Raw genomic sequence first — 57,671 nt, 5'->3', positions numbered from 1 at the left:
TTGGTATGTCGATGATGTTCATTTTGCCACTCAACGAGCATCGGGTTGGTTTAGCCAGTATGTCGATGATAATGGTGATGTGGTCAACGCACCTGATGATGCACCGTTTAATCAGCCATTTCACATGTTACTTAATCTTGCTGTGGGTGGCGCATGGGCCGCGAATGTGAATAAAACCGGTATCGATGAGTCGATTTTTCCGCAGTCGATGTTAGTGGATTACGTGCGTGTATATGAATGTGCTAAATCACCTAAAACAGGTGCCGGATGCGAAACAATTGATGGCAGTGTTGACGTTACCTTAGGCAAAATAGCACCAGAAATTATGTCACTAGACTCAGCGCTTTAACAGTGGGTTTTGTTTTATGTAGTCAATAATTATCAGCCAGTACTGTGAGTGACGATGGTTTTTTACTGTGATATCCCAGCTAATAGTGTCATTTTATGATGTTGATTTTTAACTGAATACGAATGCAAAGATGCACTGTTTGCTTTGAGTGGTGAGTGGTTTAGCTTAGTATCGAGCAAGTTTAGAGGTGTTGTCAGTATGTTGTAATCATGTAATGGCATGATCAGAGTGTTTTAGTTTAAGTGCGATCAAATGATTATATAAATTTATGATGTCAACAATGGCATAATGGAGCAAATGCACCTTAATGGTATTGAAGCCGTTATAAATTTTAAGGAATTGATTTGTCGAACATTACATTTTCTCTAGCTGAGCTAGAACAGGTAGTCGCCATTGCTAAAGATGCAGGTACTGCGATTATGCAGGTTTATGCTCAAACTGATTTGCAGATTGAGGTTAAACAAGACGATAGCCCTGTTACTGCAGCCGATATTGCCAGCCATAATGTGATTGTCGCTGGCCTTAAACAGCATTTTGCTGATATTGCTGTAATGAGTGAAGAAGCGGCTGATATCAGCTGGGCAGAGCGACAAACGTGGCAAACGTATTGGTTGATCGATCCGCTAGATGGCACCAAAGAATTTATTAAACGCAATGGCGAATTTACCGTCAACATCGCCCTTATTCACCAAGGCAAAGCCATTGCCGGTGTGGTATATGCACCAGTATTAGACAAATGTTATAGCGGTATTGTTGGTCAAGGGGCATGGCTTGAATATAACGGACAAATATCGTTATTAGATATTCGTGACAGAGCATTGCAATCGCCACCTATTGTAGTCGGAAGCCGCTCTCACGTTAGCCCTGATGTTGCCGCTTATTTACAGACTATTGGCGAACACCAAATGTTAAGCGTCGGCAGTTCATTAAAATTTTGTATGGTGGCCGAAGGGCAAGCAGATGTGTATCCAAGATTAGGCCTAACCAGTGAATGGGATACCGCCGCAGCGCAAGCAGTATTAGAAAGTGCTGGTGGTCAGGTGGTTGAATATCCAGCGCTTACACCGCTGCAATACAACCAAAAAGAAAATATTTTAAATCCGTATTTTATTGCTGCTTCATCGGCATGGTTTGCACGCAAATAGCGCTAATCGTTATCAGCTCTTGCAAGCCCAATATGGAACCCCAATTAATAATAAGCAAATGGAGTGACAAGTTATGATGCGCATGGGCGTCGATCTCGGTGGTACAAAAATTGAAATAGTGGCTTTAGCCGATGATGGATCTGAAATTTTCAGAAAGCGCATTCCAACGCCAAAAAACTATCCTGGTACCATTGAAGCCATTGTCAGCTTAGTGGCTGATGCAGAATCAGCAACGGGCCAAACCGGCTCTGTTGGGGTTGGCATTCCAGGTGTTGTGTCACCGTTTACTGGCTTGGTAAAAAACTCTAATTCAACCTGGATTAACGGTCATCCGCTGGATAAAGATTTAAGTGAAGTATTAAGCCGTGAAGTACGTGTAGCTAATGATGCGAACTGTTTTGCAGTATCAGAAGCCGTTGATGGCGCAGCTGCTGGTAAAGGGGTTGTATTTGGCGGCATTATTGGTACCGGTTGTGGTGCAGGTGTTGCGATTAACGGTCGTGTCCATGGCGGCGGTAATGGCATTGGCGGAGAGTGGGGACATAACCCATTACCGTGGATGACAGCAGATGAGTTTAATACCACTACTTGTTTTTGTGGTAATCGTGACTGTATTGAAACCTTTATTTCTGGCACAGGCTTTGTTCGTGATTTTCGTGAAGCGGGTGGTGATGCCACTAGCGGTATTCAAATTTCTGAGATGATGCAACAAGGCGATCCGTTAGCCACAGCCGCATTTGAACGTTATATCGATCGCTTAGCGCGTTCACTCGCACACGTGATTAATATGATGGACCCAGACATGATTGTACTTGGCGGCGGCGTCTCTAATATTGAAGCTATTTATACTGAATTACCTAAAGTGTTACCCAAATATGTTGTTGGCCGTGAATGTGGTACCCAAGTGGTTAAAAATAAGTTTGGTGCATCATCTGGTGTTCGCGGTGCAGCATGGTTGTGGGGCAAAGACGAGAAGTAATCACTTCTTACGCGATATGCAAATACATTAAGTATTACAGTAGATTAAACGGCACTTAAAGGTGCCGTTTTTGTTTTGAGTTTGTTTTAGTGCTCGATAACGATAAACTAGCCGCAATAATGATAAACGAAGTGAATAATTAATGTTTTGGCTTAAAAAACTGTTGTCACAATTGGTGATGCCAATTCCTTTTAGCATAATGTTGTTCGTTCTGGCTGCCATTTTATGGCGAACGAATCGTGTAACGTTACTGCAATTTGGCCGAGTGCTCTTGGTTACCGCTATCGTGGTGCTAACATTAACAAGCCAATCGCAAGTGAGCTATTTTTTAGCAGATTCATTAGAATCACAGCATAACGTTAATCATCAACCGATTACTGGTTCTTGTGTTGTGATGGTATTAGGTTCAGGCAATCGTGAGCAACAAGGCCATACTGCAGTGCAGCAACTATCATCAACAGCACTGGCTCGTTTAACCGAAGGCGTTCGTCAGTTTAGGTTGGGACAGCAATGCACTTTAATTGTGAGTGGTTGGAGTGGCGGATATCTGAAGACAGCTCATGCGACCATTATGGCTCAAGCTGCAGAAGAGTTAGGGATCCCCAAAGCCAGTATTGTGGCCTTTAATGAACCCAAAGACACTATTGAAGAGGCCTATGCTTTACAACAGCGAATTGGGCTGCAACCATTTCGATTAGTCACTTCAGCAACTCATATGCCGCGGGCGATGATGATATTCACCTCATTAGGAATGCAACCCCAGCCTGCGCCGAGTGATTTTATCGCACAACAAGGTTTCTGGTGGCGTTTAGATGCAGAGCAACTGCTAGCTTCGCAAAAATCTATCCATGAATATGTTGGCATCTTGTGGCTTAATATTAAAGGTATGACTGCTGATTAAATGTATTAGCCAAAAGACGCAAAGCGATATTAAAAACCTTATTTATTATATTTAGTTTAAAGGACAAACCGTGGTCAATGATGAGTTACTAATTAGCCCTTTTGCCAAACGAAATGGCATAACCTTAACGGTGGTTGGTGCCATCAGTTTAACGGCTAGCTTGATTGTTTTTATCGGCCTTAACGGTTTTTTTGCCGTAGGAATGTTGTGCTTTGCATTAGGCTCAGTGGCACTCATTTTAGGTGTCGCTAAAGTGCATCAGCCGGCGGTTAGTTTTAAGCTAACTCCTGCAGGTGTGGCATTTTTTCATCGCCGCGGCCAAGTGTTTATTGAATGGCATAATATTCAACGAGTCGATTGTGCCCGAGTAAATCAAAACTTGCAGTTGATTGAGCTACCTTATATTGGCGTTAAGCTTAAACAGATTAATCCCATTTTAGACTGTATTTCACCCCGTCTTGCCACTGGTTTACTGACCGAACAGCGGCCATTACTCATGACTGCGGCCACCCAAGATGAAGATTTACAAAGTTTAGAAGGTTATTTGGGGGCTGAATTTACGCCGCTAGTGGTCAATGGTGAACGTTACCGTGGGGTATTGGCAATGTTTGGTCATCGCTGTCAAACGTTAAACGAACAGTTGGGTTACCATGTGTATTTATCGATTGATAATTTAGATCGAGAACCGAAAGAGTTTGTGACTTTGTTGCGTCAATGGCAACAGCAAGCCCAACTACAAACTCAGCAGCACACAACATCTGCGACAGATATCGAATGAAACGACTAACAATCATGTAGCAGGTGTTCAAATGGCATTACAAGGCGGTTGTTTATGTGGCGCGATACGTTATCAAGTTATCGGTATGCCATTTGAAGCCGATCATTGCCATTGTAATCAATGTCGTAAAAGCGTTGGTGCGGTAGTCATGAGCTGGATGGATTTTCATACAGACAAAGTCCAATGGTTACAAGGACCGGTGACTGAATTTGCCTCTTCAGATAACATTCGACGTGGTTTTTGTCAGCGCTGTGGCTGTTCATTGACTTACCGACATTTAGATTATCCACAATACACTTCATTGTCGATAGCCTCTTTAGACCAACCAAACCTAGTACCACCGACTTATCATATACACACTGACGAGCAGGCTAGTTGGTTAAAGATAGATGATTCTTGCCCGCGCTATAAGGCAGGTAAAACAGCAGCTAAAAAACCAGATTAACTTTCTGAGGAAGTACTCGTAAGAGGCTCTCTGTGACGATAACCTAAAAACTGGCCACCATCTAAAATTTCAATATTTTCACAATAAGCATCGCCTTCAAAAATCCCTTGCTCATGGAGGGTGATTTTTTTACAACGCGCTTTACCTGCTAATTGCCCAGCAATCATTAACTCGCGACATAAAATATCACCATCGACAGTGCCACTAGTTTCAATGGTTACATTGCCCTGCGCTTTGATGTCACCACTCACATGACCTGCAATTAGGACATCACCACTAAAAATGAGCTTACCGGTTAAATGGCATTCTTGGGCGATAAAACTGAGTGGATTAGCCGGTTGCTTTTGACGAAACATCTTAGTGCTCTTAAGTTGGTATTATGTCGGTAATATAACGTGATAGGTTGATAAACAACACTAAAATCGCTGACTGTATTTATAACATCTTTCTACATTTTGGAGGATAAATCAGTTTGAATTGCCAATGAGTATCGCATCCGCGGGGCAAGGAGACACACAAGCACCACAACCAGTACAGGCATCAGTATCTATCATGGGTTTAGGCACTTGTCCTATTGCCATAATAAAGCTAATTGCGCGAGGGTCGCAGGCATCTTTGCAGCTCTGACACCAAACACCTTCATGGGTTAAACAGTTGTCTTTTATCGCTGCTGTAATTGACCAAGGTAATAATTGATCGCGATCAAATACAGGCTCTGGGCACACATCAACGCATTGTTTACAGAAGGTACATTCATCTTTAGTAAAATCTATTTCAGGAAAACCACCTTCACCGCGTTTAATTATTTGGGTTTCGCAGGCGGTAATACACTTGTCACAGCGTGTGCAATTGTCAGTAAACTCTTGATCCGTTTTGCTCCACGGCGGGCGGGTAACATTGGATTTTCTGCGACTAAATAGATTACGGCGACTTTGATTAATACCTTGGTTCATTTCGGTTCCAATTGAGCTTAAATATATTTGCTGCAATCAATATTAGCATTAACTGCAGCACAAAATTGTTAAGCGCTTGGCAATTCATACCAATTCCAATAATTATCTGGTCATTCAGCGAGAATCGGCATCTTCTAGGCAAGTAATTCTTCTAGGCAAGCAATTCTTCTAGGCAAGCAATAGGATTGTAGGCATAGTTGCTCTCGGCAACAGCTCCTACGTTGCTCTATCTCGCGCATCTGGCCGCCATGGATGGTGGCAATGTCTTATTTTTTATAGAAAAAACAGACCATGCAGTCGTACGTCAAAATACTATTAAGCAGCATAGTAGGTGCATAAACTCGTCCTGCGGGAGCCACTCAGGTTTTCCATTTTTTGTTGCATTGTGTCATAAGGGAATAACCATTCTTTCAACAATGCGCCTCAAACTGAAAAACCTGAGTGACTCTGATAGATCACCTAATTAATGGCGTTGGTATTGTAACCATCAGGATTATTTGATTGCCATTTCCAACTGCTATTTGCCATATCTTCAACGGTATGGGTTGCACGCCAATCCAATTCTGTAGCGGCAAAGCTTGGGTCGGCATAACAGGCTGCAATATCACCAGGGCGGCGAGGACTAATTTGATAAGCAATGGTTTTGCCACAAGCTTTTTCAAATGCCTTGACCATGTCTAATACGCTGTAGCCTATGCCCGTACCGAGGTTATAAGTCACCAGCCCAGGTTTAGTTTGCAGCTTTTTAAGTGCTTGCAAGTGACCCATAGCTAAATCAACAACATGAATATAATCACGTACGCCTGTGCCATCTGGTGTGTTGTAATCATCACCAAAAACGCTTAATTGTTGGCGTTTGCCAACAGCAACTTGGGCAATAAATGGCATCAAGTTATTAGGGATATCGTTAGGGTCTTCGCCAATCAAGCCACTTTCGTGAGCGCCGACTGGATTAAAGTAACGTAAACGAGCTATATTCCAGCTGTTATCCGAGTTATGCAAGTCAGCTAAAATATTCTCAACCATCAATTTTGACTGGCCATAAGGGTTGGTTGCGCCAGTAGGAAAATCTTCTTTAATGGGTAAGCTAGCGGGATCGCCGTAAACCGTGGCAGATGAGCTAAAAACTAAGTTTTTGACGTTATTTTCAGCCATGACTTGGCATAAAATGATGGAACCGGTGACGTTGTTTTCGTAATATTTCAATGGTTTTTCGACCGATTCACCGACAGCTTTTAATCCTGCAAAATGAATGACGGATTCGATGCTGTGATCTGCAAAAACTTTTTGCAGTAAGGCTTTGTTTAGAATGTCGCCTTGATAAAATGTGACATCTTTACCGGTAATGGTTCTAACTCGAGCCAACGCTTCAACACTTGAGTTTGATAGATTGTCTACGATGACCACTTTCTGTCCGGCCTTTAATAGCTCTACTACGGTATGTGTACCAATATAGCCTGCGCCGCCGGTTACCAAAATTGTCATAGTTTAATCGTCCTGTGAATTAATGAGTCAAGTTATAGGGCTGGTTGATTTTTGGCGATCAACTTTTATCCGATCAGTTAGATAAATAGCCTCTCATGTATTGTAAATTATCACAGTTCAATTGCCATTTAAATTATTGATGGCACGTTCAAATTAATACCGGTCAGCTTTCCTATAAAGTGAGTCAATAGTAGTTATAAAAATGGGCGCTGAGTGAGAGCTAAATCAGTAGTTGTATTTATTTGTTTACGATTAGCACTACATTATGGCAAGACAATAAACTGTGAAGGAGTTAACAAAACATCACCCTTAGCACACTATGTAGGGAGTGAAGTTGACGTAAAGTGGAACCTATGAGTACAGCAACAAAGTATATTGCACACCAACCTGATGCCCAAGGTTACATTGATTACTCAGAGCATGAGAATCAATTATGGCAACAATTGTATCAGCGCCAAGTGACGAATATGCCGGGCCGCGCATGCCAAGCCTATTTACAAGGCTTAGATGCATTAGGCATGTCAGTTGATCGCATTCCACAATTGCCTGAAATCGATAAAGTGTTACTTGATGCAACGGGTTGGAAAACTGCTGCAGTGCCTGCACTGATTTCATTTGGGCGTTTCTTTGAGTTACTGGCCAATAAAGAGTTTCCAGTCGCGACGTTTATTCGCAGCAAAGAAGAGTTTGATTACCTGCAAGAACCTGACATTTTTCATGAGATATTTGGCCATTGTCCGTTATTAACCAATCCATCATTTGGGCATTTTTCACATATGTATGGACAGTTAGGCCTGGCGGCATCAAAAGAAGAGCGCGTGTTTCTGGCGCGATTATATTGGTTTACTATTGAGTTCGGTTTGGTTCAGGCGAAAAATGAATCACTGCAAATATACGGCGGCGGCATTTTAAGTTCACCGGGTGAAACCATGTATGCATTAAGTGACAGCCCTGAACGTAAGCCGTTTGATTTACTCGACGTACTGCGCACACCGTATCGTATTGATATCATGCAACCTATTTATTATGTTATCGATCATATTGACTATTTAGATGAAATTGCTCGTATGGACATTATGAGCATGGTGACAAAAGCACGTCATTTAGGCATGTTTGAGCCTAAATTTGCTCTAAAAGTCAAAGCCAGTTAACGATTTATTGCAGCAGAGCAACCAATAAGATAGCTCAACAATCTGCAAGTGAGACACTATTTAATTAAGCCAAGGAGTACAAATGAACGCATTAACCGAGATGAAATGTGAAGCATGCCAAGCAGATGCACCAAAAGTAACGGATGCAGAGTTAGCAGAGCTTGTCGGTATGATCCCTGATTGGGGCGTTGAAGTTCGTGACGGCATTATGCAGTTAGAGCGGGTATATAAATTTAAAAACTTTAAGTTAGCGATGGCCTTTACCAATAAGTTGGCCGATTTAGCTGAAGCAGAGTTCCATCACCCAGGTATCTTAACCGAATGGGGCAAAGTCACAGTGACGTGGTGGTCACACTCAATTAAAGGCTTACACAAAAACGATTTCATTATGGCTGCCAAGACAGACCAGTTGTTAGACTAGTTACTATCGTCATCCATTTCAGCATGTTACGTTAACGTAATGTGCTGAAATAGTTTCTCTGTTACAATTCTGCTGTAAACTTCACTTGCCACTGAAGCCATATCCCTCTAACGTTATGCCAAATTTCCGCAATAAAACATTAATAAATAGGGAATCGTTACATTATGCGTTTGGAAGTCAGTTGTATCGATCGCGTGGGTTTAGCGAAAGACATCCTCGTCGTGCTTGAAAAACATGGTATTAACTTAATTGCCATTGATGCCAGTAATAAAGGTTTCCTGTTTTTGCAGTTTGCAGAAATCAGTTTCGAAACCCTGCGTGAGCTAATGCCACAAATTCGTAAAGTCGAAAGTGTGCATGATGTCCGTACCGTATCTTTTATGCCGTCAGAGCAAGAACATTACGCCCTAAAAACCTTACTTAAAACCTTACCCGATTCGGTGTTTTCAACAGACGCGAAAGGGCGGATCCGCATAGCCAATGAGTCGGCATTATTGACGCTTGGTATGGCTGAACATGAAGTGGTGGGCGAGTCACTTAATCATTGGGTACAAGGGTTTAACTTTGCTCGTTGGATGAGTGAAATACCGGTGTTGGCGCAAGCCACACGAGTTCAAATTAACTCGAGCGAGTATTTGGCTGAAATGCTGCCAATTTACTTACCCGATGACGATGAAAAAACTATTTTGGCGGGTGCGGTTATCTCGCTGAAATCACCCGCTAGAGTGGGTAAACAGTTTAATGCTCTGCAAAATCAAACCACTGGTTTTGATAATGTATTGGCTATCAGCGACAAAATGAAAGACATACTCAAGCAAGCCAAGCGTATGGCACAACTTGATGCACCGTTACTTATCACCGGTGAAACGGGAACGGGTAAAGAGTTGATGGCCCGTGCGAGTCATGATGCCAGCATGCGCCGTGAACATCCTTTTATCGCGATAAACTGTGCGGCTTTGCCCGATAGTGTCGCAGAGGAAGAGTTGTTTGGCTTTGTTAGTAATGGCACCGTCGTTAAACGCGGTCTATTTGAAGAAGCAAAAGGCGGTACGGTGTTTCTTGATGAAATTGCCGAGATGTCTAAAACCGCACAAGTTAAATTATTGCGTTTATTACAAGACGGAACTTTTAGACGGATTGGTGGCGATGAAGAAGTACGCGCCGATGTGCGGATTATTTGTTCAACCCAAAAACATTTGGCTGAACTTTGCCAATCCGGTGAGTTTAGAGAAGATTTGTACTATCGAATCCATGTCTTAAGCTATCACATGCCATCACTACGGGAGCGTCGTGTAGATGTGATTCCATTAACTGAGATGTTTTTAGAGCATTATAGTCAGCAGTTATCGAGTCCCTTAAGACGTATATCGGCAAGTTGTCGCGATTACCTATTTACCTACGCATGGCCGGGTAATGTGCGCCAATTGAAAAATGCGATTTTTAGAGCGGTATCAATGTGGGATGGCTCAACAGAATTGACCGTTGAACAACTTAAATTACCTTCATATGCCGAAGGGTTTGGCTACTTCGATGAAGAGTTCGAAGGCACGTTAGACGAGGCGATGAAAGAGTATGAAGCCAGTTTATTACGTCGGTTATATCCCGCGTACCCAAGTACACGCCAATTAGCCAAAAAGTTAGGTGTGTCTCATACCGCTATTGCTAACAAGTTGCGTGATTACAGTATTAGTAAGAAAAAGTAATGTAACGATTTAATGCCAGCCAAGTGCTGGCATTTTGGTCATTTTAACGCTAACAATCAGTGTTGACGTGGCCTTTTATGTTTTGTAACGAATAATTTACAAATCACGATTAGCACCGCAAAAATGTGATTTAGTACCTACTATAGGATTTTCCGTCACGATCGGTTATTTCTATGGTTAGATTGAGAGTCTTGTATCGAGTAGGACGCAGATCTCACCCAGAATTTAGGAGCAGTAATGAAACTTGCAAGTTATCACAATGGACGTCGCGACGGCCAATTGATGTTAGTCAGTAAAGATTTGACCAAAACAGTCGCGGTACCCGCTATTGCCCATACTATGCAGCAATTATTAGATGCTTGGGATTTGCTATATCCACAACTTAATGAGTTGTATGAAGCACTAAACGCCGGCCAGATGGACAATGCAGTAGATTTTGATGAAGCACGTTGTTTATCTCCTTTACCAAGAGCCTACCAATGGGCCGATGGCAGTGCGTATGTTAACCATGTTGAGTTAGTACGCAAAGCACGTGGCGCTGAAATGCCAGCATCGTTTTGGACTGATCCTTTAGTGTATCAAGGTGGTTCTGACTGTTTTATCGCCCCTAAAGCGGATATTCAAATGGCCAGTGAAGAATACGGTATCGATTTCGAATCAGAAATCGCTATTGTTACTGATGATGTTGCCATGGGTGTTAACAGCGAAGATGCAACTAAGCACATCAAATTATTGATGTTAGTTAACGACGTATCACTGCGTAACTTAATCCCAGGTGAATTAGGCAAAGGCTTTGGCTTTTTCCAATCTAAGCCATCGAGTGCCTTTTCACCCATTGCGATTACCCCAGACGAGTTAGGTGACAAATGGCAAGACAGCAAAGTACATTTGCCGTTAGTGACTCATTTAAACAGTGATTTGTTTGGCCGCCCTAATGCTGGTGTCGACATGACGTTTAACTTTAGCCAGTTAGTCCAACATGTGGCTAAAACACGTCCATTAGGCGCAGGTGCAATTATTGGTTCTGGTACTATTTCTAATTACGATCGCAGTGCTGGTTCAAGTTGTTTAGCTGAAAAACGCATGCTTGAAATCATTGCCGACGGTAAAGCATCAACACCCTTTATGCATTTTGGTGACACTGTTCGCATTGAAATGTTTGATGATAACGGTGTGAGTATCTTTGGTTCTATCGATCAAAAAGTGGTTGAATACAAAGCTTAAGATTATGAAAGCGATATAAATCGAAATATAAAGGCAATAGCGATTAATCGTTATTGCCTTTTTGTTAGGCAGATTAAAATAAAAATAAGGGAATTGACATGAAACTCTATGGCTACTGGCGTTCAAGTGCGGCATATCGCGTGCGTATTGCGTTAAATTTAAAGCAGTTAACGGCTGAACATATTTCAGTTCATTTGGTTAATAATGGTGGTGAGCAACATTCTGAGGCTTACCATCAACTCAACCCCTCGGATCTTGTGCCGACGTTTATCGACAATAATGAGTCAGGCGAGATTAACTTATCGCAATCGTTAGCCATTATAGAATACCTCGACGAAAAACACCCTCAGCAACCGTTACTTCCCAGCAATATTGAGCAGCGAGCTATTGTTCGCAGCATGGCTCAAGCCATAGCATGTGAAATTCATCCTTTAGATAATCTTCGAGTATTACAATATTTAGTTAACGAAATGGGTGTCTCAGAAGCTGATAAAATGCGTTGGTATCACCATTGGATACACCTTGGCTTTGCTGCTTTAGAACAGCAGTTAAGCCGATATTCTGGACGTTTCTGCTTTGGTGATACTCCTTCGCTGGCCGATATTTGTCTGATCCCGCAAGTGTATAATGCCAAGCGCTTTAATTTAGAGCTTGCTGCGTATCCTAATATTGTCAGAATTTGGGATGAGTGCCATAAGTTACCTGCATTTGCTGATGCCGCGCCAGAACAACAGCATGACGCGACGTAATCAAACCTTGTTTAATCAGCACCAGTTAAATCCGCCCCTGTTAAACCAAGTGGCCATTGATCAGTTGCAACATGGGCAGGCTAAGCCATTGTTTTTGTTGTGGCAGTGGTTACAACAAGATGAACTTAGAATGGCAGCCTTAATGACGTGTCAGAAAGTGATGCAACAACAAGGGATCACAGATTGGTTAATTAGTGCGGGTTTTATACGCAATTTGATCTGGGATAATTTGCACAGCATGACCTCACAGCCCTTAAACGACATTGATGTCATTTACTGGTGTGATAACAACCCATCTTCTGCAGAAGACCAGGCGATTGAAGCTTTACTCGTTAAGCAGATAGCTCTGCCATGGTCGGCGAAAAACCAAGCCAGAATGCATCTTAGAAATGGTGATATGCCCTATAGTTCTTGTGTTGATGCCATGTCATTTTGGCCAGAAAAACAAACGGCGATAGGGGTTAAATTAGTTCCCTCTGATGACCATACAACAGCTGAGTTTCAATTACACGTGACGAGTGTGTTTGGTTTAGGCTGTTTGTTTGACTTGTCATTAAGTCCAAACCCAAAGCGTGACAAAGCTATTTTTAACCATCGCGTGTCCCAAAAGGGATGGTTAATCCATTACTGCAAACTATCTGTAACAGATTAATCATCAATAATAATTCACCTGTTCAACCTCACAAAACCTAACTGTTAAATACCTCTTTCATCTCTTTACCGCCTCACTTTGTGATCTAAATCATGTGTCTGGGATCTAATTAGGTACCTCTATAGAGGTACTGCTGTTTTGTTGATCTGAATCAATGATGTTAACGATTAACTTCAGTAGGTTAACCGCAAATGTTAAGGATGCACAGAATTGCATCTAGTTGTCATTGCCAAGGAGTGTTAAAAAATGAATAAGAAAATTACCCTAAGTTTAGTTGCTGCTTCTTTATTAACTGCTGGTTTTTCATTTGGTGCTGCGGCCCATCAAGCAGGAGATATTATTGTTCGTGCTGGTGTGGCAATGGTTGCTCCAAATGAGTCAAGCCCTGTAGTCGCAAATATTGCTGAATTTAGCGTAGATAACGATGTCCAATTAGGGCTAAATTTTGGTTATATGCTAACTGATAATATCGGTATTGAATTATTAGCGGCATCGCCTTTTAGTCACGATGTGTCACTGGGTGAACTCGGTAAAATTGCTGACTCAAAGCAATTACCTCCAACACTGGTCGCACAATATTACTTTGGCGATTCACAGTCTGCTTTACGTCCTTATATTGGCTTAGGGGTTAATTTTACCAACTTTTATGACAGTGAATTTACTCAAGAGGCGAAAGATCTTGGCTTAGATAATTTGAGCCTATCGAACTCTTGGGGCGTGGCGGCTCAAGTTGGGCTTGATTATCAAATTGATAAGAAATGGTTGGTTAATGCGTCTGTTTGGTATGCTCAAATTGCAACGGATGTGAGCTTTGATATGGGGGCAGATCATGTTGTGGTTGATACAGACATTGATCCTTGGGTTTACATGATCAGCGTCGGTTATACTTATTAAGCTAGGGTAGAATACGTTAGCGAAAAACGAACATATGAAACAGGAACCTACGGGTTCCTGTTTTTGTTGATGGCACTTATGGAGACTTTTTACGCGGTTTCCAATGGCGAGTATTGTAAATGTACTCTGGTAATAAACGATTTATCCACGCGACAATGCGCCAGCGTTTAGTGACATACACTCGGCGTTTACCTTTTTGCAAGGCTGAGATGATTTGTGTAGCCACTTTATCGAGAGGCGACAACAGCAATTGTGTATTCAAATGAACGGCTTTATCAAATAACCCTAATTGAATATCACTAATGGTAATAGGCAGCTTTAATCGTTGTGCATGCATACTCAAGCCTTGCAGGTAATTTTCAGCAAAGGCTTTGGAGGCATGATAAGCCACATTAGGCCCTCCACGTTGACCGGCTATTGAGTTAATGGCGGCTAGTTGGCCGTAACCTTGCTCGCACATTAATTTAAAAATACAGTTATTTGCCGCAGCAAAGCCCATTACGTTAATATCGATAGTGTGCTTATCAATTGCCCAAGGCAGGGTAGAATCGTAATCATTAACACCGGTATTAACAATCACCAAATGGGCGCCATTATGTTTGCTCCAAGCGGCATTCAGCTGTGCTATTAGTGTGTCAGGTTGATTAATTACTAACGGATATACACTGACATCGCCAGGCAGACTTTGACTAAACTCGTTAAGTGATTCAGGGTCGTTAACAAAAAGCACCAGCGAAACTTGCTGTGCAGATAACTGTCTGGCTAAGGCTTGGCTCAGTTGAGAGCTGGCGCCAATAATCATCGCTGTCGCTGTAGACATGATTCATCTCATCAAAAATAATGACTCATAATAGAAATAACATCAGTTGATAACAAGTAAGAAAAAAATTCAACTTGAGACGTGTAGACTTCTAGCCATCCAGGTGTATGATGGTTATCTAACAGATTGACCGATATTAACGTTAGTAATAAGCCATTCTGTCGCGGTTTAGGCTAGGTGAGTAGGTTAGTTATGTTTGCAAACGACATTTGACAATCGATGATGACCGCTGTTTTTAGCGCTAAACTGAATGTTGAAACTGTGACATAACAGACATTAACGTTATTGTGAAAAGGCTGGTTGGTTAATCGAGCGCTGGTTAATCAAGTACATGTGTTTAATTAATCTAAAGGTGAGACGTATGCCGGTTCGAATTCCAGATAACCTGCCTGCAGCAAGTATTTTAGAGTCAGAAAATATCTTTGTGATGTCTGAAACCCGAGCTGCTAATCAGGACATTCGTCCAATGCGGGTATTAATCTTGAATCTAATGCCTAATAAAATCGAAACTGAAACCCAGTTATTGCGATTACTGGGCAATACGCCCTTGCAAGTTGGGGTCGATTTATTACGCATTCATGATAAGGAATCTAAGCATACATCAGTGGATCACATGAATACTTTTTATCGTGATTTTGAAGACATTAGAAATAACAATTACGATGGTTTGATTATTACAGGTGCACCGTTAGGAAAAATTGATTTTAAAGATGTGGTGTATTGGGACCACATTCGCGAAATTATTGACTGGTCACAACAACATGTCACTTCAGTACTGTTTTTGTGTTGGGCAGCTCATGCTGGTTTGTATCATCTTTATGATTTACATCGTCAGTTATTAGCGAATAAACGTTCAGGTGTATTTAATCATCGAAGAACCAGCGACCCACACCCACTATTGCGCGGTTTTGATGATGAGTTTTTTGCACCGCACTCACGATTTGCTGAAATGGATATTGAACAAATTCGTCAACATCCAGATTTAGAAGTGTTGGCTGAATCAGACGAGGCTGGCGCGTATATTGTACTCAGTCGTGATAATCATAATGTGTTTGTTATGGGCCACCCTGAATATCAAAAAGACACCTTGAATGAAGAATATGTGCGCGATGTTGGCGAAGGCCTCAAGCCAGATATTCCGCAAAACTATTACCGACAAGATGACCCAACACAAGATACTATTGTTCGTTGGCATAGTCATGGCAGCTTGTTAGTCAGTAATTGGCTTAATTATTATGTTTACCAGTTAACGCCATATGACTTGTCTGACATGAATGCGAAAACACCATGGGAAAGTAAAAAGTAAACTTGAATATAGTTATACCGGCGTTTTAACGTTGACTTCGTTTCGATAAAAGCTATTGTTAAACTTAGATGTTTTTATTGTAAGGTCGAGGTTAAATGGTTAAAACCAAGTTGATGATATTATTGGTGTGTGCAGTAAGCTGGCCGCTAACTACTTGGGGGGCCGGTGACATTTTTAGTGACGCTAATGGCACTATTATGAATGGCGCCAATGTTAGCAACAATACTGTTAGCAACAATACCGTTAGCACAGAAATTACTGATAGCACAAAAATTACTGATATCAAACAACAGTTAGCCACATTAAGCTCATCACAACAACGCATTGACTTTTTACAACAACAGCTACCACAAAGTGCTCAATGGCCGATTGAACAGCAAGGCCAGTTATTGCATTTACTGGCAATAGAGCAAGAAGTTAACAGTGATCTTGTTGCTGCAATTAACAGCTATAGCCATGCCATTAAATTACTTACACCACATCCTCTTAGCAAAGAACTGGTCAAAAGCTATCTCGAACGCTCATTCATACTTTACCTTCAAACTAACGACACCCAAATTTATTGCCCAGATCGTGAAGTGGCGATTACATTAGCCCGTCAGCTTGGAAACGTTGATATCTTGGCCGAAGTGTTAGCGCAAAGTGCGTATTGCCATAATAAACCAAGTGATTTTGGCGAAGGTCTCAAAAGGTTAAATGAAGCTTTAGCGTTAGCACAACAGCATCAATTAGGACTGAGTCGTCAAGCGATGATATTCAATGCCACGGCTGCTATCTATCGTGACAATGGTTTAAACCGTAAAGCCTACGAATACTTTAACAAAGCCTATGACTTTTGGGAGCAAGCCCAAGATAAACAAGACATGTTTAATATGTTGCATAACATGGTGGGCGAATCGATTAAATTGGCCTTGTGGGGGGAAAATAAAGCTCATTTAGCCCAAATGCAGCAACTGGTAGAGCAATCGCCAGAGTTTGCTGATTTTGATTTTTTCTATCAATTTAATACGGGTATTAGCTGTTGGGCTCAAGGTTTATTTCAAGAAGGTATAGATCATTTTTTACGCGCACTTGAAGTGCAAGATACAACCCAAGAAAAATACTTTGTCGACGCTACGCATGCATGGTTGGCATTGAGTTATTTTCGCCAACAACAACCAGATAAAGCTTTTAAGTATGCTGAAATATTTTCTGGTTCGGCGACTTATGACGGCCATTCCAATGAACTGAAATTGATGATTGCGGCCATTATTGATTACGCCAATGGGTCGAGTAATCTGGGCATGAATAAGCTTTTGGATACCATCGATTTACAAAAAAAGAACTTTGCTAACATCATAAATAACGATGTGGTTAATTCATCATTAGACCATAATCTTACCGTGGCTGAGTTTAATAACCGCCTGCTCGAAAAGCAATTGGCCATCAATAAGCTGAATTTGGAAGCCGAAATCGATACTCAAAAAATCACTAACTTATCAATGGCAATCGCGGTGCTAATTGCTTTGGTGTTATTAGTGCTGGTCATTTTCTTGTGGCAATCTCGCCGACAATTTAAACGTCGCTCTCAAACGGATTATCTGACTGGCATTGCTAATCGACGTCATACTTTTGAGCAGGGCAAAAAGCGCTTTAATCAGGCTAAAAAACATCATCGACCACTCGCCGTTATTATGTTCGATATAGATAACTTTAAAGTCATTAATGATCATTATGGCCATGACGTTGGTGATTTAGCCATAAAAGCGTGTGGTAGACGTGCACGTAATTGGCTCAAGAAAAACGATATTTTAGGCCGCATAGGTGGCGAAGAGTTTTTAATTATTTTACCCGATACCGAGCAAGCACAAGCCGTTGACATAGCCGAGCGATTGCGAACCAGTATTGAGTCAAACCAGTTTGTGTTTAACGAGGTTAAAATGAATTTCACCATTAGTGTGGCTGTCGCTATGTTAACCCCGCAAACTCATGAACTTGTCGACATTATTAAGCAAGCCGATTTAGGCTTATATCAAGCAAAAGACAACGGCCGCAATCAAGTAGTGATAGTGGACCAATAACCTTCTCTAAGTGCCGATTTAGTTTATTGAGTCACTACGGCTACTTTGTGCTTAGACTAAAGTTTTACGCTGAATAATTCACTCAACAGTAATCATGTTACTGATAAATAGATATTGATATGTATTATAAAAAACAACATCTTACATCAAATTCAAATGTGACATTCTTAAACTGTAAATCTTCACTGACAATTCCTATTAATTAACATCAGTATTTAGACCATTTTTTACTTGCTTTACGTTCGCGTCAACGTCAAAGTGATATCCATATTATTGATGTTAATTTTTCAAGCGCAGTAAATTGGAGTGGTTATGAGTACAGAGCAAACAGGTCAAGATATCGTTATTGTTGCCGCGAAACGTACACCAATGGGTGGGTTTCAAGGCGCATTGTCTGAGGTAGCTTCTCCAGTATTAGCTGCAACCGCTATCAAAGGTCTTATCGCCCAAACGGGGATCAGCGTTGATGCTGTTGACGAAGTATTGATGGGTTGTGTATTGCCTGCCGGTTTAGGCCAAGCACCTGCTCGCCAAGCAACTCTAGGTGCAGGTTTACCGTTAAGTGTTGGTGCAACAACAGTCAATAAAGTGTGTGGTTCTGGTATGAAAACCGTCATGTTAGCCCACGATTTAATTAAAGCGGGCAGCAGCCAAGTTGTGGTTGCGGGTGGCATGGAAAGCATGAGCCAAGCACCATATTTACTCGACAAAGCACGCAGCGGCATGCGTATGGGGCACGGCAAAGTCATGGACCACATGTTTTTAGACGGCCTTGAAGATGCTTACACTGGTGGCGCAATGGGCACATTTGCTCAAAAAACCGCTGATGACTTTGGTTTAACTCGTGAGCAAATGGATGCTTTTGCATTAAGTTCGCTGGAAAAAGCCAATGCAGCGATTAACTCTGGCGCATTTAAAGACGAAGTCGTGCCAGTAACCATCAGCACACGTCGTGGCGACGTGACGGTTGAGATAGATGAACAACCGGGTAACGCCCGTCCTGAAAAAATCCCAACATTACGCCCAGCATTTACTAAAGACGGCACGATCACTGCCGCCAACTCAAGTTCTATTTCAGACGGTGCAGCAGCGTTAATGTTAATGACGCGCGAAAAAGCCCAGCAACTTGGCTTAAATGTTTTAGCCACCATCAAAGGTCACACTACTCATTCACAAGAACCTTCAATGTTCACTACCGCACCGGTTGGCGCGATGCAAAAACTGTTCGATAAAGTGCAGTGGAACAAAGATGATGTCGATTTATATGAAATCAACGAAGCGTTTGCCATGGTGACCATGTTAGCGATTTCTGAACTTGGCTTAGATGCCAATAAAGTTAACGTTAATGGCGGCGCATGTGCAATGGGACACCCAATTGGTTGTTCTGGAGCGCGTTTGCTAGTCACATTGATTTATGCCCTAAAAGCACGCGGCCTTAAGCGCGGCGTGGCATCGTTATGTATTGGTGGCGGCGAAGCCACAGCAATGGCGATAGAAGTGTAAATAGACAATACAAGTTAAGTTCGACAAGACCACCGCACAGGTAAATGTATACGCAGCCACTTAATATGTGCGACTGACAAACATAATAAATCGCATTACCTGCGCAGTAACTCAATACGAGTGATGTTATTCACTCATAAGATATTCAAGGATCGAGGAAAACAAGATGATCACACAAGTTAAGCATTATATTGATGGCGAATTCACTTATGGCAGCGGCGATCGCAATATTGATGTGACCAATCCAGCCAATAATAGCGTTATTGCTAAAATTAACTGCGCTACTACTGCCGAAGTAGAGCAGGCCATTCACAGTGCCAAAGAAGCGTTTAAAACCTGGAAAGAAGTCCCCGTGTCTGAACGTGCGCGCGTCATGTTGCGTTATCAACATTTGCTCAAAGAGCATCACGATGAACTAGCAACTATTTTAGCTCACGAGACCGGTAAAACTTTTGAAGATGCTAAAGGTGATGTATGGCGCGGCATTGAAGTTGCTGAACATGCTTGTGGTGTTGCCTCGTTAATGATGGGCGAAACCGTTGAAAACGTCGCTCGTAATATCGATACCTATAGCTACACTCAACCATTAGGTGTATGTGCCGGTATTACTCCGTTTAACTTCCCTGCGATGATCCCATTATGGATGTTCCCGTTATCTATCGCTTGTGGTAATACGTTTATTTTAAAACCGTCAGAACAAGATCCAATGACGCCGCAACGTTTAGTGGAGTTATTTGTTGAAGCGGGCGCGCCAAAAGGCGTGTTACAACTTATTCATGGCGACAAAACAGCAGTCGACATCTTGCTAAGAGACCCAGCCATTAAAGCGATTTCGTTTGTAGGCTCTGTGGGTGTTGGCCAATACATTTATAAAACCGGTACCGACAACCTAAAACGTGTTCAAGCGTTTGCAGGTGCTAAAAACCATTGTGTGATCATGCCTGATGCGAACAAGCAGCAAGTGATCAATAACATGGTCGGAGCCTCTGTGGGTGCTGCTGGTCAACGTTGTATGGCGATTTCAGTCGCGATTTTTGTCGGTAAAGCTAAAGAGTGGATCCCTGAATTAAAAGAAGCGTTAGCTAAAGTTCGTCCTGGTTTATGGGATGACAAAGGTGCAGCTTACGGCCCTGTTATCAGTCCAGCAGCAAAAGAGCGTGTACTCAAACTGATTGCTCAAGGTAAAGCTGAAGGTGCTGATTGTTTACTCGATGGAACCGATTTCACCGTTGCAGGTTACGAGTCGGGTAACTGGGTTGGCCCAACCATGTTTACCAATGTCACCACCGACATGAGCATTTACAAAGAAGAAATATTTGGCCCAGTACTGTGTTGTATGGAAGCGGATAACTTAGATGATGCTATCGAACTGGTTAACAACAGCCCATACGGTAACGGTACCTCAATCTTTACTGCATCTGGCGGAGCTGCACGTAAATATCAACATGAAATTGAAGTTGGCCAAGTGGGTATTAACGTGCCAATTCCGGTGCCATTACCATTCTTCTCATTCACCGGTTGGAAAGGCAGTTTCTATGGTGACCAACACGCCTACGGCAAGCAAGCGGTACGTTTCTGCACAGAAACCAAAACCATCACCACCCGTTGGTTTGACTCAGAAGCCGTTAGCGGTCCTAACATGAGTATTGATCTTAAATAGAAATGATGTTTATTGCCGTGACGCTGTCACGGTAATATTTTTCGCTAAACAACAAGACCACCTTACCTCCCATTGCACCTAGTAATGAGTTAACCGCTTAAAGCGGTATGCGGCTAAGGCAATAAATGACCCAAGAGTCATCCAAGACAATATTAGGAGTCCAGCATGGATTTTAATTTAAACGAAGATCAGCGTCAGTTTGCTGATTTAGCCCGTCAATTCGCTGCCGAAGAACTCGCGCCATTCGCCGCCAAGTGGGACGAAGAGCATCATTTTCCTAAAGACGTAATTCAAAAAGCCGGTGAACTGGGCTTTTGTTCTTTGTACTCGCCAGAATCAGAAGGCGGCATGGGCTTGTCTCGTTTAGACGCTTCAATTATTTTTGAAGAATTAGCCCATGGTTGTACAGCCACTACAGCAATGTTAACTATTCATAATATGGCAACCTGGATGGTGACTACGTGGGGTACAGAAACCTTGCGTAAGCAGTGGTCAGAAGGCTTAACCACAGGGCAGTTATTAGCATCTTACTGTTTAACAGAACCTGGTGCCGGCAGCGATGCCGCTTCATTGCAAACTAAAGCTGTGCGTGATGGTGATGATTACTTGATCACCGGTTCAAAAATGTTTATCTCTGGTGCCGGTGAAACCGAGTTACTCGTAGTGATGTGCCGTACTGGTGAATCTGGCCCTAAAGGGATTTCAGCGATTGCCGTACCAGCAGATGCAGTAGGCGTCACTTACGGAAAAGCAGAAGATAAAATGGGCTGGAACGCACAGCCAACAAGAATGATCAGTTTTGAAAACGTGCGTGTACCGGCTGCCAATTTACTTGGTGAAGAAGGCCAAGGTTTTACCTTTGCCATGAAAGGCCTAGACGGCGGACGTATTAACATTGCCACCTGTTCAATTGGCACCGCGCAAGCTGCACTGACTCGCGCAACTCAATACATGAATGAGCGTAAGCAATTTGGTAAACCGCTGGCGGCATTCCAAGCATTGCAGTTTAAACTGGCTGACATGGCAACCGAACTAGTTGCAGCCCGTCAAATGGTACGTCTAGCAGCTTTTAAATTAGACACTCAAGACCCTGAAGCCAGTGCTTATTGTGCTATGGCGAAACGTTTTGCGACCGATGTAGGTTTCCAAGTGTGTGACGGTGCGCTGCAAATTCACGGCGGTTACGGTTATATCCGTGAATACCCTTTAGAACGTCATTTCAGAGATGTGCGCGTGCACCAGATTTTAGAAGGCACTAATGAAATTATGCGCCTGATTATTGCTCGCCGTTTGCTCGCTAGCGATGCTCATCCGATCCTGTAATTAGCGGTTCCACTCGTGACTCACTAGCTTTAGCATAAGGACATAGCATTATGACTACACACCCTGCAATTCTAAAACATATAGTCGGCCACACGGCCATTTTGACTCTGAATAATCCGCCAGCTAATACTTGGACCGCTGACAGTTTGCAAGCGCTGAAACATATCGTGCTCGAACTGAATCAAAACAAAGATGTTTATGCGCTTGTGATCACCGGTCAAGGTGACAAGTTTTTCTCAGCAGGTGCCGATTTGAATTTGTTTGCTGACGGCGATAAAGACAATGCAGCTTCCATGGCAACACATTTCGGCGAAGCGTTTGAAGCCTTAAGTGCGTTTAGAGGTGTATCTATTGCGGCCATTAATGGTTATGCCATGGGCGGCGGGTTAGAAGTGGCATTAGCTTGTGATTTACGAATTGCAGAAGCGCAAGCCCAATTGGCATTGCCTGAAGCCTCAGTGGGTTTACTGCCTTGTGCTGGTGGCACCCAAAACTTAACCGCATTAGTGGGTGAAGGTTGGGCAAAACGGATGATTTTATGTGGCGAGCGTATTGATGCTGCGAAGGCTGAAAAAATTGGCTTAGTGGAAGAAGTCGTTGAACAAGGCCATGTCTTAGATGCCGCAGTGGCGTTAGCAGCGAAAGTGGCTAAGCAATCACCTAGCAGTGTCAGCGTATGTAAAACCCTTATTCAAGCTGGACGAACTATGCCGCGAACTCAAGCATTACCGCTTGAGCGTGAACTGTTTGTTGGCTTATTTAATACCGAAGATCAGGCTGAAGGTGTGAAGGCCTTTTTACAAAAACGCGCCCCAAACTGGAAGAATTGCTAATGACTCAAGATGTAATATTTCAAACCTTAGGCACGTTATCAGGTCAATCTATTGGCGTGGTAACTCTGAATATTGAAAAAGCACTTAATGCATTAACCCTCGACATGGTTGCAGCAATGCAAGCACAACTCACTAAATGGCAACAAGACGACAGTATTGCGTGTGTTGTGCTTGATGGCGCCGGCGAAAAAGCTTTTTGCGCTGGTGGAGATGTACGTGCCATTTACCATGCATCCATCGCCAATCCGAACAACATGACCACAGAGGCGTGTGAGTTCTTTACCCAAGAATACCAACTTGATTATTTACTGCATCAATTCGGCAAACCCGTTTTAGTGTGGGGTGACGGCATTGTTATGGGCGGTGGACTCGGGCTAATGGCGGGCGGGAGCCATCGTGTTGTTACCGAGCGTAGCCGTATTGCAATGCCTGAAGTGACCATTGGTTTATACCCAGACGTTGGCGGCAGCTACTTTTTAAACCGTATGCCGGGAAAAACAGGGTTGTTTTTAGGCTTAACCGCTTACAACATGAACTGTGCAGATGCGCTGTATGTCGGTTTAGGAAATCATATTCTTAATAGCGATGAAAAAGAGCCGTTATTCGATGCCATGGCTGAACTGGCTTGGAGTCAAGATAGTGAGATAAATCATCAACTGCTAAGCGGATTGTTGACCAATATGAGTCAGCCACACTTAGCGGCATTATCCGTTAGCCCACTGCAACAATTCCAAGCACAAATTGATTTGTTGATGGCGGGTGACATCCTTGATGTGCATCATCAATTATCGACATTAAACACTGAGCTTGATTGGCTAAAACGAGCCCAAAAAACCGCCTTAGCTGGCAGTCCTATTAGCTGGCACTTGATTTTTGCTCAGGCAGAACTTGGCACAGAACTTAGCTTAGCTGATTGCTTTAAGTGGGAGTTGGGTGTGAGTGTCAATTGTTGCTCTATGGGCGATTTTTGCGAAGGTGTTCGCGCCTTACTGATTGATAAAGATCGCCAACCTAAATGGTTATTTGCAGATGTAGACGCAGTGGATGCGAATAAAGTGACCCAATTGGTTACCTCGCCTTGGGCTGAAGATAGACACCCATTAGCAGACTTTACTTAAAAAGGATTAACGATATGGCAACAGTAGCATTTATTGGTTTAGGTAACATGGGTGGCCCAATGGCGGCCAATTTAGTTAAAGCGGGTATGACAGTCACTGTGTTTGACTTAAACCCTGTCGCAGTAGAAGCGTTAACGGCGCAAGGCGCACTCAGTGCTAAAACCGCGTGCGGCGCAGCGGCGGCCGCCGACTTTGTGATTACCATGCTGCCAGCAGGCAAGCATGTTCGCAGCTTGTACCTAGGCGATGACAATAATAAAGGTTTGTTAGATGTCGTGTCTAAACAGGCATTACTGATAGATTGCTCAACCATAGATGCCGACAGTGCCCGTTTAGTGGGAGCAAAAGCCGCTGAGAAGGGTATCGAATTTATGGATGCGCCAGTATCAGGCGGCACAGCAGGCGCGGCAGCTGGTACCTTAACCTTTATTTGTGGTGGTAGTGAAGCAGCTTATCAACAAGCGCAAACGGTATTAACGGTTATGGGCGGCAATATTTTTCACGCTGGTGTAGTAGGTGCAGGTCAAATTGCTAAAATTTGTAATAACATGCTGTTGTCTGTGTTAATGGTGGGTACTAGCGAGTCATTACAACTTGGTTTGGATAATGGTTTAGATCCTAAAGTGTTGTCTGATATCATGAAAGTCAGTAGCGGCGGTAACTGGACGTTAGAAAAGTACAATCCATGCCCAGATGTGATGGAGAATGTGCCGTCGTCAAAAGATTACCAAGGTGGCTTTATGGTTGACTTGATGGTTAAAGATTTAGGGTTGTCGCAAGAAGCGGCGGTCGCCTCTCATTCAAGCACACCAATGGGTTCTCTGGCTCGCAGTTTATATGTTAATCATGCTCGCCAAGGCCATGGTCGTCGTGATTTTTCGAGTATTTTTGAACAATTTTCAAAGAAAAAATAAAGGATTCAGTTGATGGAATTAAAAGATAAGGTTGTCGTCATTACTGGCGGAGCTGGTGGGTTAGGTCTCGCTATGGCGCATGATTTAGCTGCCCAAGGTGCTAAATTGGCGCTTATCGATGTTGATCAGGCTAAACTTGAACAAGCTTGTGCTGATTTAGGTTCTGTAACTGAAGTTCAAGGTTACGCCCTAGACATTACTGATGAAGAAGATGTGGTCTCTGGCTTTAAATTTATCGTTGAAGACTTTGGTAAAGTGAATGTGTTAATTAACAATGCCGGTATTTTACGTGATGGGCTAATGATTAAAGCCAAAGATGGCGTTGTCACCGATCGCATGTCGTATCAGCAGTTTCAGTCTGTCATCAATGTTAACTTAACCGGCACTTTTTTATGTGGCCGTGAAGCCGCAGCAGCGATGATTGAAACCAAGCAAGCAGGGGTAATTATTAATATCTCTAGCGTTGCTAAAGCCGGTAACATGGGGCAATCTAACTACTCAGCGTCTAAAGCTGGCGTTGCTGCAATGTCGGTTGGGTGGGCAAAAGAGTTAGCCCGTCATAATATTCGCAGTGCCGCCGTGGCTCCTGGTGTTATTGCTACCGAAATGACCGCAGCGATGAAACCTGAAGCATTAGAGCGTTTAGAAAAAATGGTCCCAGTAGGGCGCTTAGGTCAGCCTGAAGAAGTGGCTGCAACCGTACGTTTTATTATTGAAAACGATTACGTTAACGGCCGTGTATTTGAAATTGACGGCGGTATTCGCTTATAAGCGATAGAGTATATTCATTGTGCTCATTATCTGTTCGCTCAGCGCAATATAACGCGTTGCGCACTTTCATATAATGAATGTGATTGGTATTCCCTGCATTCAGTTTGTTATGATGTTGTCACGCCGAGCTTATGCTCGGCGTGGCTTTTTTACTTTTAAGGATTAATGACGTGGCGAAGTTAGAATACCTGCTTAAAAAAATCATGCTAATCGTAGGCATTCTGGGCGTGATTATTATCTATGGCGGATTTTTGTATTTATTATTTTCAGGTCGCTCGACTGCGGCGCTACCGTGGTTTTTACTCATTTCACCGTGGATTTGTGTTTACTTTGGCTTAACCCACGTACAGCAAGTGGCTGTAATACAGTGGTTTACTCATAAATTTAGTTTCAAAAAATCGACTAAGTAGCTCTGTTATGTCTAGCTTATCTGCATTTTTATCAAGGTTTTCTATCGCTTTGTATACCTTAATTGCCTTGGTCGCCTTTGCTGCCAATTCAGTGTTGTGTCGTATGGCATTATCGACCCAACAAACTCCGGCACTCATTGATCCCAGTAGTTTTACTGCTATTCGTTTAGCTGCTGGTGCCTTAGTGTTGGGGCTATTAATGTTATTGCGTAACACTAAAGCAGGGACAAGCCGACCCACTAGCCGTGGCAGCATGTTTGCTGCGGCATTATTGTTTATTTACGCGGTGACTTTTTCATACGCCTATGTGCTACTCGATACCGCCACTGGTGCGTTGATTTTGTTTGCCGCGGTGCAAATTAGCATGATGTTAATCAGCTATTTTCAAGGCCAACGCTTAACCCTACTTGAATGGATTGGCGCATTATTGGCTTTTAGTGGTTTTGCTTATTTAGTGTTGCCCGGCGTGAGTGCGCCTTCGATGACCGGACTCGTGTTAATGGCAATTAGCGGCTGTGCTTGGGGTGGATATACTTTGCTTGGCAAAAAGTCAGTTAACCCATTATTTGATACAGGTTATAACTTTATTCGCAGTTTACCTCTGGTCGCGGTGATGATATTGGTGGTGTGGCTCCTGCCTCAATTAACCTCAGCGCCACAATTAACCTCAGCGCCACAATTAGTCTCAATACCACAAACAACGGTATTGTCTGCCAAAGGAATGTTGTTAGCCGTCTTATCAGGTGCAATTGCCTCGGGTATTGGTTATGCGTTGTGGTATCAAGCATTGCGTGGACTCACATCAACCCATGCTGCTGTTTTACAACTAACCGTGCCTGTTATTGCCGCTGTGGGTGGCATTCTCTTTTTAGATGAAGTAATCAGTTTTCATCTAGGTGTATCGGCGGGCATTATCTTTGTTGGGATTGCATTGGTTATCTTTGCCAAAGCCCATCCAGTTAGCCAGCGAAATGGTCAGTAAAACGGTATATAAGTAAACAAATAGTTGAGCAATAAACATCAGTTAAAATCAAGTGACTTACACATACATAACTCAATAAAATAAACGATTAACGAGGTTATATGAGCAATTCAACACCGTATCCAATTGGTACACCAGGTCAAAAATGGACCGATGCAGATAAAGCACAATGGTTAGCACAAGTTGCCATAAAGCGCTCATATCAAGATGAAGTGGTGAGTAAACTGGCTCAGATTACTGGTCCGTTTGAACAAGTACAATACGGCGCATTATCTTATGACGCTGATAAGTATCCACTGTTTGCATTTAAATCTCAGCAGTGGGATAGCAATAAAAAAACCATTCTTGTGACCGGTGGCGTACACGGTTATGAAACCAGCGGCGTACATGGCGCGATTCAGTTTTTAACCACTAAAGCACAGGATTATACTCAGTATTTTAATGTGGCCATCGCGCCGTGTGTTAGCCCGTGGGGTTATGAGACCGTTAACCGTTGGAATCCGAAAGCCATTGATCCTAATCGCTCTTTTTATGCCGATAGCCCAGCAGAAGAGTCTGCTGCATTGATAGCATTTGTCGCGAGTTTGGGAGATGTATATGCCCATATCGATTTACATGAAACGACTGACACTGATGAGTTAGAGTTTAGACCTTTGCTGTCTGCACGTGATGGCGTTGAATACGATAAAGGCATTATTCCTGACGGTTTCTACCTAGTCGGCGACAGTGATAACCCAACTCCAGCGTTCCAAAAAGCAGTGATTGATTCAGTGGCTAAAGTGACTCATATCGCGCCTGACGATAATGGACAATTAATTGAAGTACCGATTGAGCAATTTGGGGTGATTAACTATCCGGTCAAAAAACTCAGTTTATGTGCTGGTATTACTGACAATCACTTCAATACCACCACAGAGGTTTATCCAGACAGTCCAAACGTGACAGCGCAAGAATGTAACGATGCTCAAGTCGCCGCTATCACTGGTGGATTGGATTATCTTATTGGTTATTTGAAGCTCTAAAAAACGTTAAGTGATATAGACGATTACAAGCGATGCCGTTGTCGTCTAGACATATTTTAGTATAATGGCGGTGAGTCGCTGTTTGAATGGAATCTAAAAGACTCATTGCTGTTAAAACCTGTGGTTCCTCGGTTATTGATTAGCCTCCTCGCTAGTCGCCTATTTTTTATTAATAAAGGATTAAAATGAAAAATACTCTGTTGCTATGTCTATTCTGTTTATTAATGACGCCCCATCTTGCACACGCCAAAGCGGGTTTAATCTCTTTTGGTGGTGAAAACATTGTACCTGTTGTGGCACTTCCCGATGATCCACGTTTTCAAACACAAGATGGTGAATTCATTGATGTAGGTTATATCTATAAATCTGTTGATATATTGTTTCTACCACTGTGGAATTATGATGGCCGTTTTGCTGGAATGTTGTCACAACAAGACTTGTATATAGACTTAACCCCCTTGGAAGTCACTGGACTCGTTTTAGAGGCTGGCGTGGTATTACCTCAAGCTCCATACCTCGATTTCTGGCATCGTATCGGTGGGAAAATAGTTTTTTTACTGCTTTGTGGCTCATTAGCACTTTACGTTAGACAGCGCATGCAAAAAAAGGCGGCTTATTTTAGCTCGTTAGCGACTGGGCGTGAGCGATTGAAAGATATCTTAATCAATAGCAATGACTTTACTGAGTTAGACCTATCTGTTATCGAGACAGAAGGTAAACCCAAAGTTGAAGGCATAGCATTTATTGCGGCGAAAAAGTATTTTAACAATATTATTTCAATATCTGTAATTGATATGGGTAAGGTGTCAATTGAGCAAGTTCAAGCTCAGCATGAGCAGTTATTTACTGCGTTACTTGGGTTGAAGAAAACCCTAGGGATGACGTCTCAAAGTACGATCCATTATCTGTATTTTACTTTCGACAGCACTCCTTCAAAAGTAGACATCAGTATATTGAAAGCATTGAGAAAACGTCAAATCACCAAAGCAACTAATTTAATTCCAATTATTATCGATTTTGATGCGCAGATGATTGATAGCACTGTGGGTGTATATCCGTCTAAAAAAATTCTACAAAACTGCTTTACCCAAGCTGAAACTCTCTCAGATGATGTGGCTGAACCTGCAAAGGTATAATGTAATTAAGATTTTTACTAAACGGTTCACAAGGTTATGGTTGATGCCGAAAGCGGCTCTAGGTTTTCGGCATTAAATCAACGCTGACGCATTATCGCTATTTAGACATTTATAATGACGCGCAAATACTTCTTTCATCACCGTCACATCTCAAAACGGGCAGTATTTGTATCATTGCTAGGTTGATAATTAGGCCAAAAATCCTTACACTGTCGCGCTTCGTATTTACCTCGGCTCTGCCGTATGCCAGTTTCAATATCATTTTTGTTTGCTTGAGTCATATAGATGTCAACTCGAGCAAGTAGACTACAATTTGATATGGGCTTTAACACACAACACGATTTGGAATTTCATTTTGATTACAACAGCTAACATCACGATGCAGTTTGGCGCTAAGCCACTGTTTGAAAATCTCTCAGTAAAATTTGGTGGCGGTAATCGCTACGGTTTAATTGGCGCGAATGGTTGTGGTAAATCCACCTTTATGAAAATCCTTGCCGGTGATTTAGAGCCATCAAGCGGTAACGTCTCTATAGATGTTAACGAACGCATGGGTAAATTAAACCAGGACCAGTTTGCCTACGAAAACTTTTCAGTAGTCGATACTGTGATCATGGGCCACAGAGAACTGTGGAAAGTAAAGCAAGAACGTGACCGTATTTATTCTTTACCTGAAATGAGCGAAGAAGACGGCATCAAAGTGTCTGAGCTTGAGATGGAATTTGCTGAAATGGACGGTTACACTGCTGAATCTCGCGCAGGTGACTTACTACTAGGTGTAGGTATTTCCATTGAGCAACACTTTGGTTTAATGAGTGAAATTGCTCCAGGTTTTAAATTGCGTGTGTTATTGGCACAAGCACTATTCTCAAATCCAGATTTACTGCTACTTGATGAACCTACCAACAACTTGGACATCGATACTATTCGTTGGTTACAAGACATGTTGAATCAACGTAACAGCACCATGATTATTATTTCGCATGACCGTTATTTCTTAAACTCAGTGTGTACTCACATGGCTGACTTAGATTACGGTGAGCTACGAGTGTTCCCTGGTAACTACGACGAATACATGATGGCTGCACAGCAATCACGTGAACGTTTAATGAGTGACAACGCCAAGAAGAAAGCGCAAATTGCTGAATTACAAACCTTCGTCGCCCGTTTCTCTGCTAACGCATCTAAAGCGAAACAAGCTACATCACGCGCTAAGCAAATTGATAAAATTAAGCTAGATGACATCAAAGCATCAAGCCGCGTCAATCCGTTTATTCGTTTTGAACAAGAAAAGAAATTGTTCCGTAATGCATTAGTGGTTGAAAACTTAGCCAAAGGTTACGACACACCATTGTTCAGCAAACTTAACCTAATGGTTGAAGTGGGTGAACGTATTGCTATCTTGGGTCAAAACGGTGTGGGTAAAACCACCTTGTTACGTACTTTAGTACATGATATCCCGCAAGACGATGGCACCATTAATTGGTCTGAAAATGCCAATATTGGTTACTACGCCCAGGACCATGAAGCAGATTTTGCTAATGAAATGACCTTGTTCGAGTGGATGAGCCAATGGCGCAAAGAAAATGACGATGATCAATCTGTACGCGGTATTTTAGGCCGTATGTTGTTCGGTGCAGATGACATTAAAAAGTCAGTTAAAGTATTATCTGGTGGTGAGAAAGGCCGTATGTATTTCGGTAAACTTATCATGCAAAAGCCGAACATTTTATTACTCGATGAGCCAACCAACCACATGGACATGGAATCTATTGAGTCGTTAAACAACGCGCTTGAAAAATACGAAGGGACGTTAATGTTCGTGTCTCATGACCGTGCATTTGTATCGTCACTAGCCACTCGTATTCTTGAAGTGACTCCTAACGGAATTAATGACTTTAAAGGCACTTACGACGAATTCTTAGTGAGTAAAGGTATTGACGCGTAATTCTGGTTTTATAACCAGTACAGTCAGTAACCAGCATTGTTTGTAACCAATGCCCACTGATTAACACCATTAGCCCTGAACAATTGTTCGGGGCTTTTTGTTTTTATTTATTCGGCTAGGCCATATACTCTAGTGATATAAATCAATGACATTCTCCAGCACAGGCATCTACTTTATGAGCATCACCCTTGAACAAGTCGCATCAACCTTGAATGAACTGCAATGTCGTACTAATTTTAATATTAAGAATGTCACCGAATACATGCTACCTGAGTTAAAAGAGCCGGTTTATTTGCATGTAGAAGGAAAAACGCCATTACTGATCATTCGTCCGGCATTTGAAGTTTTTTCCACTGAGCTGGCTACGATTGACGGGGTACACGCGAAATATGATTACTATCACAATGCTCAAATGACCCGATTTCCAACTCGTCGTAACAAAGGCTTAAGTGAAATTCATTACGGTTTAGCATTTCGGTTTGATACCACAGATGCAATCAAATTATTTATTAATAGGTTGATTGAAATAGTAAGAGGATAAATAACCTCATTAGGAGTGCCGCATCATGACAGAGCAATTTAATATCAATCAATTTAATTGTTCCATTAATGGTAAAGGACAAACTTTGATTTGGGCTCATGGGTCAACCGGCAGTATCCAAAGTGAAGATGCGATTGGTTTATATGCCTGGCATCGGTTTCCTAAAAAATTACAGCTTATTCGTTATGATGCCGTCGGACATGGCTTATCTTCTGCCGGTAAGTGCGTAGAAGACTATTTATGGCCAGAACTTGCCAATGACATGATAAGTATCGCGACGCACTTTAACGCAACGCCATCGCTTATTTTAGGTGGCCAATCAATGGGCAGTGCTACGTGTTTGTTCGCAGCATTAAAACATCCGCATAAGGTAAAAGGGTTAATCTTGATGAACCCGCCCACAGCATGGCATGCTCGTGCAGTACAAGTAGGCGAATATCATAAAATGGCCAAAGCAGCGCGCATTTTTGGTGGTAAAGGTTTAGCTAAAATAAACGCTAAACATTGGGATAAATTACTTCCAAGTTGGCTGATTAATGGTCATGAACATAGTGTACTAGGCATGCTCGACGGATTAAAACTAATGACACGTCAAACGCTAGATCATTTGTTTCGCGCTGCCGCCCTTAACGATCTGCCCAGTAAGCAGCAACTTGCCGAACTGACCATGCCAACCCTGATTTTAGCGTGGCACGGCGACAAGACCCATCCCATAGAAACTGCCATTCAATTACATGCCACAATACCTAATTCGACCTTACACATTGCAGACTCGATAGATGAGGTTAATGAATGGCCTGAATTGATCAGTGAGTTTTGCCTCTGTTTATAAGTTGTTATTGATGGTCTAAAAATAGTGTTTAGTTTGTTTATCGCTGCAACCATTCACGATAAAAACATTCATTGATTTTATTGTCCGACAATGTCGTAAGTATGGCGTTAACGCAGGTGGAATAACTTTCACTATTCAATTATATGTATTTAAAGCATTATTAAATTAAAAGAAACTAAATTAGCTGTGAGCAAGATCTGAGTTTGTTGCAAATAACTTACCAAAATCTATTAATCTAGTTTATGGTTCAGTGAAGAAAAATTTACTTATCGCAAGTGTTTTAAAAAGGATGATGTATGAATTGGCAATGGATTAGCAACCTCAATATTTCGCGTAAACTGGCCTTACTTGTCATTCCCCCTTTATTAACCAGTATTTTATTCGGTGGTATGTACCTTAATAATGAGTACAAAACTCAGCATCAGTTAGCACTGGTTATTGATTTAACCCAGGTTGCCATTATCAATAGCTCCTTAGTACATGAACTGCAAAAAGAGCGAGGTATGAGTGCCGGTTTCCTCGGATCTAAAGGACAAGCATTTAAAGACAATTTAGTGACTCAACGTGCTCAAACAGACATACAAATTCAACGTTTTAATCTTGTTGCTCAGCAAGACGATTTTCCGCAACAATTACAATCCACATATAATGAAGTTGCTTCAGCATTTAATCAGCTAAGCCAAATGCGTAATAATGTCACGGCCCTTAACATCAGTGTCGCAGAGCAAGTTAGTTATTATACCCGCATCAACACCCTATTATTATCAATGGTCGATAATGCAGCTAGTCAGAGTGTAGATAGCCAAATAGGTATAACACTCAAAGCGTTCGCAGCATTTTTACAATTAAAAGAACGCGCAGGAATAGAGCGAGCAGTACTCAGCACAACTTTTGGTCGCAGTGAATTTCCCCCTGGGTTATATCGAAAGTTTGTCACTTTGGTGGCGGAACAACAAACTTATGCCGAACGGTTTATTGCCGCAGCTAGCCCAGAAAACATTCGCATTTTTAAACAAGCCCAACAAGACAGTGCTATGGCAAATGTTAGTCAACTTCGTGAAATTGCTTTTGCACAAGACAGCGCTGCAATGGCGCAGCAAAGCCCTGAAGATTGGTTTAAAATCGCAACGGTACGTATTGAGCTGTTAACTCAGCTTGAAAAACAATTCAGCCAAGATTTGTCGCAATTAAGCCAAGACAAATTGTCACAAGCAACTGAGCATATGTATCTCACCGGCGCGGTGTTATTGCTGGCTCTGATTTTTGCTATTGTGATGAGCATGGTTGTTTCTCGCTATTTGCATCGTAGTTTAAGTCAGCTACACAAGCAGATATTGCATGCTGGTACTCAGTTTGATTTAACCACTCGCTTAAGCCATCAATCTGATGATGAGTTTGGCCAAATCTCGATAGCATTTAATCAAATGATGGCAGAATTTGAACACGTTATTACCCACGTACGTCGAAATGCATTGAGTTTGGTTCATGCCGTTGAACAAATGAATGGCTTTACTCGTTCAATGCAAGCCGATGTTGAACAAGGTTCGTCAGAAGCCGAACAAGTTGCATCTGCTATGACAGAAATGAGCGCAACCGTCCATGAAATTGCTGCCAATGCGGTACAGGTTTCAGAAGCTTCAGCCAATGCCAATATCGAAGTGCAGAGTGGCAACAATGATGTCAGTAAAACTAGCGATGCGATTCAATTGTTGGCTAAAGAGATAGCTAATGCCGCACAAAGTATTGAACGTTTAGATAAAGATGTACAAGATATTGTGACCATTTTAGCGGTCATCAGCTCTATTGCTGACCAAACTAATTTACTCGCATTAAATGCGGCAATTGAAGCCGCTAGAGCGGGCGAACAAGGAAGAGGTTTTGCCGTTGTTGCAGATGAGGTTCGTACCTTAGCTCAGCGATCACAACGTTCAACAGAAGACATTAAAGCGATGACCGAGCGCCTTAAAGCGGGTGCAGCCACTGCCGTCAGTGCTATGCAGCGAGGCCAAGTACAAGCACAACAAAGCGTTACAGAGTCACAACATGCAGGTAATGAGCTTAAATTGATTGCTCAACACGTTAGCGTGATTGACAGCATGAACCAACAAATTGCCGCTTCAACACATGAACAATCGGCCGTAGCAGAAGAAGTAAATCGTAATGCCATGAAAATAAACGATATTTATCACCATACGCAGGAAATATCACAACAGATTGCTTTGCTCAATGACAACCTATTAAGTGATGCCAGTGATATGTCACAACAAGTCAGCAAATTTATCCTTTCTAAAAGCTAAGGCGATAAATCGATAACGAGGATAACGAGCGATAACAAGCGGTAAGGGCGATGACAATCTAAGCAAAGATGACAAGCGAAAGAACAGCGAAAGAGCCTAGATGCTAGAACGCTTCGCGGCTAGAGGCTATAAAAGCTTGAGCGACTAAGTCTGAAGGTTTTTTGCTACACCACGGAGCCAACTATTGTCCGCTCTTATAGCCGCGCAGCGTCTAGCAGGACGAAGTCCGCCCTAGTCTCTAGGCTGTTAATCGCTTGTCACCGCTAGTCACCGCTCTTTATCGCCGGTTATCTTTCTCAACTCATTTAGTGCAATGTTGCAGTAATTGGACAAAGAAATCGCTGCCTTTACGTTCCGCAAAAGCTATATTTCGCTCAGGAATGGATTCAGGATCAGTATAGTTGGCTAATGCCATTTCCATGCTGGCTTCACGGATAATATGCAAACAAGGGTAGGGGGAGCGATTGGTAAAATTAGCCGCACTGTCTTGTGGTTCACCTTCAAAACAATAGTCCGGATGAAAGGTCGCTAATTGATAAACACCTTCATAGCCTTGCTCAATTAACTCATCGGTAGCGTAATCGACTAAATCTAAATAAGGGTAAAAACCTTCAAAACCTCGCGGCAAAATAAACAGCGTGGTTTCAGTTTCAGGATGATTATCTAAGTATTGGCACTCTTCAATTAGCGCCTTTAACACAGACTTTGTTTTAGTTTCTTCAATGGCAACATAACGAATGCTAGCGCGTTCGACTTCTCGACGGGCAAACGGACAAATGTTGTATTTCATAATGACATCTTTTACCCAATTTTCAGTATGAGTAAGACATTCATGTTGTTCCATTAGTTAACCTTTTAACGCTAAAAAATTGATTAGTGGGTTGCTGGCGGTAACATCATTGGAATGATCGATGCCACTAATAATAAAGCCATTGTGATATTAAAAATACGTTGCTGACGCTCATTTTTAAGTAAACGTTTAAGTGCCACGCCAAACCCTAACCAAACAATCGCACACGGAAATGCCACGCATAAAAATACGCTGGCAATGGTCACGACTTGGCTATTGATCTCTTGCTGTACTGAGGTAAATGTAGCAATGGCACCTACCGCCATAATCCATCCCTTTGGATTTACCCATTGAAATGCTGCCGCTTGTAAAAAGCTAAACGGTTTGCTTACTTTTTTACCTTCCATTTTATTGCTGCTATTGGCAATTAACCATGACAGATAAAGTAGGTAACTAATACCAATCACTTTAATCACAATATGAATAAAAGGATAAGCTTGAAATATTGCACTTAACCCAAGCCCGACCGCTAATATCATGGTCGGAAAACCCAAGCTAATACCCATTAAGTGCGGAATACTGCGCTTAATACCAAAATTAACCCCAGAGGTCATTAGCATAATGTTGTTAGGGCCAGGAGTAATACCGGCAGAAAAAGCAAATAAAGCAATGGCGAATACTAACTCCATGAAAGGGTCTCTGTAGTGAATTAATAAGATATTTTTATAAATCGAATTCTAGGGGAAATGAGTGATTCACCATAATGATTTTTTTAACGCTTGGTTAAATTTGTCATTTCAAGACTAAAAAAACACTCGTTTTACTGTTAACGGTTTGATATTTAGCAAATAAATTATTAGTTACTAAGTGTAATTCTGGTTGGTCATTTTTACTTAACAAGTTCAAATTTTACCTTTGAACTCGTTATTTCGGCATGTAGACGGTTTTTAGCGATTAAGTTACAAGTCATTAGCAAGTTAATCGCTAGATAATTTAATAACTAACGTCTACTTCATAAGATGAAAACTTGCGAATATTAATTACCCCAGTATCAAAAATAAGGTATTGACCTTTTATGCCTTGCAAAATACCAGTGACTTCAGCAATTTTATCAAAGTTGTGTGATTTAACTTTCACCGGAAACTGCGTAATTGGGTAGCTAATCGCTTGAATGTTGGCATCAAGGCGTTCAATAACAATGTCTTGGTATTCGACTGCGAGCGCTTGCAGTTTATCTTCAATTAGCGGAATAAGTTGGGCTGCTTGTTCAACCAAATCGACATCATCATTATGACCTTTTAGCATAGCTTGCCAATGGGTTTTGTCGTTAATGAATTTAGCTAATTCAATTTCGATTAAGCCCGACATTTTACGGGTCGACACTTTAAAAATCGGTAAGCCCTGAGTCGCCCCTTGGTCTATCCAACGGGTTGGGATTTGAGTATGGCGAGTAATGCCGACTTTAATCCCTGATGTATTCGATAAATACACGTAGTGGGGCACAAAGCAATTTGATATGCCCCATTCAGGTTCGCGGCAAGTGCCTTGATCAAAATGGCATGTTTCTGGTTTCATTATACACAAGTCGCAACTGGCCAGTTTTGTCATGCATACGTAGCAGTGACCTTGAGAATAACTTTTCTTAGTCTTTTTACCGCAGTTGCTGCAAAAAATATTACCTGTATGAGTCATGGTTAATGACTTACCAATAAGCGGGTTAAGCGCCAAACGCGCTTCACCAACAGGTAAATGATATTCCACCTCATGGTTATCATTGAGGTGGGTTTTCAGTTTTGATAGCGTTCCAAACATCGTTAATCCATTTTTATCATCATTATTTCGTGGCAGTTTAACAGAGGATCAAAACGGATTTTAGACTTAATTGGTTTTCAATGTCTAAATTAACTTATGCTGATTTACTCAGTTTATCTAATACAACATCATCACCCATTTCATACAGTGATGCTGTAATTTGCTCTTCTTGGCTCGGATCGGTTAATCCTAATGCCATAGTAGCTCTAAATAATGCAATGCCCGTGTGACTGGCGGTTTCATATTGGCTACTAAATTGTTCTATATTTACGCCTAGGGCATTCATTTTATTAGATATATGCAACACAATCCCTGGGCGATCATATGCGACTAAGTTATAGTGCAAATGTTTAATAGGTTTAGCACTTAAGGTTGTTTTAGCGAAGGTTAAAGTTAAGCCGTCAATGCATTCCAAGGCGTCAATTAACTCATCCCATTTTAGCGCAGGCACTTCTAATTGTAATATTGCTGCAAAAATACCGTCTATATGGCGCATTTCAGAGTCTAGCCAGTTACCACCATGGCGACTAACTACATTAGCAATTTGTTCTACTAAACCTTTTCTATCAGGTGCTTGAAGAGTAATAAGATAACGCATCATTCGATATTTCTCCTATAAATAATGTCTGTAACACAAATGTCATATTTACGTCATATAATCGCAGCCACTTAAGATTGTGTTATTGTTTTACTGCTGTTTACTTTCATATATTTAGTCATAAATATTTATTGTTAGCATAGTAGACTACACATTCAAAGCGCTAATTATGGCATCGATTAATTATTAGAGGTTCTTAATGGAAAGTCAGGTCAATAAACCTGGTTCTGCGGAAAAAAGTCTACTCGTTGATAGACATGCAACCCGCAGAGCATTTAAGGATAAAGCAGCAGAGATTGGGGTAACCGTTGGCGGCACATTAGTGTTTGTCACCCTGTTATTAATATTTTTCTATTTGCTGTATGTCATCAAGCCCATTTTTGATGGGGCACATATAGAACCTGTTACGAGTGTGAGTTATCAACATGCTGATGTTAAAACCTTAACTGTTGGTAGCGATGAACAAAACGAAGTGCTCTATCGCGTGACCGAATCGGGTGTAGTTGACTTTTATTCAGCCGCGAGCGGTGAATTGATTTCATCTTTTAAGCCAAAAATTCCTGAAGGCACAACGGTCACCAGCAGTGCTAAATCGAGCCCAAGTGAGCAACGTTTTGCATTAGGGCTGAGCAACGGCCAAGTGATTGTTGTCGGCATTGAGTTTGGATTAACCTACCCAGACAATAAACGCTTGATTACGCCGACTTTACGTTATCCGATGGGAGAAACGCCATTAACGATTAATAGTGAGGGCGCTGTTTATAATCTGGTGTTTGATTTTAGCGACAGCCGCATGAGCTTTGCTTACCAAAATGCCAATGGTGCTTGGAAGCTTAATCGCCAAGAAGGCGAAGAAAACATGATGACTGAAGAAGTTGAGTGGTCATCTGTTGAAGTGTTTATAAGCGATGCTCCTAGTAATGTTATATCAGCAATAATGACTCCTGATCATCGTCAGCTTATTTTGAGTACCAATAATAAACTATTTATTTATAACACTCGCGATGCCGACTCTATTGAGTTACTACAAGTTGTCGATGTTAAAAAAGTGAATGCTGAAGTTAAGCAAGTAAATTTACTTGCCGGAGCAAGCTCTATATTGGTGAGTTATGACAGCGGTATTGTGAGTCAGTACTTCCAAGTTAATAGCGAAAAAGGTCGTTTATATCAGCAGATTCGTGAGTTTGATGACCTTGCTCCAGTCAGTGTAATGGCGACAGAGTTTTATCGTAAAAGCTTTGCAGTGTTGAGTGCAGATGGCGAATTAACCCTGCTTTATACAACCAGTGAACGTCAGTTATTCGACGAGAAATTTCAGTTAACTAACCCAGGTAAAATGGGCTTCAGCCCGCGTTCAAACGCCTTGGTGATTGAAGCCGATAACAAACTTAACCTTTTCTCTGTTGAAAATGATCATCCAGAAATATCGTGGAGCGCATTGTGGGAAAAAGTATGGTACGAAGGTTACCCTGAACCACAATATGTGTGGCAGTCCACTTCTGGTTCTGACGACTTTGAAGCCAAGTTGAGCTTAATGCCACTGGCATTTGGTACCATGAAAGCGGCATTTTACGCCATGCTATTCGCTGCGCCATTGGCTATTGCGGGGGCGATATATACCGCTTACTTCATGACACCTAAAGTGCGTAATGTAGTAAAGCCTACCATTGAAATCATGGAAGCATTACCGACGGTTATTTTAGGTTTCTTGGCTGGTTTATGGTTAGCGCCACTGATTGAAGATCATTTGCCCGGCATTGTGGTGTTGTTGATGTTATTGCCCACATCAATACTTGCCACTGCCTTTGCCTGGAGTAAATTGCCAGAAAAATGGAAGCAGCGCTTACCTGAAACCTATCAAGAGCTAATGCTATTGCCAGTGATTCTATTTATTGGTTGGTTCTCCTTTGAAATCAGCCCAATAATTGAAGTGGCGTTATTTGACGGCAATACTCGTCAATTTATTACCAATGATTTAGGCATCACATTCGACCAACGTAATGCGCTGGTTGTGGGTATTGCCATGGGATTTGCGGTCATTCCAACCATATTCTCGATTGCTGAAGATGCGATTTTCTCTGTACCACGTCATTTATCAAACGGCAGTTTGGCACTGGGTGCAACAAACTGGCAAACCCTGACCAAGGTGGTATTGCTTACCGCCAGTCCGGGTATTTTCTCGGCTATCATGATGGGCTTAGGCCGTGCAGTGGGTGAAACCATGATTGTGTTAATGGCTACCGGTAATACTGCAATCCTTGAGTGGAGTGTATTTGAAGGTATGCGTACCTTAGCGGCAAACATTGCCGTAGAAATGCCTGAGTCGGCCATTGGCAGTACGCATTATCGCGTATTGTTCTTAGCTGCCTTTGTATTGTTCGTGTTCACCTTCTTCTTTAATACCATTGCTGAAGTTGTTCGCCAACGTTTACGCGAACGTTATAGCTCACTGTAAGGAAAGATGATGACTCAATTAATGATTAATTCGCCAATCGCCTTGAGAGGTTTGTGCAATGGGTAAGTGGTTTAAATCAGGTTCACCGTGGATTTGGATGACCGGTGGTGCCGTTAGTATCAGTTTGATTGCCGTTTTAGGCTTATTACTGTTAATCGCTTGGCGTGGCTTGAGTTACTTTTGGCCTGCTGATGTTTATGAATGGCAACTCGAAGACAACAATGGTGTTAAAAGTACCTTAATTGGTGAGATTTACGACCGTGAAGAGGTGCCTACAGAGCGCTTAATTTCAGCTGGTCATAAATTTGCCAAACACCCTGGTGAGTTTGTTACTCGTTACTTGGTAAAAACCGGTAACCGTGAGTTTGTTGGTTTAGATTTTCGTTGGATTTTAGGAACCGATATCGTTAGCCGCTCTATGCCTGCTGATGTCGCTAAACTTGAACGAACTAAAAACGGTAATTTTTACGGTTATCCTGTTGCGGTAATCGAAGACGGTAAACGTTTAGAGTTAACTAATGAAGCAGACATAGAAGCGTCTTTGTTTGACCATATCGACCGCGCAGTGGCAATTTCTGACGAAGCCTTGGCGTTGCAAAAAAGCGATATTGGCTCGATAAATTATCAAATGGAACGTCTACGTTTGAAAGAGCGTGGTTATGAGCTTGATGGTGAATTAACGGCTGAGCGTAAAGCGGATATCAAGGCGCAAATTGAACAGCTTAACCAAGACTACTTAGTGCTTGAAAAAGACTTGTTTGCCCTGCGTGATAAAGCGGCGCGTGATTCTGTGGTGATTAAAGACATGCGCGGTGTTGAAGTCACCTTGCAACTGGACTCAATTTTAGACGTAAGTTATGTCAATCACATGAGTTTGCTAGGTAAAGTGGGTCACTGGTTTGTGGGAATAGGTCGCTTTGTTAGTGATGACCCGCGTGAAGCCAATACTGAAGGTGGTGTTTTCCCCGCTATTTTTGGCACGGTATTTATGGTGATGCTCATGGCCGTTATTGTGACGCCATTTGGAGTTGTCGCTGCTATTTACTTGCACGAATACGCCAAGAAAGGCCCTATTACTAAGCTTATCCGTATTGCGGTGATTAACTTAGCCGGTGTACCGTCAATTGTTTATGGTGTGTTTGGTTTAGGTTTCTTTGTGTACATGATGGGCGGCTCAATTGACCAATTGTTCTTCCCCGAGGCGTTACCAGCTCCGACATTTGGCTCTCCTGGGGTGATTTGGTCTGCATTAACCTTAGCCATTTTAACCTTGCCGGTGGTGATTGTATCAACCGAAGAGGGTTTAAGCCGAATTCCGAGTGCGGTACGTCAAGGCAGCTTGGCATTAGGCGCGACTAAAGCCGAGACCTTATGGCGCATTGTTATTCCAATGGCAAGCCCAGCAATTATGACTGGTTTGATTTTAGCCGTGGCACGTGCTGCCGGTGAAGTGGCGCCGTTGATGTTAGTGGGTGTAGTAAAATTAGCCCCAACATTACCGATTGATATGAACTTCCCGTTTGTGCATTTAGAACGTAAGTTCATGCACTTAGGTTTCCATATTTACGATGTAGGCTTCCAAAGCCCTAACGTAGAAGCTGCACGCCCATTGGTGTACGCAACTTCGTTCTTATTAGTATCTGTAATTGTTGCTCTTAATTTAACCGCTATCAGCGTGCGCAACCATTTACGTGAAAAATTCCGTTCGCTAGAACATTAATTAGCGATATCCTGAGGAAAGATAAAATGATTTCTATTGATAGTTCAGCAATGCAAACAGAAGCCGTTGATTTAGCTAATTTACCGGCACAGGATACCGCACTTGAAATCCGTAATCTTGATTTACGTTACGGTGACAAACAAGCGCTATTTGATGTGTCGATGAAGATCCCTAAAAAACAAGTTACGGCATTTATCGGCCCAAGTGGTTGCGGTAAATCAACACTGTTACGTTGTATTAACCGCATGAATGATTTGGTTGATAGTTGTAAAATTGAAGGTGAAATCTTACTTCATGGGCAGAACATTTATGACAAGAAAGTCGATGTAGCGGCACTACGTCGTAACGTCGGTATGGTGTTTCAGCGTCCTAACCCGTTCCCTAAGTCAATTTACGAAAACGTGGTGTATGGTTTACGTTTGCAAGGGTTAAGTAATCGTCGTGATTTAGACGAAGCGGCAGAGCGTTCATTGCGTGGCGCAGCGATTTGGGACGAAGTGAAAGACCGTCTACATGACAATGCATTTGGCTTATCCGGTGGTCAGCAACAACGTTTGGTGATTGCCCGTGCCATTGCCATTGAGCCAGAAGTATTATTACTCGATGAGCCAACGTCAGCACTTGACCCAATCTCAACCTTAACTATTGAAGAATTGATTACTGAGTTAAAGCAAAAATATACCGTGGTGATTGTGACGCATAACATGCAACAAGCGGCACGAGTGTCAGATCAAACGGCCTTTATGTACATGGGTGAATTGGTTGAGTACGCTAATACCAACACCATTTTCACGACCCCTAAAAAGCGTAAAACAGAAGATTATATTACTGGTCGTTACGGTTAATCTTGCTTAAAACGCTTTTAATTAACATACAGAATTTAGGTGGGTATCATGGAAAAAATGAATTTAAGTAAACACATATCAGGTCAGTTTAATGCCGAGCTTGATGATATTCGTAATCGCGTATTAGCCATGGGCGGGCTTGTTGAGCGCCAGCTTGAGCAAGCATTGGATGCGCTAGCAACACTTGACTCAGAATTAGCGCAACAAGTGATTGAAGGCGACCACAAAGTCAATGGTATGGAAGTGGCTATTGATGAAGAGTGCACCCGTATTATTGCTAAGCGTCAACCTGCTGCCAGTGATTTACGCTTAATTTTGGCTATTTCTAAAACCATTACCGATCTTGAACGCATTGGTGATGCTTGTGTTCGTATCGCCAAAGCCGCGGTAGAAAAGCGCGCTAACAGTCAACAGCCTTTATTGGTGAGTATTGAAAACATGGGGCGTCACGCCACACGTATGCTGCACTCAACCTTAGATGCATTAGCACGTATGGATGCTGATCAAGCATTTGAGTTACACAAAGAAGATGCGAAATTAGACAAAGAGTATGAAGGTATTATTCGTCAATTAATGACTCATATGATGGAAGATCCTCGTTCAATCCCTGGTGTGTTAGACGTATTATGGGCTGCGCGTGCAGTTGAGCGTGTCGGCGACCGTTGTAAAAATATCTGTGAATACGTTATTTACTATGTGAAAGGTAAAGACGTTCGCCATATTTCTTACGAAGAAATGGAAAAAGAGCTGTAATAGGTCTTAGCGACTTTAGAAACGCCCTATGTTGCACTGTTTATCGAACAAACAGCCCAGCATAGGGCGTTTTTGTTTAGCGGTTTTGATGGATATTTGTTATCTTTGGCGCCTAAATCTGATGTAGAAGAAATCGTTCATGAAAAATACCCTTGCTCGTGGTTTAACCAATTTATTACCTATGGTGTTGTCTATTTGGCTATTTTGGTCATTGTTTATCTCACTCGATGGCTTAGGTAAATTATTGCTTGATATTGTGGGGGTAAAATCGGCTTTTGTTGGCGCAGGATTTTGTTTGGTGGCGAGTTTAGTGTTTGTAGCGGGATTATTATTTTCCGTTAGTCCAATTGCTTGGGTGTACAGTTGGGTAGAAAACCAACTGATGAAGTTTCCTTTGTTTAAATCCGTCTATGGCAGTATTCGTGATATCGCCAGTTTAATGAACCGCGACGGCCAACCTAAAACCCAAAAAACGGTATTAGTCAAACAAGCCAATGGTAGTTTTGTCGTGGGCTTTATTATGAGTGACTTTGCACCACAACCCCTTGCCGATGCATTGCCAGAAGGTGATTGGGTGCCAGTATTATTCCAACTCAGTTACCAAATAGCTGGGGTGACCAGTCTGGTTAAACGCGACGACCTTATTTTTGTCGATTGGTCATTTGAAGATGCAATGCGCTTTAATTTAACCGCTGGAATATCGAACAGTAAAGCAGCTTAAATAGTCTGAAAGACGGTTCGAGCGATAACACTGATAAAAGCGGTATCAAGCGATAGCGGCGCTAATAAACGATAACGGCGCTAACAAGCGATAACAAACCTAGAGACTAGAGCGGACTGCGTCCTGCTAGTTTGCTTCGCTGCTATAATAGCCTGTTGAAACGGTAACAATCGGTATCAAGCGGTAACGGCGCTAACAAGCGATAACAAACCTAGAGACTAGAGCGGACAGGGTCCTGCTAGTTCGCTTCGCTGCTATAAGAGCCTGTTGAAGCGGTAACAATCGGTATCACGCGATAACGGCGAGCGATGCGCTTATCATCGTTTGTTACTTTGCTTGTATAGCATCTAGCAATGCTAAGTTCTAACCTGTAGTTAGTCAGGCAGAGATTGGTTTTAGGCTTTAGTTTATCTTTGTTGCATTGTCAGCATAGTTTTAGTATAAGTGCACAAAATGGTAACTATCATCTAGTTAACCAACAATATGTGTGAATAACGTCCGTTATTCTTTATAAAGCAAGCCATTTTTATTAGATAGAATTTCTTGCACTTATTTCGGTATTTTTGATTTTCGAGTGTTTTTCACTCGAAAAGGAGAGTTTGTGGCTATAAAGTCGAGTATCAATCCACCTGTTTTTTTCTCGTCGGTGGTGATCATATTTTTAATGGTGTTGCTCTGTGCTGTTTGGCCGGAAGGTGCCAGTCAATTTTTTAAAAGTGTCCAATCTTGGGTTGAAGTAAAAGTCGGTTGGCTTTATATCCTCAGTGTTGCGATATTTTTAATCTTTATTATTTTTGTCATGGTTAGTCGCTTCGGTGACATAAAGCTTGGCCCAGATCATTCCGTACCTGACTACAGCTATAAAAGCTGGATAGCGATGCTATTTTCTGCTGGTATGGGAATTGGTTTGATGTTCTTTGGTGTAGCAGAGCCGGTGATGCATTATTTAGCCCCACCAGATGCGACGCCAGAAACCATCCAAGCAGCAAAAGATGCGCTTAAAATTACCTTTTTCCATTGGGGTATTCATGCTTGGGCTATTTATGCTGTAGTCGCCTTAAGTTTAGCGTATTTTTCCTACCGTCATAAGTTACCCTTGTTACCTCGTTCTGCGCTTTATCCGCTGATTGGTGAGCGCATATACGGCCCAATAGGTCATGCGGTCGATACTTTTGCGGTTATCGGTACCATGTTTGGTGTGGCAACGTCATTAGGCTTTGGTGTTTTACAGGTTAACTCTGGCCTGAGCTATCTAATGAGCGATATTCCAAACAATACCACAGTGCAAGTTTGCTTAATTATTGTTATCACCTTAATTGCAACTGTATCGGTATTTTCTGGCCTTGATAAAGGGGTTAAACGCTTAAGTGAGTTAAATCTTGGTTTAGCATGTTTGTTATTACTTGCAGTGTTATTACTTGGTCCGACCGTAATGTTATTGCAAGCTTTTGTACAAAACACAGGTAGTTACTTAAGTGATATTGTTGGGAAAACGTTTAACTTATACGCCTATCAGCAAAAAGACGACTGGATCGGTGGTTGGACTCTGCTTTATTGGGGCTGGTGGATTTCATGGTCACCTTTCGTCGGTACTTTCATTGCCCGCGTAAGTCGTGGTCGTACAATTCGCGAATTCTTAATTGGTGTGTTGTTTGTACCTAGTGCGTTAACATTCTTATGGATGACGGTATTTGGTAACACAGCAATTGATGCCATCATGAATCATGGTGCAACTTATTTGGCTGAAGCGGTATCAAGTGACGTATCAGTGGCATTGTTTATGTTTTTTGAGCATATGCCAATGTCAAATTTGTTGTCTGTTATCGCCTTATGTTTAGTGGTAACTTTCTTTGTTACGTCATCGGATTCGGGTTCATTAGTGATTGATAACCTCACATCTGGTGGCGATGCTTTCGCGCCTGTTTGGCAACGTATTTTTTGGGCTCTGTTACAAGGTGTTGTTGCTTCTGTATTGTTAGTTGCTGGCGGATTACAAGCCTTACAAACCGCGGCAATTGCCAGTGCATTACCATTTTTAATTGTAATGTTGTTTATGTGTGTTGGTTTGTACCGAGCATTGCAAGATGATTGGCTTAAAATCAACAGTGTGCAGTCGCATAATACGAGTGTGCAATATGTTAAAGCTAACATGAGCTGGCAAGATCGCCTTGACGTATTGGTGTCACAACCAAGCCATCAAGATGCACAGGTGTTTCTCGACACCATTGCTCGTCCTGCACTTAATGAAGTCAAAGACACCTTCATCGCAAAAAATATTAAAGCTGAGATGATACTGAGTGATGAGCGTATACGTTTGGTGATTGGTTCAGATGAAGCTCTGGCGTTTGCGTATGGTTTACGGATTCGAGCACACAACATGATGGGTGCTGAATTAACTGTCGAAAATGCTGAACAAGCTTTCTATCGTGTTGAAGTGTATCTTGAGCACGGCGGTCAGCAATATGATGTGATGGGTTATACCCAATCACAGATAATTGCAGATATCGTGACTCAATATGAGCGTTATTTACATTACCTTTATTTATCGAATTCTTCGCCTGTAGCAGAATAATCGTAAAATAAGATCTAGCAAACAATTGCCCCAAGCGATAACAGTGATTATCCTTGGGGTAATTTTTTTTACGAGTGATAAATTAATGTCAGCCAACGAAAGTAAATTAGATAAAGTATTAGCTGAAGCCAGAGACTACAAATCCTCTCGTGAAAAAGGATATCGTGAGCAAGCGCTTAAGCTCTATCCTTGGGTATGTGGGCGTTGCACTAGAGAATTTACTCATAAAAATTTATCTGAATTAACTGTGCATCACCGTGATCATAATCATGATAATAACCCGTCAGATGGTACGAATTGGGAGTTGTTGTGCCTGTACTGTCACGACAATGAACATTCACGCTTTGAAGAGTTGATTCGTTACGGTAGCACTAAAGAAGCCAAACAAGATGCTGCCACTTTCAATCCGTTCGCAGACTTAAAAGCGATGATGAAGAAGTAGAGCTGAGACGGTGAAAGTGGTAAGATCGATGAAAATCGATGACAAGCAGGAAACCGCCTAGACGCTAGGTCGCTTCGCGGCGAGATGCTATACAGGCAATGTCAAAGCTGGTAAGAACGATAAAAATCGATAACAGGCGATGACAAGCGGGAAACAGCCTAGGAGCTAGGTCGCTTCGCGGCGAGATGCTATAAAATCAAATTCAAAAGATACAAGCTTAGGGCTAGGTCCCATCATGGAAATACTTCTGAGCTGGATCTGCTTGATGCTTTACCGTTGTTATAGAAGCGAAGCGCACTAGCTGGACGAAGTCCGCCCTAGCATCTAGGCTCGTAATCGCTCGTAATCGCTCGTAATCGCTCGTAATCGCTCGTAATCGCTCGTAATCGCTCGTAATCGCTCGCAATCACTTATTACCGTTTAATCCGCTTTTCAGCTTCTAACCATTTTGCCCGTGACAACGTTTGGTTGTTGTTGTCGCCTAAATACAGCTGTTTTCTGCCTTCTAAACTATCAAAAATTTGTTTCTTACGTTCTTCACTGGCTTGTGACCACGTTACAATTTCATCAATGTGACGAAAACAGCCCATACAATAATCGTCAGCATTTAAGCCACAACGGGCGACACAAGGTGAGTGCATAGTTTATAATTCCAGTTCGGTGATTTAATGACTCGCATCCTATCATTTCAATCGGCTAAGGTTAACTACAAGTCTCAATATGTCCGTAATCAAATATCAACAGACCTTTAATGCCATAGACTCACTTCTTGAGGCTCTAAAACCCTTATGGCAGCTGGTCGCGTTTGAGTGTGACCACTTACCTTGGCAGCACAATTTCCCACAATTAGCCCAAAAGGTGTGGCAACTTGATGATGTAGAAATAGATACTATTGATATGGATCAGCAACAGCTTGTAGAGTCGTTGTTGCCAAGTCTGATTAGCGATATCAAGCAAAGCAAACTGCCGCAGGTTGATCAGTTAATTAGCCAATTAAGCTTGTTAGTCATCACTTTGCCTACAAGTACGATCAACAGTGACGATGCTCAAGCTGTTTCTGACACTGAAACACTCGTGAATGATCACCTAAATAGCGATTCAGCGCATTTTAGTGCCCATATTAAAGGTCGAAAGTGGCAACAGATTACCGCGTTCTCGGAGCAAGTTGATCCACAATCTCATCCCCAACTACCTCGGTTACCTATTTTAGAGTGGTGTGCTGGTAAAGGGCATTTGGGCCGCTTGGTGGCTAAGCAGCAAAATGTTGAGGTAACAAGTATTGAGTGGCAAGCGAGTTTATGCTCACAAGGCCAGGTTTTTGCAAAACAATGGCAATTACCGCAAATTTTTATTTGTGCCGATGCTTTTGCGCCAATCGACCCAGGTAAACCGCTTTTGTTAATTGATCAACATGCAATCGCATTGCACGCCTGTGGTGATTTACACATTCGTTTACTCCAACTCGCAGTATCGGCAGGCACTCGGGTGATGTCTATTTCACCCTGCTGTTATCATTTGATTGAACATACACATTATCAACCGCTATCGGCCTTAGCCAAAGTCAGTGCGGTCAAACTGTCAAAGCATGACTTACAGCTGCCATTGCAACAAAGCGTTATTGCAGGCACCAAAAAACAAACATTACGCAATCAAGAGATATCATGGCGCTTAGGTTTTGACAGTTTGCAACGAGAAATTCGCGGCATCGATGCTTATTTATCGGTGCCGACCATTAAAAAAAGCCAGCTCAGTGGCAGTTTTAGCGACTTTTGCCAATGGGCTGCAAATCAAAAGCATTTAGTTATATCCAGTGAGATTAATTTGAGCCATTATTTGCACCGCGGAATTGAGCGACAACGGCTTACTAAGCGAATAGATTTAGTGGCCCATCTATTTCGCCGAGCTTTGGAGCATTGGCTGTTGCTCGATCGAGTGTGTTTTTTACAAGAGCAGGGATATCAAGTGGCGTTGACTGAATTTTGTGCAAACAGTGTTACACCACGAAATGCGATGATCCAAGCAATTAAAACAAACTAATAGCAGCCTTTGTCACAAAACTGTAAATTAAACCTTTGTTTATACTAGTCTATTTGCCCTAAAACTGTGAAAATCAACAAACTAGTTAATCAAATAATAAAATCTAACCACAATATATTATCCAAATTACCGCATTAGCTTGCTGTTTTTGATTGAATAATTAAGCCATTCTTGTTCAAATGGCGGGTTAATAACGAATAACAACTATTCTAGTGGCTTTTGTGCTTGCTAGAGCGAAGCGAATTATACGGTTTAATGAAATATTCACGCGTCTTTATCAATAGTCTGGCTTATGAGCTAGCACCCCAAGTAGTGTCGAGTAGCGATTTAGAATCTCGCTTGGCCCCGCTTTATCAAAAGTTTCGTATTCCTATGGGGCAACTTGCCGCATTAACCGGAATTACCGAGCGTCGTTGGTGGCCTAAAGGTCATCGTTTATCAGACGGCGCTATTGCTGCTGCACGTAAAGCCGTGAATGAAACCGGTATTAATGTCAGCGACTTAGGTGCTGTGGTTTACACGGGTGTGTGCCGTGACCAACACGAACCAGCAACCGCTTGCCGTATTGCTGCCGAACTTGGCGTGTCTAAAGACACAGCCATTTACGACATCAGCAATGCTTGTTTAGGGGTGTTGTCGGGTATTTTAGATATTGCCAATCGTATCGAACTTGGGCAAATCAAAGCCGGCATGGTTGTGTCGTGTGAATCTGCACGAGATATCGTTGATGCCACCATCGACCACATGCTAGCCGAACCGACAATGCAGAATTTTGCTCAGTCATTGGCTACGTTAACCGGTGGTTCAGGTGCGGTAGCAGTCATTTTAACCGATGGCACTTTGCCACTTACCACCACACGCCAGCATCAATTGCTAGGTGCGAGTCATTTGTCTGCACCAGAGCATCACCAATTGTGTCAATGGGGCCTACAAGAAGCTGGGCACTTATTATATCGCGAGTTTATGCGTACCGATGCAGTTACCTTGCTTAAAGAAGGCGTAGAGCTTGCTAAGCACACTTGGGAGCATTTCCTAGAGCAGCGTGATTGGGTTGTTGAGCAAGTTGATAAAGTGATTTGTCACCAAGTGGGCGCATCAAACCGCCGACAAGTGCTAAATGCATTAAACATCCCCCACGAAAAAGAATATCCCACCTATCAAACATTAGGCAACATGGGCACGGTTTCACTACCGGTTACTGCTGCAATTGCCCACGATGAAGGTTTTTTACGTGTTGGCGACCAAGTCAGCTTTTTAGGGATAGGCAGTGGTTTGAACTGCATGATGTTAGGAATTAAGTGGTAAGCCTTGGGCTGCACTGAATTTTTGCATATCATTATAAAAATAGTTAACAGGATGCATCATGCTAGACAACTTACTGCCATTTAAAAGTCATTATTTAGACCGTAACGGCAATAAACTACATTACATAAACGAAGGCCAAGGCGAGCCAGTCGTTATGGTGCACGGTAATCCTAGTTGGAGTTACTACTACCGTAATTTAGTGAGCGCGTTGAGCGATCAGCATCAGTGTATTGTGCCAGACCATATTGGTTGCGGCTTATCAGACAAACCCGATGATCCACAATACGATTACACCCTAAAAAACCGTATTGATGATTTAGAAGCCTTGCTAGACAGTCTTGATGTAAAGCAAAACATCACCCTCGTGGTACACGACTGGGGCGGTATGATTGGTATGGGCTTTGCGGCTCGTCATCCTGAGCGTATTAAACGCATTGTGTGTTTAAACACGGCCGCGTTTCATCTTCCTAAAACTAAGCCTTTTCCCTGGGCATTATGGATTTGCCGCGAAACCTTACTCGGCACCTTGTTAGTCCGTGGTTTAAATGCATTTTCATCAGCAGCCTCGTATGTGGGTGTCAAACGTAAACCCATGTCTAAAGAAGTGCGTGAAGCTTATGTAGCGCCATTTGATTCTTGGAAAAACCGTATTTCGACACTACGCTTTGTCCAAGACATTCCACTCAAACCTGGCGACAGAAACTACGACTTAGTGACTAGCATTGGCGATAGCTTAAGCGAGTTTGCTGACGTACCGACGTTGATTTGTTTTGGTTTACAAGATTTTGTGTTTGATAAGTATTTTTTAGAAGAATGGCGACAGCGAATGCCTCACGCCACGGTGCACGAGTTTGCTGACTGCGGTCATTACATTCTTGAAGATGCCAGCGACGAAGTGATTGGCTTAATTAAAGACTTCATCGAAAAAAATTAATTACACCCTAAAAGGCTCATTTGAGCCTTTTAGCTATTTAATCGTCTAAAATTATCTATATGTTGGCGTACTTGTTAACCAGCATATATGCGTTATTCACATTAGCCCAAAATGAAGCCACATGACCAAAACCTCTACACTTGCTAATGCCAATATCTGTCAGCACCTTAAAACGGCTGCGCAAGCTATGCCTGCCGGTCTTGCAGTTGCTGTGCAGCACGCTAAGCAAGGTAAATTCAGTTATCAAGAAATCGACTTTGTGACCTTACACCAACAATCGGACATGATTGCTAAAGGGCTCATTCAGTACGGTATCAAGCGCGGCATGAAAGCCGTGTTAATGGTCACCCCAAGCATTGAGTTTTTCTCGTTAACATTTGCCTTGTTCAAAGCCGGTATTATACCCATTTTAGTTGACCCAGGTATGGGCATCAAAAATCTTAAACAGTGTTTTGCAGAGTCGCAACCAGATGCCTTTATCGGCATACCTAAAGCGCATATTGCTAGGCGGGTGCTTGGGTGGGGCAAAAGCAGTGTTAAACAGGTAATTAATGTCGGTGGTTCAGGCATTGAACGTTGGTTAACAAATGCCACAAGTTTAGAAACTATTACCGAAATAGGCCGAAATGAGGCTTATCCTTTTGAAATGGCCCTGCTAAAGCCAGATGATATGGCCGCTATTTTGTTTACCAGTGGCAGTACTGGTACTCCCAAAGGCGTGGTGTACAGCCATGGGATGTTTGAAGCGCAAATAAGCGCACTTAAACACGATTACGGCATCGCTCCTGGCGAGCGAGACTTAGCGACTTTTCCGCTGTTTTCATTATTTGGCCCTGCATTAGGCATGGCATCCATTGTGCCAGACATGGATGCCAGTAAACCTATTACCGCCAACCCTGCGCATTTGTTTGCCGCAATCGATCAATATCAATGTAGCAACATGTTTGTTAATCCTGCCTTGTTAGAGCGATTAGGCCAAGCAGGCGAACAAAGTCAGCATAAACTCACTAGCGTTAAGCGAGTGATATCAGCGGGTGCTCCGGCAACGATTAGCTCAATCAAGCGCTTTAGCAACATGCTTAACCCACAAGTTGAAGTGCTTAACTCTTATGGTGCGACAGAGTCGTTACCCATCAGTATGATTGGTAGCCACGCGTTATTTAATACCAGTCAACAGACCGATCAAGGTAAAGGCATTTGTGTCGGTAAACCGATATCGTCGGTGAGCGTTGATATTATTGCGATTACAGATAAGCCTCAACCTCATTGGGTCGATGTTAAAAAACTTGTCGCTAACGAAATTGGTGAAATTGTCGTGAGCGGCCCTATGGTCAGTCAAGCCTATTATCAGCGTCAACATGCCACTGAGTTAGCAAAAATACACGACGGTGAACACGTTAAGCACCGCATGGGAGATGTGGGTTATCTCGATGATAATGGCTTATTATGGATGTGTGGTCGTAAAGGCCATATTGTTGATGCTACGCGCGGTAAGCAAAAATTAAAGCGCTTTTATACACTGCCCTGTGAGCGAGTGTTTAATACTCACACTCAAGTCAAACGTTCTGCCATTGTTGGCGTTAATGTGGGCGGGGACGTTGTGCCAGTTATGTGTATCGAATTGCAAAAAGATATTGTTTGCTCAACGGCTAAAGCCCTTTATCAAGAGTTAATAGATTTAGCCGAGCAGTATCCACATACGCAAGGTATTGGTCGTTTTTTAATTCATCCCGACTTCCCTGTAGATGTACGCCATAATGCTAAAATCTTCAGAGAAAAGCTCGCTGTTTGGGCACAAAAGCAGTGGAAAGAATAAGGCCGTACTCAAGTAATTATTAAGTAAGAATAAGACCAGTCCTAAAGTTAGAGCAAGGTAATAATAATGAAGCTGACAGACTTACATCCCCTAGAGCAAGCCGCACTTAAACAATTAGCGCTATCGGTCAACAAAGTGTTTGTTACCGGTGCAGGCGGCTTTTTAGGGTTTGCTATTTGTCAGCGTTTATTGGCCGTAGGTATTGAGGTAGTGGGTTTTGCCAGAGGATATTATCCTAAGCTTGTTGAGCTTGGTGTTGATATGCGTCAAGGTGATATCAGCGACTTTGACACGGTAAAACAGGCAATGCAAGGCTGTGACGTAGTGTTTCATGTAGCATCAAAGGCAGGCGTGTGGGGCAGTAAGCAAAGTTATTATTCGCCTAATGTTGATGGTGCGGCTAATATTGTTAATGCTTGTAAAAGTCTTAATATTCAAAATCTTATTTATACCAGTACTCCAAGCGTGACCTTTGCAGGGCGTGACGAAAACGGCATTAACGAATCAGCTCCTTACGCTGACACATACCTCAATTACTATGGCGAATCTAAAGCCATTGCCGAACAAAATGTGCTTGCAGCTAATTCTGCTCAACTTCGAACCACCGCCTTACGGCCACATTTAATTTGGGGGCCAAACGATCCTCACCTGGTACCTCGAGTGATTGAACGTGCTAAAGCAGGGCGATTAAAGCTAGTGGGAAATGAAGATAAACTGGTCGATACCATTTATGTTGATAACGCCGCCTACGCCCATATTTTGGCTGCAGTAGACTTAATAGCAGACGCTAAATGCGCCGGTAAAGCGTATTTTTTAAGTAATGATCAACCTATTACCATGGCAGACATGCTTAATCGCATTTTAGCGTGTGTCGACTTACCGCCCGTGACCAAACGTGTACCAACGCGTGTCGCTTACACCGCAGGTGTTGTACTTGAATTTGTTTATGGTTTGTTTAATAAACAGCAAGAGCCCATTATGACTCGCTTTGTAGCAAGGCAACTGTCGACCAGCCATTACTTTGACATTGGCGCAGCAAAACAAGACTTAGGCTACCAGCCGCTGGTGAGTATCGATCAAGGAATGCTTAAACTGAAGCAATCTTTGTCGAACTAATTGCCTTGCTGTCACACATCTTCCGTATATTCACCGCACTAACATATGTGATTTAAACGATGTAAACAGCTGTTTGTAAAATTGTTTTTACATCACTTCGTGGGTTATTTTTCAACAATCACTTGGTTATATTTTATTCCACTGTATCTTAAATTCCGACCACCACAACAATAACCCCAAAGAGGGTAACAACTCATAACAAGGTGGCGCAGGGAGAAGCAATGCAAGATAACAATCAGGGTAAATGGAACTTAGCCACATTAGCCATTCATGGCGGACATCAACGCGAAGCCTTTGGCTCACTTACCACACCTTTGTATCAAACTGCCACCTTTGTATTTGATACAGCCGAGCAGGGCGGAGCACGTTTTGCCGGAGAAGAACCGGGTTATATTTATACTCGTCTCGGTAACCCAACCACCGCAGAGCTCGAGCGTAAAATGGCGCTGCTAGAAGGTGCTGAAGATGCCGCGGCAACTGCATCTGGTATGGCTGCTGTATCCAGTGCATTATTAACTCATCTACATGCAGGCGATCACTTAGTCGCATCTAAAGCGGTTTATGGTTGCACCTTCGCGCTCATGACCACTCAGCTAACGCGCTTAGGTATTACATCAACATTGGTCGATTTTTCCGACATAGCTGCAATCGAAGCCGCCATCAAACCAAACACCAAAGTGTTATTTTGCGAAACACCAGTAAATCCACATTTACAAGTATTCGATCTTGCTGCTATGGCCAAAGTCGCTAAAGCACATAATCTAGTTTCAATCGTCGACAACACCTTTATGACACCACTTTTGCAGCAACCGCTAGCGTTAGGCATTGACATGGTGATCCACAGTGCCACCAAATACTTAAACGGTCATGGCGATGTCATCGCAGGTATTGTGTGCGGCAATGCAGAACACATGCACAGATTAAAATACGAAATCTTAAAAGACTTTGGTGGCGTGATTTCTCCTCACGATGCATGGTTAATTTTACGCGGTTTAAAAACCCTAGACGTACGCTTAACTCGTCACTGTGATAATGCCGAAGTGTTAGCTGAATTTTTAGATAAACACCCTAAATTCAGCCAGGTCTTTTACCCAGGTTTAGAACACCACCAAGGTCATCGTTTCATCGGTAACCAAATGAAACGCGCCGGCGGTGTTATCGCATTTGAATTGGCGGGTGATAAGCAAGACGCAATCAACTTTGTTAATCGTTTAAAGTTATTCACTATCGCCGTAAGCTTAGGTGACGCAGAATCGCTGATCCAACACCCTGCATCAATGACCCATTCCCCTTACACCCCAGAAGCCCGACTAGCTGCAGGCATTACCGACGACCTATTACGTATCTCAGTCGGATTAGAGAATGTAGAAGATCTTATCGCGGATATAGAACAAGCGTTAAAATGAATACGGTAGTTAATGCAAAATCTGTAGATAGCGATTTTAAACGTAAATACTTTAATAACGGTCAATTTAATCTTAACACGGCTATGAACCATACAAAAAAGACTGACAATACTTACCGATAGGTTATCCTCGCAACGCTTAAGTTATGTTGCGAGTATTATAGGTATAAAAAACAGCACATTAAGCGCTGTTTTTCATTGTAAAAAAACTTATTTTACTACTATGATAGCTTTCAGAAATCGTTCCTGCCCACCAGGTACTGGTGCAGCAGCAAATCTACCACCACCACCACCGGAAGTTTGTGTTTCTTCTACGACTTCTGCCACTATGGATGGGGTAATACCGTTGGCAAGTGCGACAGCTAAAATATCATCAGAGGCCATACCTGCAACTGCAGCCGCCTTCAATGCTTGCTTAGTCAGCTCTTCATTGCCATTAGCGGCTTGGATTTCTATAGATAATTGCTGTGCTTGCTCTTAAATCGGAGCATTTTGAGTGCTAGCAGTTAACGTATCTTCAGCCATAACACTGGCAGACATGCCCGCTGAAATAATGCTGAAACGAATAACATGGTTAATTTATTTTTGCGCATTATTCTGCCTCGCTATTTGGTGAATGATTAAAGTAGTTCAGCTGCAATGAACTGATTTATGTACTTGTTGTGTTTGCAGGTATTATTGAACTGAAATTTCGTACAGCATACAATCCATTACCCTGTAAACCATCGATATTCATGAGTGAAAAGTGTTCATCTATAACAACAGATTCTACCCGTGGTGCGATGATTTTAATACCAATACCATGACAAATTTTGAATTACTGTTTGGACAAAAAAGCGTATATCAGATTGAGCTATATCACGCACGTAACTAGGATTAATCTTAATATAATCAATATTTAAGTTTCTAATATAGCAAAACGAACTTAAAGAGGAACCTAAACGTTCAATGGCAATTTCAATATTTATTGGGTAATCTCCCCATTTTTAGCTGAGATCAAAAGTAGAGACTTAGGCCACTAGTGCCAGTTTTTGCTTTGGTGGGA

Annotated in this window: 54 protein-coding genes (1 of these 54 running past the window's edge); 43 read left to right on the top strand and 11 right to left on the bottom strand. The window is 42.3% G+C overall.

What is annotated here, in order from left to right:
* The 6 genes from AAEY98_RS09820 to AAEY98_RS09795 form a co-directional block, all read left to right on the top strand.
* A protein-coding gene (locus tag AAEY98_RS09820; protein WP_351016628.1) for a glycoside hydrolase family 16 protein crosses the window boundary here: on the top strand, positions 1–349 show its end. 743 nt of this gene lie to the left of the window's left edge; the window shows 349 of its 1,092 coding nt (coding positions 744–1,092); its start codon lies off the left edge, out of view; it ends in the stop codon at positions 347–349.
* 344 nt (positions 350–693) lie between these two features.
* Positions 694–1,494 (top strand): 3'(2'),5'-bisphosphate nucleotidase CysQ, encoded by an 801-nt coding sequence (cysQ, locus tag AAEY98_RS09815; protein WP_335691394.1) that lies wholly within the window; start codon positions 694–696, stop codon positions 1,492–1,494.
* A 73-nt stretch (positions 1,495–1,567) separates the two neighbouring features.
* A complete protein-coding gene (gene mak, locus AAEY98_RS09810; protein WP_101086673.1) occupies positions 1,568–2,473 on the top strand; it encodes a fructokinase in 906 nt (301 codons plus the stop codon).
* Positions 2,474–2,615: 142 nt separating this feature from the next.
* Positions 2,616–3,374, top strand: coding sequence for an ElyC/SanA/YdcF family protein (locus AAEY98_RS09805; protein ID WP_351010017.1), 759 nt, complete (start codon positions 2,616–2,618; stop codon positions 3,372–3,374).
* Positions 3,375–3,444: 70 nt separating this feature from the next.
* Entirely contained in the window at positions 3,445–4,152 is a 708-nt protein-coding gene (locus AAEY98_RS09800) for a DUF2982 domain-containing protein (RefSeq protein ID WP_351010020.1), read from the top strand.
* Between the two features lie 31 nt (positions 4,153–4,183).
* On the top strand, positions 4,184–4,597 hold the full coding sequence (locus AAEY98_RS09795) for a GFA family protein (protein WP_351016625.1): 414 nt from the start codon (positions 4,184–4,186) through the stop codon (positions 4,595–4,597).
* On the opposite strand, the gene AAEY98_RS09790 is transcribed toward AAEY98_RS09795, so the two are convergent.
* The 3 genes from AAEY98_RS09790 to galE form a co-directional block, all read right to left on the bottom strand.
* Positions 4,594–4,953 carry a bactofilin family protein gene (locus AAEY98_RS09790; RefSeq protein WP_101086677.1) on the bottom strand — a complete coding sequence of 120 codons (360 nt, stop codon included), beginning with the start codon at positions 4,951–4,953 and terminating at the stop codon, positions 4,594–4,596. The two genes, AAEY98_RS09795 and AAEY98_RS09790, sit on opposite strands and share 4 nt — an antisense overlap.
* A 111-nt stretch (positions 4,954–5,064) precedes the next feature.
* Entirely contained in the window at positions 5,065–5,550 is a 486-nt protein-coding gene (napF, locus tag AAEY98_RS09785; RefSeq protein ID WP_351016622.1) for a ferredoxin-type protein NapF, read from the bottom strand.
* Positions 5,551–6,009: 459 nt separating this feature from the next.
* Positions 6,010–7,035 carry a UDP-glucose 4-epimerase GalE gene (gene galE / locus AAEY98_RS09780; RefSeq protein ID WP_162023469.1) on the bottom strand — a complete coding sequence of 342 codons (1,026 nt, stop codon included), beginning with the start codon at positions 7,033–7,035 and terminating at the stop codon, positions 6,010–6,012.
* Between the two features lie 353 nt (positions 7,036–7,388).
* Here galE and phhA point away from each other — a divergent pair, with 353 nt between their 5' ends.
* The 7 genes from phhA to ompW all read left to right on the top strand — a co-directional run bounded on the left by phhA (position 7,389) and on the right by ompW (position 13,829).
* A complete protein-coding gene (gene phhA, locus AAEY98_RS09775; protein ID WP_101086680.1) occupies positions 7,389–8,186 on the top strand; it encodes a phenylalanine 4-monooxygenase in 798 nt (265 codons plus the stop codon).
* Between the two features lie 82 nt (positions 8,187–8,268).
* A complete protein-coding gene (locus AAEY98_RS09770) occupies positions 8,269–8,607 on the top strand; it encodes a 4a-hydroxytetrahydrobiopterin dehydratase (RefSeq protein WP_059747329.1) in 339 nt (112 codons plus the stop codon).
* A gap of 164 nt (positions 8,608–8,771) precedes the next feature.
* Entirely contained in the window at positions 8,772–10,310 is a 1,539-nt protein-coding gene (gene tyrR, locus AAEY98_RS09765; protein WP_101086681.1) for a transcriptional regulator TyrR, read from the top strand.
* Between the two features lie 237 nt (positions 10,311–10,547).
* Entirely contained in the window at positions 10,548–11,534 is a 987-nt protein-coding gene (locus AAEY98_RS09760) for a fumarylacetoacetate hydrolase family protein (protein ID WP_351016619.1), read from the top strand.
* A gap of 98 nt (positions 11,535–11,632) precedes the next feature.
* A complete protein-coding gene (gene maiA / locus AAEY98_RS09755; protein ID WP_162023467.1) occupies positions 11,633–12,283 on the top strand; it encodes a maleylacetoacetate isomerase in 651 nt (216 codons plus the stop codon).
* Positions 12,270–12,935: a nucleotidyltransferase family protein gene (locus tag AAEY98_RS09750; protein WP_182744537.1), complete on the top strand. Its 666-nt coding sequence runs from the start codon at positions 12,270–12,272 to the stop codon at positions 12,933–12,935. Before maiA ends, AAEY98_RS09750 begins: the two co-directional genes overlap by 14 nt.
* A gap of 246 nt (positions 12,936–13,181) precedes the next feature.
* Entirely contained in the window at positions 13,182–13,829 is a 648-nt protein-coding gene (gene ompW / locus AAEY98_RS09745) for an outer membrane protein OmpW (RefSeq protein WP_182744538.1), read from the top strand.
* Positions 13,830–13,905: 76 nt separating this feature from the next.
* On the opposite strand, the gene AAEY98_RS09740 is transcribed toward ompW, so the two are convergent.
* The gene (locus AAEY98_RS09740; RefSeq protein WP_101086686.1) at positions 13,906–14,649 is read right to left on the bottom strand and encodes an SDR family NAD(P)-dependent oxidoreductase; all 744 of its coding nucleotides are present in this window, start codon (positions 14,647–14,649) and stop codon (positions 13,906–13,908) included.
* 361 nt (positions 14,650–15,010) lie between these two features.
* Here AAEY98_RS09740 and metA point away from each other — a divergent pair, with 361 nt between their 5' ends.
* The 17 genes from metA (at position 15,011) to AAEY98_RS09655 (ending at position 35,305) form a co-directional block, all read left to right on the top strand.
* Positions 15,011–15,955, top strand: a complete 945-nt coding sequence (gene metA / locus AAEY98_RS09735; RefSeq protein ID WP_182744539.1) for a homoserine O-acetyltransferase MetA — start codon at positions 15,011–15,013, stop codon at positions 15,953–15,955.
* Between the two features lie 95 nt (positions 15,956–16,050).
* Positions 16,051–18,015 (top strand): diguanylate cyclase, encoded by a 1,965-nt coding sequence (locus AAEY98_RS09730; RefSeq protein ID WP_351016614.1) that lies wholly within the window; start codon positions 16,051–16,053, stop codon positions 18,013–18,015.
* A gap of 312 nt (positions 18,016–18,327) precedes the next feature.
* Complete coding sequence (locus AAEY98_RS09725; RefSeq protein ID WP_335691417.1) at positions 18,328–19,518, top strand: thiolase family protein; 1,191 nt, start codon at positions 18,328–18,330, stop codon at positions 19,516–19,518.
* Between the two features lie 166 nt (positions 19,519–19,684).
* Positions 19,685–21,178: a CoA-acylating methylmalonate-semialdehyde dehydrogenase gene (locus tag AAEY98_RS09720; RefSeq protein WP_351016610.1), complete on the top strand. Its 1,494-nt coding sequence runs from the start codon at positions 19,685–19,687 to the stop codon at positions 21,176–21,178.
* Between the two features lie 165 nt (positions 21,179–21,343).
* A complete protein-coding gene (locus tag AAEY98_RS09715) occupies positions 21,344–22,501 on the top strand; it encodes an acyl-CoA dehydrogenase family protein (protein WP_101086691.1) in 1,158 nt (385 codons plus the stop codon).
* Between the two features lie 50 nt (positions 22,502–22,551).
* Positions 22,552–23,334 (top strand): enoyl-CoA hydratase, encoded by a 783-nt coding sequence (locus AAEY98_RS09710; RefSeq protein ID WP_162023460.1) that lies wholly within the window; start codon positions 22,552–22,554, stop codon positions 23,332–23,334.
* Entirely contained in the window at positions 23,334–24,452 is a 1,119-nt protein-coding gene (locus tag AAEY98_RS09705; RefSeq protein ID WP_101086693.1) for an enoyl-CoA hydratase/isomerase family protein, read from the top strand. Before AAEY98_RS09710 ends, AAEY98_RS09705 begins: the two co-directional genes overlap by 1 nt.
* Positions 24,453–24,466: 14 nt before the next feature.
* Positions 24,467–25,366, top strand: a complete 900-nt coding sequence (mmsB, locus tag AAEY98_RS09700) for a 3-hydroxyisobutyrate dehydrogenase (protein WP_351016606.1) — start codon at positions 24,467–24,469, stop codon at positions 25,364–25,366.
* Between the two features lie 12 nt (positions 25,367–25,378).
* On the top strand, positions 25,379–26,137 hold the full coding sequence (locus tag AAEY98_RS09695; RefSeq protein ID WP_011636818.1) for an SDR family oxidoreductase: 759 nt from the start codon (positions 25,379–25,381) through the stop codon (positions 26,135–26,137).
* Positions 26,138–26,340: 203 nt separating this feature from the next.
* Positions 26,341–26,547, top strand: a complete 207-nt coding sequence (locus AAEY98_RS09690; RefSeq protein ID WP_101087206.1) for a hypothetical protein — start codon at positions 26,341–26,343, stop codon at positions 26,545–26,547.
* Positions 26,548–26,554: 7 nt separating this feature from the next.
* A complete protein-coding gene (locus AAEY98_RS09685; RefSeq protein ID WP_351016603.1) occupies positions 26,555–27,529 on the top strand; it encodes a DMT family transporter in 975 nt (324 codons plus the stop codon).
* 101 nt (positions 27,530–27,630) lie between these two features.
* Entirely contained in the window at positions 27,631–28,551 is a 921-nt protein-coding gene (locus tag AAEY98_RS09680) for a M14 family metallopeptidase (RefSeq protein ID WP_192115248.1), read from the top strand.
* Positions 28,552–28,736: 185 nt separating this feature from the next.
* Positions 28,737–29,687, top strand: a complete 951-nt coding sequence (locus AAEY98_RS09675; protein WP_351016599.1) for a hypothetical protein — start codon at positions 28,737–28,739, stop codon at positions 29,685–29,687.
* A gap of 355 nt (positions 29,688–30,042) precedes the next feature.
* Positions 30,043–31,635 (top strand): ABC-F family ATPase, encoded by a 1,593-nt coding sequence (locus AAEY98_RS09670; RefSeq protein WP_101086698.1) that lies wholly within the window; start codon positions 30,043–30,045, stop codon positions 31,633–31,635.
* A 175-nt stretch (positions 31,636–31,810) separates the two neighbouring features.
* On the top strand, positions 31,811–32,176 hold the full coding sequence (locus AAEY98_RS09665; RefSeq protein ID WP_162023454.1) for a hypothetical protein: 366 nt from the start codon (positions 31,811–31,813) through the stop codon (positions 32,174–32,176).
* Between the two features lie 25 nt (positions 32,177–32,201).
* Positions 32,202–33,008: an alpha/beta fold hydrolase gene (locus AAEY98_RS09660; RefSeq protein WP_182744708.1), complete on the top strand. Its 807-nt coding sequence runs from the start codon at positions 32,202–32,204 to the stop codon at positions 33,006–33,008.
* Positions 33,009–33,304: 296 nt separating this feature from the next.
* On the top strand, positions 33,305–35,305 hold the full coding sequence (locus AAEY98_RS09655; RefSeq protein WP_351016595.1) for a methyl-accepting chemotaxis protein: 2,001 nt from the start codon (positions 33,305–33,307) through the stop codon (positions 35,303–35,305).
* A gap of 301 nt (positions 35,306–35,606) precedes the next feature.
* Here AAEY98_RS09655 and AAEY98_RS09650 read toward each other — a convergent pair whose 3' ends face one another.
* From AAEY98_RS09650 to AAEY98_RS09635, 4 genes are all read right to left on the bottom strand, one after another.
* Entirely contained in the window at positions 35,607–36,149 is a 543-nt protein-coding gene (locus AAEY98_RS09650) for a DUF1415 domain-containing protein (RefSeq protein WP_101086702.1), read from the bottom strand.
* 29 nt (positions 36,150–36,178) lie between these two features.
* On the bottom strand, positions 36,179–36,784 hold the full coding sequence (locus AAEY98_RS09645) for a LysE family translocator (RefSeq protein ID WP_351016592.1): 606 nt from the start codon (positions 36,782–36,784) through the stop codon (positions 36,179–36,181).
* Positions 36,785–37,088: 304 nt separating this feature from the next.
* Complete coding sequence (locus AAEY98_RS09640; RefSeq protein ID WP_101086704.1) at positions 37,089–37,907, bottom strand: DUF2797 domain-containing protein; 819 nt, start codon at positions 37,905–37,907, stop codon at positions 37,089–37,091.
* A 94-nt stretch (positions 37,908–38,001) separates the two neighbouring features.
* Positions 38,002–38,508 carry a glycine cleavage system transcriptional repressor gene (locus AAEY98_RS09635; RefSeq protein WP_011636830.1) on the bottom strand — a complete coding sequence of 169 codons (507 nt, stop codon included), beginning with the start codon at positions 38,506–38,508 and terminating at the stop codon, positions 38,002–38,004.
* A 196-nt stretch (positions 38,509–38,704) separates the two neighbouring features.
* On the opposite strand from AAEY98_RS09635, the gene AAEY98_RS09630 reads away from it, so the two are divergent.
* The 7 genes from AAEY98_RS09630 (at position 38,705) to AAEY98_RS09600 (ending at position 48,013) form a co-directional block, all read left to right on the top strand.
* The gene (locus AAEY98_RS09630; protein ID WP_351016589.1) at positions 38,705–40,960 is read left to right on the top strand and encodes an ABC transporter permease subunit; all 2,256 of its coding nucleotides are present in this window, start codon (positions 38,705–38,707) and stop codon (positions 40,958–40,960) included.
* A 58-nt stretch (positions 40,961–41,018) separates the two neighbouring features.
* Positions 41,019–42,680 carry a phosphate ABC transporter permease PstA gene (gene pstA / locus AAEY98_RS09625; RefSeq protein ID WP_162023451.1) on the top strand — a complete coding sequence of 554 codons (1,662 nt, stop codon included), beginning with the start codon at positions 41,019–41,021 and terminating at the stop codon, positions 42,678–42,680.
* A gap of 26 nt (positions 42,681–42,706) precedes the next feature.
* Positions 42,707–43,525, top strand: a complete 819-nt coding sequence (gene pstB, locus AAEY98_RS09620; protein WP_101086707.1) for a phosphate ABC transporter ATP-binding protein PstB — start codon at positions 42,707–42,709, stop codon at positions 43,523–43,525.
* 48 nt (positions 43,526–43,573) lie between these two features.
* Entirely contained in the window at positions 43,574–44,278 is a 705-nt protein-coding gene (gene phoU, locus AAEY98_RS09615; protein ID WP_041412865.1) for a phosphate signaling complex protein PhoU, read from the top strand.
* A gap of 139 nt (positions 44,279–44,417) precedes the next feature.
* Positions 44,418–44,999: a DUF502 domain-containing protein gene (locus AAEY98_RS09610; protein ID WP_351016586.1), complete on the top strand. Its 582-nt coding sequence runs from the start codon at positions 44,418–44,420 to the stop codon at positions 44,997–44,999.
* A gap of 601 nt (positions 45,000–45,600) precedes the next feature.
* Positions 45,601–47,571 carry a choline BCCT transporter BetT gene (locus AAEY98_RS09605; protein ID WP_192115240.1) on the top strand — a complete coding sequence of 657 codons (1,971 nt, stop codon included), beginning with the start codon at positions 45,601–45,603 and terminating at the stop codon, positions 47,569–47,571.
* A gap of 85 nt (positions 47,572–47,656) precedes the next feature.
* Positions 47,657–48,013 (top strand): YajD family HNH nuclease, encoded by a 357-nt coding sequence (locus AAEY98_RS09600; protein WP_351016583.1) that lies wholly within the window; start codon positions 47,657–47,659, stop codon positions 48,011–48,013.
* 413 nt (positions 48,014–48,426) lie between these two features.
* Here the strand turns inward: AAEY98_RS09600 and AAEY98_RS09595 are convergent, their stop codons facing one another.
* Positions 48,427–48,654 carry a DUF1289 domain-containing protein gene (locus tag AAEY98_RS09595; RefSeq protein ID WP_101086709.1) on the bottom strand — a complete coding sequence of 76 codons (228 nt, stop codon included), beginning with the start codon at positions 48,652–48,654 and terminating at the stop codon, positions 48,427–48,429.
* Between the two features lie 79 nt (positions 48,655–48,733).
* On the opposite strand from AAEY98_RS09595, the gene AAEY98_RS09590 reads away from it, so the two are divergent.
* The 6 genes from AAEY98_RS09590 (at position 48,734) to megL (ending at position 56,627) form a co-directional block, all read left to right on the top strand.
* Positions 48,734–50,050, top strand: coding sequence for a methyltransferase (locus tag AAEY98_RS09590; RefSeq protein ID WP_351016580.1), 1,317 nt, complete (start codon positions 48,734–48,736; stop codon positions 50,048–50,050).
* A gap of 255 nt (positions 50,051–50,305) precedes the next feature.
* Positions 50,306–51,355 carry a 3-oxoacyl-ACP synthase III gene (locus AAEY98_RS09585; protein ID WP_101086711.1) on the top strand — a complete coding sequence of 350 codons (1,050 nt, stop codon included), beginning with the start codon at positions 50,306–50,308 and terminating at the stop codon, positions 51,353–51,355.
* A gap of 58 nt (positions 51,356–51,413) precedes the next feature.
* Positions 51,414–52,289, top strand: a complete 876-nt coding sequence (locus tag AAEY98_RS09580) for an alpha/beta fold hydrolase (protein WP_351010063.1) — start codon at positions 51,414–51,416, stop codon at positions 52,287–52,289.
* 121 nt (positions 52,290–52,410) lie between these two features.
* Entirely contained in the window at positions 52,411–54,105 is a 1,695-nt protein-coding gene (gene oleC, locus AAEY98_RS09575; protein ID WP_351016577.1) for an olefin beta-lactone synthetase, read from the top strand.
* Between the two features lie 66 nt (positions 54,106–54,171).
* On the top strand, positions 54,172–55,221 hold the full coding sequence (gene oleD, locus AAEY98_RS09570) for a 2-alkyl-3-oxoalkanoate reductase (RefSeq protein WP_351016574.1): 1,050 nt from the start codon (positions 54,172–54,174) through the stop codon (positions 55,219–55,221).
* A gap of 221 nt (positions 55,222–55,442) precedes the next feature.
* Complete coding sequence (gene megL, locus AAEY98_RS09565; protein ID WP_351016571.1) at positions 55,443–56,627, top strand: methionine gamma-lyase; 1,185 nt, start codon at positions 55,443–55,445, stop codon at positions 56,625–56,627.
* A 209-nt stretch (positions 56,628–56,836) separates the two neighbouring features.
* Here megL and AAEY98_RS09560 read toward each other — a convergent pair whose 3' ends face one another.
* Both AAEY98_RS09560 and AAEY98_RS09555 read right to left on the bottom strand, forming a co-directional pair.
* Positions 56,837–57,034 carry a hypothetical protein gene (locus tag AAEY98_RS09560; protein ID WP_351016568.1) on the bottom strand — a complete coding sequence of 66 codons (198 nt, stop codon included), beginning with the start codon at positions 57,032–57,034 and terminating at the stop codon, positions 56,837–56,839.
* Between the two features lie 380 nt (positions 57,035–57,414).
* Complete coding sequence (locus AAEY98_RS09555) at positions 57,415–57,582, bottom strand: hypothetical protein (RefSeq protein ID WP_351016746.1); 168 nt, start codon at positions 57,580–57,582, stop codon at positions 57,415–57,417.
* Positions 57,583–57,671: the final 89 nt, after the last annotated feature.

Origin of the sequence: Shewanella sp. AC91-MNA-CIBAN-0169 (assembly GCF_040310165.1) — a bacterium.
Taxonomy (GTDB): Bacteria; Pseudomonadota; Gammaproteobacteria; order Enterobacterales; family Shewanellaceae; genus Shewanella.
This window is presented reverse-complemented; position numbering and strand designations above follow the sequence as displayed.

Bases quoted from the DNA above. Each gene is read 5' to 3' on its own strand.
- AAEY98_RS09720 (WP_351016610.1), top strand. From the start codon at position 19,685: ATGATCACACAAGTTAAGCATTATATTGATGGCGAATTCACTTATGGC.
- AAEY98_RS09665 (WP_162023454.1), top strand. From the start codon at position 31,811: ATGAGCATCACCCTTGAACAAGTCGCATCAACCTTGAATGAACTGCAA.
- ompW (WP_182744538.1), top strand. From the start codon at position 13,182: ATGAATAAGAAAATTACCCTAAGTTTAGTTGCTGCTTCTTTATTAACT.
- AAEY98_RS09630 (WP_351016589.1), top strand. From the start codon at position 38,705: ATGGAAAGTCAGGTCAATAAACCTGGTTCTGCGGAAAAAAGTCTACTC.
- metA (WP_182744539.1), top strand. From the start codon at position 15,011: ATGCCGGTTCGAATTCCAGATAACCTGCCTGCAGCAAGTATTTTAGAG.
- oleD (WP_351016574.1), top strand. From the start codon at position 54,172: ATGAAGCTGACAGACTTACATCCCCTAGAGCAAGCCGCACTTAAACAA.
- pstB (WP_101086707.1), top strand. From the start codon at position 42,707: ATGATTTCTATTGATAGTTCAGCAATGCAAACAGAAGCCGTTGATTTA.
- AAEY98_RS09805 (WP_351010017.1), top strand. From the start codon at position 2,616: ATGTTTTGGCTTAAAAAACTGTTGTCACAATTGGTGATGCCAATTCCT.
- AAEY98_RS09660 (WP_182744708.1), top strand. From the start codon at position 32,202: ATGACAGAGCAATTTAATATCAATCAATTTAATTGTTCCATTAATGGT.
- napF (WP_351016622.1), bottom strand. From the start codon at position 5,550: ATGAACCAAGGTATTAATCAAAGTCGCCGTAATCTATTTAGTCGCAGA.
- AAEY98_RS09600 (WP_351016583.1), top strand. From the start codon at position 47,657: ATGTCAGCCAACGAAAGTAAATTAGATAAAGTATTAGCTGAAGCCAGA.
- AAEY98_RS09650 (WP_101086702.1), bottom strand. From the start codon at position 36,149: ATGGAACAACATGAATGTCTTACTCATACTGAAAATTGGGTAAAAGAT.
- pstA (WP_162023451.1), top strand. From the start codon at position 41,019: ATGGGTAAGTGGTTTAAATCAGGTTCACCGTGGATTTGGATGACCGGT.
- galE (WP_162023469.1), bottom strand. From the start codon at position 7,035: ATGACAATTTTGGTAACCGGCGGCGCAGGCTATATTGGTACACATACC.
- tyrR (WP_101086681.1), top strand. From the start codon at position 8,772: ATGCGTTTGGAAGTCAGTTGTATCGATCGCGTGGGTTTAGCGAAAGAC.
- AAEY98_RS09680 (WP_192115248.1), top strand. From the start codon at position 27,631: ATGAGCAATTCAACACCGTATCCAATTGGTACACCAGGTCAAAAATGG.
- AAEY98_RS09590 (WP_351016580.1), top strand. From the start codon at position 48,734: ATGTCCGTAATCAAATATCAACAGACCTTTAATGCCATAGACTCACTT.
- AAEY98_RS09750 (WP_182744537.1), top strand. From the start codon at position 12,270: ATGACGCGACGTAATCAAACCTTGTTTAATCAGCACCAGTTAAATCCG.
- AAEY98_RS09685 (WP_351016603.1), top strand. From the start codon at position 26,555: ATGTCTAGCTTATCTGCATTTTTATCAAGGTTTTCTATCGCTTTGTAT.
- AAEY98_RS09770 (WP_059747329.1), top strand. From the start codon at position 8,269: ATGAACGCATTAACCGAGATGAAATGTGAAGCATGCCAAGCAGATGCA.
- AAEY98_RS09580 (WP_351010063.1), top strand. From the start codon at position 51,414: ATGCTAGACAACTTACTGCCATTTAAAAGTCATTATTTAGACCGTAAC.
- AAEY98_RS09725 (WP_335691417.1), top strand. From the start codon at position 18,328: ATGAGTACAGAGCAAACAGGTCAAGATATCGTTATTGTTGCCGCGAAA.
- oleC (WP_351016577.1), top strand. From the start codon at position 52,411: ATGACCAAAACCTCTACACTTGCTAATGCCAATATCTGTCAGCACCTT.
- AAEY98_RS09690 (WP_101087206.1), top strand. From the start codon at position 26,341: ATGCTAATCGTAGGCATTCTGGGCGTGATTATTATCTATGGCGGATTT.
- phoU (WP_041412865.1), top strand. From the start codon at position 43,574: ATGGAAAAAATGAATTTAAGTAAACACATATCAGGTCAGTTTAATGCC.
- mmsB (WP_351016606.1), top strand. From the start codon at position 24,467: ATGGCAACAGTAGCATTTATTGGTTTAGGTAACATGGGTGGCCCAATG.
- AAEY98_RS09585 (WP_101086711.1), top strand. From the start codon at position 50,306: ATGAAATATTCACGCGTCTTTATCAATAGTCTGGCTTATGAGCTAGCA.
- AAEY98_RS09730 (WP_351016614.1), top strand. From the start codon at position 16,051: ATGGTTAAAACCAAGTTGATGATATTATTGGTGTGTGCAGTAAGCTGG.
- AAEY98_RS09760 (WP_351016619.1), top strand. From the start codon at position 10,548: ATGAAACTTGCAAGTTATCACAATGGACGTCGCGACGGCCAATTGATG.
- megL (WP_351016571.1), top strand. From the start codon at position 55,443: ATGCAAGATAACAATCAGGGTAAATGGAACTTAGCCACATTAGCCATT.
- AAEY98_RS09655 (WP_351016595.1), top strand. From the start codon at position 33,305: ATGAATTGGCAATGGATTAGCAACCTCAATATTTCGCGTAAACTGGCC.
- AAEY98_RS09790 (WP_101086677.1), bottom strand. From the start codon at position 4,953: ATGTTTCGTCAAAAGCAACCGGCTAATCCACTCAGTTTTATCGCCCAA.
- AAEY98_RS09695 (WP_011636818.1), top strand. From the start codon at position 25,379: ATGGAATTAAAAGATAAGGTTGTCGTCATTACTGGCGGAGCTGGTGGG.
- AAEY98_RS09595 (WP_101086709.1), bottom strand. From the start codon at position 48,654: ATGCACTCACCTTGTGTCGCCCGTTGTGGCTTAAATGCTGACGATTAT.
- AAEY98_RS09705 (WP_101086693.1), top strand. From the start codon at position 23,334: ATGACTCAAGATGTAATATTTCAAACCTTAGGCACGTTATCAGGTCAA.
- AAEY98_RS09610 (WP_351016586.1), top strand. From the start codon at position 44,418: ATGAAAAATACCCTTGCTCGTGGTTTAACCAATTTATTACCTATGGTG.
- AAEY98_RS09710 (WP_162023460.1), top strand. From the start codon at position 22,552: ATGACTACACACCCTGCAATTCTAAAACATATAGTCGGCCACACGGCC.
- AAEY98_RS09740 (WP_101086686.1), bottom strand. From the start codon at position 14,649: ATGTCTACAGCGACAGCGATGATTATTGGCGCCAGCTCTCAACTGAGC.
- AAEY98_RS09675 (WP_351016599.1), top strand. From the start codon at position 28,737: ATGAAAAATACTCTGTTGCTATGTCTATTCTGTTTATTAATGACGCCC.
- AAEY98_RS09795 (WP_351016625.1), top strand. From the start codon at position 4,184: ATGGCATTACAAGGCGGTTGTTTATGTGGCGCGATACGTTATCAAGTT.
- AAEY98_RS09635 (WP_011636830.1), bottom strand. From the start codon at position 38,508: ATGATGCGTTATCTTATTACTCTTCAAGCACCTGATAGAAAAGGTTTA.
- AAEY98_RS09640 (WP_101086704.1), bottom strand. From the start codon at position 37,907: ATGTTTGGAACGCTATCAAAACTGAAAACCCACCTCAATGATAACCAT.
- mak (WP_101086673.1), top strand. From the start codon at position 1,568: ATGATGCGCATGGGCGTCGATCTCGGTGGTACAAAAATTGAAATAGTG.
- phhA (WP_101086680.1), top strand. From the start codon at position 7,389: ATGAGTACAGCAACAAAGTATATTGCACACCAACCTGATGCCCAAGGT.
- maiA (WP_162023467.1), top strand. From the start codon at position 11,633: ATGAAACTCTATGGCTACTGGCGTTCAAGTGCGGCATATCGCGTGCGT.
- AAEY98_RS09715 (WP_101086691.1), top strand. From the start codon at position 21,344: ATGGATTTTAATTTAAACGAAGATCAGCGTCAGTTTGCTGATTTAGCC.
- AAEY98_RS09645 (WP_351016592.1), bottom strand. From the start codon at position 36,784: ATGGAGTTAGTATTCGCCATTGCTTTATTTGCTTTTTCTGCCGGTATT.